The sequence below is a fragment of the Pseudomonas sp. BN411 genome (assembly GCF_029871235.1).
In the GTDB taxonomy this organism is placed as follows: domain Bacteria; phylum Pseudomonadota; class Gammaproteobacteria; order Pseudomonadales; family Pseudomonadaceae; genus Metapseudomonas.
The window spans coordinates 169,487-227,157 of sequence record NZ_SSOM01000070.1; the positions used below are offsets into that span (position 1 = coordinate 169,487).

Below are 57,671 nucleotides of genomic sequence, written 5' to 3' on the forward strand. Positions count from 1 at the left end.
CAAGCACACTACGCGCCACGGGGTTGGCTTCGCGTACCACGCCCTGCCCGTCGATCACGATGACACCGCCGGGCAGCAGGTCCAGCAGGCTCTGCAGGCGGTTGGCGAGGCGCTCCTTCTCCGCCAGCTCCTGCATGCGCTGGGCACTGACCAGGGCCAGTTGGCCCTTCAACTCGGTAACCCGCGCCTCCAGCATGCTGTAGGACTCGCTGAGCTGGGTCGACATCTGGTTGAACAGCGCGAAGGCTTGTTCAAGACCAGCGCGGCTGGCCTGCTCGGCTTGGGCGGATTCCGGATTCTGTGCGGGGATTACGGCGTGGCTCATGCTCTTCTCTCGCTCCATCGACCGTCAGCAGACGGTCGGTCGAGGGAGATAAAGCAATACCCGTGCCTAAAATTTATTCCTTTAAAAACAACGACTTGGAAAAAGCGGAATTATTCTTCCGCCAATTCCTCGTCGCGACGGCTCATGCCGTACTTGCGCATCTTCTCCACTAGCGTGGTGCGGCGGATGCGCAGGCGCTCGGCGGCACGGGCCACGACGCCGGAAGCATCGTCCAGCGCCTGCTGGATCAACCCCTGTTCCAGGTTGCCGAGGTAGTCCTTGAGGTCCAGACCTTCCGGCGGCAGCAGCGCAGGCGAGGAGACGCCCGGCAGGCCGGCACCGATGGCCGAACGCTCTTCGATTTCCTCGCGCAGGCTGGCCTTGAGCTGCTCGTCCTCGTCATCCACATGGCGGAATTTCTTCGGCAGTTCGCTGACGCCGATGACACCGTAAGGATGCATGATCGCCATGCGCTCGACGAGGTTGGCCAGTTCACGGACGTTGCCCGGCCAGTCGTGGTTGCACAGGGACATGATGGCGGCGGAGTTGAAGCGGATGGAACCGCGCTTCTCGTGCTCCATGCGCGAGATGAGTTCGTTGATCAGCAGCGGGATGTCTTCCACGCGCTCGCGCAGCGGCGCCATCTCGATGGGGAACACGTTGAGGCGGTAGTAGAGGTCTTCGCGGAAGCTGCCCGCCTCGATCATCTGCTCGAGATTCTTGTGGGTGGCGGCGATGATGCGCACGTCGACGTTCTGCGTCTTGTTGCTGCCCACGCGCTCGAAGGTGCGCTCCTGCAGCACGCGCAGCAGCTTGACCTGCATCGGCAACGGCATGTCGCCGATCTCGTCGAGGAACAGGGTGCCGCCGTTGGCCAGTTCGAAGCGCCCTGCCCGGCTGGTGATGGCACCGGTGAAGGCGCCCTTCTCGTGGCCAAAGAGTTCGCTTTCCAGCAGCTCTGCCGGAATGGCGCCACAGTTGACCGGCACGAAGGGCGCCTCGCGACGCTTGGAATGGTAGTGAAGGTTGCGCGCGACCACTTCCTTGCCGGTGCCGGACTCGCCGAGGATCAGCACGCTGGCGTCGGTGTCGGCCACCTGCTGCATCATCTGGCGCACCTGCTGGATGGCGCGACTGGTACCGACAAGGCTGCGGAACAGGTTGGGTTCGCGCTGGCGGCCACGCTCGCGGGCGTGGTCGTACATTTCGCGGTAGACTTGGGCGCGATGCAGGGAATCGAGCAACTTGTTGTAGCTCGGCGGCATCTCTAGGCTGGCCAGCAGGCGACGGCGCAGGTCTTCAGGCCAATCAGCCTGGATCTGGTCCCCGATCAGCAGGACCGGCAGGAACTCATCCCAGGCCAGCAACTGCTTGATCAGCTCGAGCACGCCGCCCTTGGCGCTCACTTCGCCCAGCATGACGCACAGGACGTCGCGGCTGGAATCCAGGGAGCCCGTCAGGTCGCGCCAGTCATTGCTGGCACAGTTCAGGTGCTCTTCCCCAAGGAAATTCAGGATCACCGCGAAGTCGCGGCGGCGATCGCTATTGTCGTCGATCAGCAGAATCTTGGTTTCACGCCACATTGTCTGGTTCTTGCTTTTAGGGCTGAACGCCGCGTTCCACGGCGTATGGGCAGACGGTGCATCCCGAGCGAGGGACCGACCGGCAATTGGCCACTAGTAAAGTGAAAAACCCTTGCCGAGTCAATTTTATGGCGTGCTTTTTTTGATTGAGCCGACGGAATGGCTAAGCGATTGTCGGCGCAGTATCGAAGTAGTGGCAGTTGAGAATCGTGCGGCCATCAGCCGAACAGCTTGTAGACCTTGGCCCCCTGCTGGGCCTGGTTAAGCTGGATCAATTCGCCGGCAATACGCTGCTGCTCCGCCTGGCAAATAGTCACCAGCTCGCGATAGAGCGACAGCAGTTCCTGCAAGCGGCCGCCGAGTGCCTCGACATCATCCACGGCCTCAACCATGGCGTCATCCACCACCTGACGGCAAAGCTGGTCGAGCTCGCCGATGGCCGCCCAGTCCTGGCGAGCCAGCGCGTCGCGCAGGGCGCTGCCGGTTGCTTCAAGACGCTGGACTGATGCATTCATTGGAAATCTCCTGCCAACCCGGACGGCATCACTGGGCGATGCCATCCCATCCGGTTTTCACGTTGCGCAGCAATCCTGCCACTTCGTCCACCAGCGCAGCGTCGCTTTTCAGGTTCGCTTCCAGCAGGCGGGACACCATGTACTCGTAGAGTGCATCGAGGTTGGAGGCGATCTCGCCACCCTGCTCGAAGTTCAGGCCGTCACGCAGGCCGCCAATGATAGCGATTGCCTTGCCGATCAGCTCGCCTTTTTGTGCCAGCTGGCCACGCTCGATGGCGCCACGGGCCTGGGCCAGGCGGGTCAGGCCACCTTCCATGAGCATCTGGATCAGTCGATGCGGGCTGGCGTCCACCGCCTGGGCCTGGGTGTTAACGGACTGATACTGCTTGAGGGCCGCCATCGCGTTCATGTTCGCTCTCGCTCGTGTGTCGGGCTGTGATACCCAAGGTATCGGCAGCGACAGCGAGAGCTTTAGGCCGCACCTTTGCGGAAATCAGGAAATTTCCGCGGCGGCCGGAGCGTCCACTTCGGGACCGATGCTGTCCCACGCCTGCTTGATATCCAGCAGCAGGGCCTCGACCTCATCGATGGGACGCGGCGAGTTGTCCAGGGCAACCCGGGACAGCCGGCGGGTCATGTAGTCGTAGAGGGCATCGAGGTTCTCGGCGATCTCACCACCGAGCTGCTTGTCCAGGCTCGCCTGGAGCACGCCGATGATGCTGAGGGTCGAACCCACAGCCAGGCCGCGCACTTCCGGGTTGCCGGTTTCCAGGCCATGACGGGCGAGCGACAGGCGCTCCAGGGCACCATCGAGCAGCAATTGCACCGCGCGGTAGGGGCTGACTTCCTGGCTGGTCTTGACCTGCTTGTAGGTATCGATTGGATTGGCCATTGCTTAGCTCTTCTTGACTACACCGGGAAGATTGGAAAGGGCCTGGCTCATCCGGTCGCTGGTCTGCTTCAGATTGGCGACCAGGGAGTCCATGGCGTTGTATTGGGCATACAGGCGCGTCTGAACCTTCTCCATGCGCAGCGCAAGCTGCGTACGCTGGTCTTTGACCGAATTCAGGGTTTCCTGAAGGCCAGACTGGCGCTCAGAGAGAATGCCACCCGACTCGGTATAGGGATCGAGCTTGGCATTCAGGCGGGACGTGAGGCCTTTGTCGCCAGTGAAGAAACCTGCGACAGCCTCGTACTGGGTGCTGAGCGCCTTGTCGAGTTTGCTGTCCTCGATCTTCAGCGTTCCGTCTTTCTGGGTGGTGATACCCAGGTCGGAGAGTATGGAGATACCGCCTGCATTGCCGGACGGCTTGACCAGTTCGTTACGCACGGTGGACAGCAGAGAACGCACCGAGGAGTCCCCCAACAGGGCACCGCTCACCGGAGCATTGCCCTCCCCCGCCGGGGTCACGGAGGTCAGGCTCTTGGTCACGCCGATCATCTTGTTGTAGGCGTCGACGAACTTCTTGATGTTGGATTTTACGGTCGCGGTGTCCTGCTCCACCGTCACTGTGAACTTCTTGCCGGGTTCCGCGCCCACCAGGTTGAGGGTGACGTCGGAAATCGCATTGGAGACCGTGTTGCTGGAGCTGCGCAAGGTCAGTCCATCGACGGTAAACTCCGCATCCTCAGCCAGGTTGATATAGCCACTGCTGCCGGCATCAGCGGTGTCCATGGCCGCCAGGTTGCCGGTGGGGCTGGAGGTCGGATCGTTGTCGGCGAAGTTGCCTATGCGGAACGCTTCAAGGCCGGCCGAAGCCTGGACGTAGATATCCTTGCCTGCCCCCGTGGTGTTGGAGCTGAGCACCAGGCGGGAACTGCCATCGGCTGGGTTGCTCACGATGTTGGCACTAACGCCCTTGTCCTTGAGTGCCTGGTTCAGGCTGTCGCGTATCTCGGAGAGCGTGGCGCCAGCAGCCACTTGCACGTCTACGCCACGGTCATCGGGACCCAGCTTGACGGTCAGCGTTCCGGCTGCGGCTGCAGTGGCGTCCTTGGCGAAGCTGGCGGTGCCCACCTTGCTTGCACTGGCTAGCTTCTCCACCGTGACCTGGTATTTACCGGCACTTGCGGTGTTGGTAGCGGTGACAGTGGCCAGGTCGGAATTGCTGGATTTCGCCGTTCGCTTGGAGAACAGATCGGCGGAGTTCAGGTCCTTCAGTGCCGTCTGGAACTCGCTGATGGCGCCCATGAGCTGGCCGACGGCGGAGAACCTCGACGTAGCGCTTTTCTCCAAGCGGTTCAGTTGAGATTCCTTGGGGGCTTTCTCGGCATCGACCAGGGCCTTGACGATCCCGTCGATGTTCATGTTCGTGCCGAGTCCGGTGATACCAGCCATTTTCCATTACCTCGCCATTCTTCTGACGCCTTCGTCAATGGAACTGAAAGCAGTCAAGAAACGTGCCACCTCGCACTCCAGTGCCAGGTCCCCGTCAAGCTTCTGCCTTGAACAGCAGACTACGCATTTCAGACAGGCTCTCCGCCAGCTTCAGCGCGTCTTCCGAGGGAATCTGGCGAATAACCTCACCTGACTCCGAATCGGTCACTTGGACCACAACTCGGCCACTGCTGTCGTCCACATCGAAATTAAGGTTGCGACGAATGCTCTGGACGAACTCCTGAATGCTCGAAGCCGCCGCCTGCACCGGCTCGCGCTCTTCGGCTTCATCGGATTTCTGCTGCGCCTGTGCAACGTCCTTCTCAAGGTCTTCCTTGGCCACCGGACCGCGGACCTGGCCGTTGCCGACGGGCGTCGTGCTCATGCCCTTGCTCGTCAGGTTGACTATTCCGATATCCATGGTGCTCACCTCACAAATGGCAAGAAGGGGAGAAGCGCCAAGCACTTCCCCCCGCGTTCACCGCCTTACCTCGTCCGGGCCTTAGCCCAGGAGGCTGAGGACCGCCTGCGGCAACTGGTTGGCCTGGGCCAGGATCGAGGTACCTGCCTGTTGCAGGATCTGGTTCTTGGTCAGGTTAGCCGTTTCCGCGGCGAAGTCGGTGTCCTGGATACGACCGCGAGCGGCCGACACGTTCTCACCGATGTTCTGCAGGTTCGAGATGGTGTTCTCGAAGCGGTTCTGCACGGCACCCAAATCCGCACGCTGGGAGTCAATGGACTGGATAGCCTGGTCAATGGCGATGATTGCCTTCTGAGAACCTTCAACAGTGGAAATATCAACGCTTTGGATATCAGTGGTCACGGTGCCGCTCGCGGTCGGAACGATTGTGCCGGCACTGCCAGCGCCCAGGAACACGCTAGTGCTGGTAACACTGCCACTGGCGCTAGCGAAGCTATTGGTGGATACCAGGTTCAAAGAGCCAGAAGCAGTAGTTTCGAAGGCGCTAACACCAATGTTGGCATCATTGATCAGCGTTGCGAGCTTCTCGGTGGCAGCGGTATCGGAGTCACCCACTTCGATTTTCGCGGTGTATGTACGAGGGCCGGACCAGCCGTCGCCATTCACGGTAATGGCCACGGTGCCAGAAGTGCTCGCAACACCGTTGGTAAAGGTGGCGGCAGTACCGCTAGCAGCGTTGGCCAGCGTAATAACGCCGCTGGTATAGGTTGCATCGAGCGCTTTCGTGCTCATTTCGTCGATCTTGACGCTGATTGTTTCGTTAGCAGCGCTACCCACCTGGAAGGTTGTGGTACCGAAACTGCCGTCCAGCAGCTTCTTACCACCGAAGGTAGTGGTGTTGGCGATACGGTCCAACTCCTTCTTCAACTCAGTCACTTCGTCGTTCAGCGCCTTGCGTTCGTCGGCGCTGTTGGAACCGTTGGCCGACTGCAGAGACAGGTCACGCATACGCTGCAGGATGCTGGTGGACTGCTGCAGAGCGCCTTCAGCGGTCTGCGCCATGGAGATACCGTCGTTGGAGTTCTTCACCGCAACGCCGAGGCCGTTGATCTGGCTGCTCAGGCGGTTGGCGATCTGCAGGCCGGCGGCGTCGTCCTTGGCGCTGTTGATGCGGGAACCGGTGGACAGACGTTGCAGGGAAGTGTCCAGCGCACGGGAGGAGGTGTTCAGGTTGCGCTGGGTATTGAGAGAAGCAATGTTCGTGTTGACGGTCAAAGCCATGGTGGTGTCCTCCGAGGACTGCGTGTTTGCCTGAGCTTGCGACCTTGGGCGGGCATCGCCCAGGCACCCATAAAGTTCGCATTCGTACTTCGTATCGGCGGTGTCGGAGGAAGCTTTAGGGGCATTCAAAAAAATTTCTTACCCGGGGCTTGCCACGCCAACGTCCGCCATCCAGTCAGCTTTTCGACCGGCATCCCGAAAACTTGAGGGCAGGATGCTGACCGATCCGGCAGGGTGCCCTGCCCCCGGTCCCGAAACGACAAGGCCCCGCATGTGCGGGGCCTTGTTGGCTTCGACTTCAGCGTCAGTGCGAACCGGGCGTCCAGCCCTTGAGCCAGAGCTCGAGGTTACGGCCTTCCAGCATCCAGTCCCGACGAACCACGGCCTGGAGCTCGTCACCCATGCGGGCGGTGGCATCCAGGTCGGCCAGGTGCATGCGGATCGCCTCCACCCAATCCTTGAAGCGGTTCTTCACACGGGTCACCGGCAGGTCGCCCTGATAGCAACGGATATCGCTGCAGATCACCGGGAAGCCGCAGGCGCCGTACTCCAGCAAACGCAGGTTGCTCTTGCACTCGTTGAACAGGTTCTCCTCCACCGGCGCCAGGGCCAGATCCAGGTTCAACCGGGCGAGCGCCGCCGGATACTGCTCGATGGCCACGCCAGGGTGGAACTCGTGGACGTAGGGGCGCATCGACTCCGGGCACATGCCGAAGAAGACCCACTCCACCTCGTTGGCCAATTCCTTGACGACGTCCTCGATCAGCTCCAGGTCGCCGGTATGGCTCGAGCCGCCCGCCCAACCCACTCGCGGCTTGGCAGAAGCACGACGCTGGCCCTGGAGCCCCTGCCACCAGCCAACCGGCAGGCGGTTCTCGACCACCAGGATGTCGTCATGCATGCCGGCGAAGGCCTCGGCGAGCGGTTGCGTGGACACCACGAACCGGTCGACGAACCCGAGGCCGCGCCGCAGGGACTTGAGAATGTCCTTGGGCATGTGCTGGCGGTGCGCGCTCTTCATCGGCAGGTTCAGCAGGTAATCGTCCAGCTCGTACACCTTGAAGGCTCCGGAGAAAGCCTTCATCCGGCGCATGGCTTCCAGGCGCTCATCACCAATCTGCCTCTGCAGGACGATGGTGTCCGGCGCGTAGCGCTCCAGATCGGTCACGTGCATCAGCCCCATCGACAGCGCACCATCGACCATCCCGGCCTGCTGCAGGGCGGCGAAGGGCTGCATGACACGGTAATGACCACAGCCGAACTGGTCCGCCGGGTGGGCCAGCACGGTGGGCAGAGGCTTCCAGGAGGAAAGCGGGCGCCAGGACAACGCGGTGTCGGCCAGTTTGAAGCCGCCAGGCTGCGCCAGGGAGAAGTTCGGGTTGTAAGCTGGGTCTCGTGCCAGCACGGGCAGCCATTTCTCGTAAAGCGCGTCGTTCTCCTCCGCCGAAGCAACACTGGGGGCCTCCCCGTCGAGCATCAGCTTCGCATGGGCAGCCCAGACGGTGAGGTAGCCCGCCTGCCTGGCCCGCAGGCAAAGGTCAGCGTCGAGATAGCGCTCCGGCACATCCTCGGCCAGCCCACCCAGCGCCTCGTGGAGGTCGCGGGGAATCATCAGGCAGTCGAGACTCACCGCGCTGTAGTCCTGGTCGACCTGCAGCCGCTGCATATAGCCCGGGGCATCCACAGCCTGACCTACGAACGGCCGACCCACCGGCCCCTCCAGGCCGAGTATCAGGCCGGCATGCTGGACCTTGCCATCCCGGCCCAGCAGCTTGCCGCCCACTACGCCCACTTCGGGACGCTGGGCATGGTTGAGCAACTCGTCCAGCCACTCGCGGTCAATCACGGCAGTGTCCGGCGAGAGCAGGAGTAGGTAATCGCCCCGGGCGCGGGACGCTGCAGCATTGAGCGCTGCGGATACGGAGGCCTTCGCAGCGCCGGGTCGGATCGTCCTCACCCGCTCCTCGCCCAGCCCCTCGAGGGCATGCAGCCACTCGCGGACCTCAGGCGTGGTGTCATCACGCTCGATCAGCAAAAGCTCGTAGCGAGGGTAGCCAGTAGTTTCCAGCAGGCTTTCGACGCAGCGTTGCAGACGGGGCAGTTGATCGCCCGCCAGGATCAGCAACGAAACAAGGGGTTGCTGCGGATGTCCGTAACGCACACGGTAGTGTCCCGGCATGTCCGACCGGACCTCCGGCTGCTCATAGCCTCGCGCCAGCAGGTGCTCGACGATCGCCCGCTTCTCGTCTTCTACATCGACGACCCGGGGTGGGTCAGTGATCAGCAGGGGCTCGGCAACCTGCCCCAACCCCGCCAGCCCCCCCTGGGTGATCAGACGCAGGACCAGTTCGAACTCCGGCGCCTGCGAATACCGCGCGTCGAAGCCGCCGGCCTGTAGCAGTACATCGCGACGGAACAGCCAATTGCGTCCCATACCGGCTGGGAAGCTCAGCAGGTAATCGAGGTTGAACGCGGGCAGGAAGGCTGCGCCGAGGCTACCGTCCGGCTGGCGATACAGGCTGTCGCAATAGATCGCCCGGCATTCCGGTGCCGTAAGCAGTTCAAGGCTGGCGATCAGCAGACCGTTGGCCGTCAGCTCGTCACCGGCAGTGATCAGCGCAAGCCAGTCGAAGGACGACTCGGCGACCAGACTGTTGACGGTGCCGATCCAGTCTTCGGCCGTCACCTTGACGATCTGACCCTTGAAGTCAGGCGCCACGTCCAGGTCAACCGTCAGCAGTACGGGCTGGATCCTCTCGTACGAATTGTGCGGACCTTCCAGTGTCGCGAGGGATGCCGCGACGCTGGCAGAATCGCCTGACAGGTCGAGCACCAGCATGCCGTACACCGGAGCACCGCCCTGATCTTGCAAGCGTTCCTCGACCAGCAGCTTCTGCGTGGTCGACAGCGAACGCCGCTGCAGCCATTCGGCCAGGTTCGCCGTACGCGTCGTGCTCGCACCGGCAATGCCGAAGCGTTGCAGCATCTCGTGACGCCCACGACGAACAGCGTCGCTGCCGAGGTCTGAGTGTCGGCGGTACAGCTCCTGGTAAAGCCCGCCGAAATTCTTCTGCTCACGGCCGAGCATGTGGTCGCTGCCGGTGTTGGGTGCATCCCGCAGGTGAACTTCAGCAGTGACCTGCGGGAGCCGGACGAAGGGATAGCGCGCGGCCAGACGCAGCAGCATGTCCCAGTCCTCGAACGCCGTCAGGCCGGTATCGAACTCACCGACATCAGCGAGGAGAGCACGCGGGTGCGCCCAGGTATTGACCGGAATGTAGTTCTGGATGAACAGCCGCTCTCGATCGAACACCTCATGGGCAAACGGATCGCTTCGGGAAAGCTCGACGCGCTTGCCTTCCTCCAAGCGCTCGTTGACGTACTCCACTCCGGTATACGCCACACACTGCGGCTGGAGTTCAAAGGTCTGCGCCAGCAGCGCCAGGTGGTCCGGCAGATAGAGGTCATCGTCGTCGAGGTAGGTGACGAAACGCCCCTCCGCCACGCTAAGCGCTGTATTCCGAGCGGCGGAAAGTCCCTCGTTGCGCCCCTTGTAGATATAGGTGATGGGAAAGTCGAACTCGCCGAGGACCGACTCGACGGGGTCGCCGTGGTCGTTCACGAGGATGACTTCGAAATCGCGGAAGCGCTGTTCAGCCAGGCTGCGCAGGGCGAAAACCAGCAACTGCGGACGGTTGTAAGTGGTCAGAACAACCGAGAAGAACGGGACATCGGGGCGCATCCTGAGCGTGGCACCGGGATGCAGTGCGGCGCGAATGGCGTTCGCGCGCTCGCGGTACTTCTCAGTGATAGCCTGGGGAAAGGCATCGAGCCGCGACTGGTAGAGTCGCCAGATGCCATCCGGCTCTGCTGCAGCCCTGGTACGAACGGCTTCATCGGCCAGATTGAGTTCCAGAATTCGCGTATGTTCGGCGAGCGGTTTCTCCGAAGCGTAGAAGCTCTGGGAAACCTGGCCGCCGTGGATGCGATAGCCCACAGTGGCCTGGCGCAGGAAAGCGAAATCCGGGAAGGAGCGGGCAATGCGCGTCCACAGCTCCCAGTCGCCGGCGACCATGTCCATGTAGTGAACATGACCGTCCGGGAGGCGGATCCGGTCAAAGATGCTGCGCCGCAGCATGATGGCCGAGGGCGTGATGTAGTTGTCGTGGCGGAGTAGGTCGAGCACTTCGTCCCGGCCGCCGAAGTAGGAATGCGGCGCATGGCCGGGATGGTCGGCGTAACGCAGCAGCTTGCCGTTCTCGTCGATCCAGTTGCACTGGGTATAGGCCAGGGGGACCTCGGGGTGCAGCTCCAGTGCCGAGAAAAGCGACTCCAGGTGGCCCGGGTAAATCAGGTCGTCCGAACCCAGGACCACAACGTAGCGCCCGCTACCGATTTCCAGGCAGCGGTTGTAGTTGCCCATCATGCCGAGGTTCTGCGGGTTCACCTCGAAGCGGAAGCGCGGATCCCCACTGTAACGCTCGAGGATCTTGACGCTGTCGTCGCTCGAACAGTCATCCAGGACGATCAGTTCGAACGACACTCCGGTCTGCGCCAGGACCGATTCGACGGTCTCGCCAATGTAGGCGGCGTTGTTGTAGGACATCACCGCAACGGTGATATCCGGCTGGGAATGATTGGACATGGTGTTTCCCACAGTCAGGCCCTCCGCCTGTCAGTCGCGGGTCGCCCGGCGACCAGGGTCTCGGCCATTTCGACAAAACTCGCTTCGCTTTCCCCGATATTGAAAATCAGCCAATCGCGGAATTGGGCGATCTGGCCATGGAGGAAACGGAAGTGCCGCTGCGCGAGGCGCAACCGGGGCACCAACTCGTCGATGCCGCGCACTACGAGGCCGATGTTGTCGCGACGCTCGAACTGGATTCCGCGCTTGCCGCGCTCCTGCTCGGCATCCGGTGCGAAGAACAGTGCCGGGCGGCCGAAGGTGAAGGCGTAGGTGAATCCGGTGCCAGAGATATCGGTCAGCATCAAGTTCGTCTGGGCGTATTGGTCAAAGTAGTTGCCCGAACGATCCACGGTGAAGCCGGGTGTGCAGCCGAAGCGTTCAACTATGCCTTCCACCACCGGCTTATCCTGATCCCGCCAGGATTCCACGTGGGGGCGGAACACCACGCGAATACCGTCGGCTAGCATGGCCTCGACAATCTGCTCACCATGATTGCGCAGCACCGAGTAGCCCTGATTGATGTAGTAGGCGTGCGTGGGAGCGAATACCACGGTCAGCGCATCCTCGGCTGGTGCCAGGGACGAATCGGCGAGCTGCCGGCGCTGTCCATCCAGTTTCGGATAACCCATTGGCAGGAGCTGCTTGCCCTGCCAGTTTCGACGACGGCCAAGGGCCTCGAACTCCTCGACCTGATGGCGCCCGGCACAGGCAATAGCGTCGTAATGGTCGAACATCGACTCGTCGTACACCCCTTCCAGGCTGGTGAGGGATACGAGGAAATGCACACGTTTGGCCCTGGCCGGGAAGTGGCTGCTCTGGCCTACATAGGGAGACAGGTAGAGATCCGACTCCAGTTCACCGAGCTCGGCCAAGGACATATTGAAGGTGTACTCGACACCGGCAGCCCTTTCAAGGGGGAAGGACTCGGCCGGAAACGCGTTCAGCCAGCGCACCCGCCAGCCCTTTTCGGCCAGTAGTGCAGGAATACGTCCGAGGTTGAGCACATGGGAAACATGCAGGCAATAACAGATGACATCGCGACTCATGCGCTTGCACTCCGCTCTGTAGTCAGCGAGATGAACTCCTGATAGTCACGGATGTAGTCGTCCGCGTCGTAGTCGTGGGAAGCGAATACCATCAGCACGGCATCCTGGCTGTAGGCGTATTGACTGGCCCATGTCCAGATCGGCAGGTACAGCCCCTTGCGGTTGCTGTCGAGGAGGAACTCCTCCCGGTTGACGCCATCGTCAGCCACCACCCGCACGCTGCCATGGACACAGATGAGGAACTGCTCGCAGACCTTGTGTGCATGCTCGCCGCGGACGTCCCGGCTGGGCACATCGAAGACCATGAAGTAGCGCTTGGGCACGAAGGGAATCTCGGCCGGGAAGTTGCCCACGGTCAGGGCGCCGCGCATATCCTGGAACACCGGGAATTCGTTCAGCACCACGCCCTTAACCGAAGAGGGCACGCCGGATTCCGCACGCTGGGCGGATGGCGCCGCGCTTGCCCGCGTATCGCTGTTGGTGACATAGCCCACGATCCGCGCCGGATTGCCGACGACGATGGCGTGTGGAGGTACCGAACGGGTGACCACCGCCCCCGCCCCCACCATGGCCGATTGGCCGATGGTAATGCCCGGCAGAAGAGTGGCGTTGGCGCCAATCGAGGCATTGCGTTCGATGCGCGTCAGCAGGAACTGCTCGGGATATTGCTTGCTGCGGGGGAAGCGGTCATTGGTGAACGCGGCGTTGGGTCCGATGAACACATCATCGGCCACGCGCAGGCCGTCCCACAGCTGCACGCCGCACTTGACCGTGACTCGATCACCGAGGACCACATCGTTCTCGATGAACACGTGGTCACAGATGTTGCATTCCGCCCCGATGCGGGCACCCGGCAGGATATGCGCAAAGGCCCAGATGCGGGTGTTCTCGCCGATGTCCTGGCTTTCGCAGATGCCTTGCGGATGTACGAAGTAATTCATTCAGGCCACCTGTCCCATTGCCAGTTCACACGCCCTGATCACCTGGTCGACCTCTTCGTCGAGCATTTCCGGGAAGCACGGCAGGGTTAACAGTTCGTGGCTGACACGCTCGGTTACCGGTAGCGTCTGCGCGATCGCATAGGCCGGCTGCTGGTGGTCGCCTATGGGGTAATGCACATCAGTGCCTATGCCCTGCTCCTTGAGCACCTGGCGAATCGCCTCACGTCCGGCCGTACGCACGACGAACAGATGGGCGACGCTTTCCTCGCCGGGTTCCTCCGGCAGTTGCCAGCCAAGCCGGGCGAGCCCGGCGCGATATCGCCGGACGATCTCCCGGCGCCGCGCGTTCCAGGCGTCGAGTAGCGGCAATTTCTCGCGCAGCACGGCGGCCTGGATTTCGTCGAGGCGACTATTGGCCCCACCGGTCTCTTCGACACAGTATTTCGCCGTCCAGCCGTACTGGCGCAGCCTGGCCACGCGCTCGAGCAATGACTTGTCCTGGCCGGCCACCATGCCGCCATCTCCCAGAGCCCCGAGGTTCTTGGTGGGGTAGAAGCTGAAGGTCGCCAGATCGCCCCAGGAGCCGGCGCAACGACCATGCAGGCGCGCACCATGGGCCTGGGCGCAATCCTCGATCAGCGCTACACCGTGCCGCCGCGTCAGCTCACGTACCGTCTCGACATCCGCCATGCGACCGTAGAGGTGAGTGAGGATCACAGCGCGCGTGGAGGACGAGATAGTGGCCTCCAGTTGCGCCACATCCATCTGCAGATGCACGGGCTCGATATCCACGTAGAGCGGCTCAGCCCCGACGGCCCGAATAGCAGTACTGGCGTACATGCCGGCATTGGCGACCGTAATGACCTGGTCGCCCGAGCCGATGCCAAGTGCCCGCAATGCCAGGGTCAGGGCATCGGTGCCATTACCGACGCCCACAGCGCCGGCAATGCCCAGATAGGAGGCGAATTCTTTCTCGAACGCCTGGTTCTCCGGACCCAGGATGTAATAGCCGCGCCCCAGCACGCGATCGATAGCCGATCGTAGCTGAGCGTCCAGGGGCCCGTTATGTCGGGCCAAGTCATTAATTGGCATCATACAAAGCAACCTTGGGCCTCCAGAGCTCGCAGCCGTGGCCAGTATTTAATTCATATCCGCGGGATGCGGAGAAACGCACGCCTTTCAGTCAATCTTTCTCGCGGACCAGGCACGTGTCAGGTAAGTCGCCTCGATCACTGGCAGGCCACTGATCCGCATCTCCACAAAAGCCAAGAACTCGTCGAACCTCTCGGCGCCCAATTGGACGCGAAGATCGTTCACTGAGCGCCAGGCCCCCATGTAGCGGTCGGGAGACATTTCCACGACATGGCGTCCCTCGACATAGACCACATCGTCGAAATAGGGACTCGCCCAGAGCTGTTCGCTCAGGGTCTCGGTAATTCCCGAGCGGCCGGAGGATACACGCTTGATGTTGGGCCGAAGCGTCTCAAGGTAAGACTCGATCTCGACCAGTACAGGGCTCACCTCGATCAACCTGGGATTCCATAACGCTGTGAAGCGGCCGCCGCTCCTGAGAATCCGGGAAAACTCCCGGGTGGCTTTATCGAAGTCCGCCCAATGAAAGGACGACGCCATTGAAACCAGGTCGCAGCACTCGTCGGCAAGGCCGGTCTCTTCGGCAGATCCCTTCACCCAGGAAATCGAAGCCGCGCTGTCAGACATGCCGCAACCGCGCATGTCATCGTTGGGCTCGACCGCCGTGGTGCTCCGGACTCCGGCAGCATTGACCATCCTCGTCCAGATGCCAGTGCCCGCGCCGACATCGACGAAGTCAATATTCCCAATTGACTTGTCCAGCAGACCGAGCACCGCCTGCAGTACCGACGAGCAGTAATCAGGGCGATTCTTCGAGTAATCCTGGGCGAGCCCCGTGAAATCGCCAGCCTTCATCTCTTTCGTCCCCACAGTACGTCACCTCAAGCATTAATGAATTTGATCAAGCAGTTCCGCTACCAAACAAGTGAGCGAACGGGCGGGATCGAATTCCACGACCCAATCCGCAGCCAGCGGCTCGTCGATGGCCAGGTCGAGACCCGCTACGTTGCTGATCTCGCCAGCGGCAAATCGTTTGTAGATACCCTTGGGGTCCCGCCGCCGCAGCTCGTCCAGGGGTACCCGCAGGTACACCTCGAAGTAGCCCGGCAGGTTGGCCCGGTTCCATTCATGGACCTCCCGGAAAAGCGAAATGGTGGCGATCACCACCGTCAGTCCCTGGCGGGCGATGACCTGGCACAGATGCGCATACTGCATTGCCAGTGCAAGCCGGCCTTCCCGACCATGGTTACCGGCCGAATTGGCCACCGCACCGAAAACCTCGCGCAACTGGTCGCCATCCAGCATCACCACCGCATCGCCCTGGGCGCGCAGGCGTTCGGTCACGGCCGTCGCGAGCGTTGATTTACCGGCGCCGGAAAGCCCGGTAATCCAGACGACGCGGCTCACAGCGATGCTCCCTCGGCGAGGTCCGCTGCAGGAATGATGCGGTGGTAAAGCGCCAGATCTCCCGGCTCATCCACTTCCCCCCAGGGACCGACCACCGGGCAAAGGTGAATCCGCCAGCCGGCGGCCAAGCCCTTGCGCAACAGGCTCGTCATGTCGAGTCGGTCAATCTCTGCCTCACTGTGGCCCTCGAGAAGCTCGGCCACTTTTCGCCACCCCCTGGGGGTGAACTTCAGCAAGCCCATGTACTGGCCCTGGATCTCATCCACACTCGCGCAACGTTCCCCAATGGTTTCCAGCACCTCGCCATTGAGGCGGAAGCTCTCGGCATCGGCCAGGGGGTCGGCGAAGCGTTGCGACCAGAGCTGCAACCAGGCCGGGTCGTATGCGATCGCCAGGTCACCCTCGGTGTTCATCAGTGCGGAGACCGTGGCCGGGGTGTAGACGATATCGCTGTAGCTGACGATGCAATCCTCCTGCTGCAGCCACTCCCTGGCCTGCAGCAGAGTGCGCACCATGTTGCTGCTCGACCACGCCGCATTCTCGAAATAGTGCACCGTCTCTTCGAAGACCTCGCGCAGATAGCCGCGCACGATGGAGACCGAATCGATACCCGCACCCCGGATGGCGCCCAACTGCCAATCGAGCAGGCGTCGGCCATGCAGGCGGGCGAAGCATTTGGGCTGCTCGGCGGTCAGTTCACGCATTCGGCTGCCGCGTCCGGCAGCCAGGATGATTGCAGCTGTCATGAAATCTCCAGTCTTGAATCCGGCCCGCTCGGACATGCCCTGCAGTCCGTCGGCCCATATCTCTTTCCACTCGGTTCAGCCAAGGCTGTCTACCAGCAGTTGGCGATCCAGCACATTGAATTCGGCCTCCCGCTCGGGGTGCCACATAACTCCGTACAGGGGCAAATGCGCATGCCGCACAGCTTCCACCACTCCATCGGCGCTTCGTGCCCGCACCACGAACTGTTCGTTCACTTCCCGCGCGGCCCAGCTGTGGAAGCTATTTACCTGGTGCGGTATGCCGTCCAGCAAGAGGTCGTGGCGGCTGGCCACGTGTCCTTCCACGCGTTCAAGGGGAACGCCGAAGCTGTCCAACAGTAGTTGCATGCCTCGGCACAGGGCGAATAGCGGCCGCCCCGACACCTGGGCCAGGCGCAGTAACTCCTGTTCGGTGCGGTCGCGTTCCGGGGCGTCGCCGCCTAGGGAAGCCAGGTCGTTGCCGCCAGACAGCACCACGCCATGGGGGCGCAACCGGTCCCAGTACAGAGCTACGCGTTCCGGCTGGTTCGGCACCGGCACAGCCAGGTAGCCGCACTCGGCCAACCAGACCACCAGGCGCTGGTCCACTGCATCGCGGCGCTCTCCGCGGCTCGCGAGAATGTCGACCCGCTGGCTCAGCAATACGGTCTTCAACGCAGCACCTCGACGCGCCGGTTGGCACAGTCGACCTTCAGTACTTCGGCTGCGGCCCACTTGCGATAAAGCACCTCGCCGGCACCGATTACTGCGGGCAGACCCAGTTCATTGGCACGAATTGCCATATGGGAATTGACCCCGCCGTAAGCGGTGATGAACCCCGCGATCCGGTGTGAGAACAGCCAGTCGAAGCCCGGGTCGGCGCTGGGAATGGCGACTATCGCGCCTTCCAACTGATCGCGGCCTTCGTGGGATACCACTGCTCCGGTCACCTGGGCATGGGTGATGAAATTCGGCTCGTTCTGCGGCAGGTGGAAGGCGAAAGCATCTTCCGGCCGCGTGATCAGGGGCGGCAGTATCACCTGGCAGGTTTCGGCGAAACGACGGCGTCCTTCCCTGATGCTACATGCGATGGCATCCACGGGATCGGCGCTCGCGGCATGCAACTCCTTGATCACCTGGATGCTGGCAAAGGACATGTCCTCGGCGCTGAACCCCAGGCTGTGGCCGTATTCGCGGAAGAGGGAAAGCGCATCGGAGAGGTTGCGGGTGAAGACGAACTTCGCGTACTCGCGCAGCTCGATGCCGGCCTGGAGGAAATCGAACAAACCCACCACATCGTGGGCCAGGCCGTGCTCGGCGAGCAGCTTGCTGATCTGGCGCATCTGTTCCAGGGACAGCGCGAAACGCGTGCCTCGCTTGGCCTCGCCGGACAGCGGACGTGTCCAGTCAAAATACAGATCCGGTGTCTCGTCGTAGCGAGGCGAGAGGATGTCATAGGTGCCTGGGCGCAGGTGGCCATAGCGGGCAAGGAAGGTAGTCCTGTCCAGCTGAGCCAGGTCCTGGGTCATCTGGCCACTGACCGTATTAAGGCCATTGAGGAACGCGTCGTACTCCTCGCTGTTCAGCACCCCTACTTCCACCAGGGAGCGCAGCAATTGCACAGCAATGAAACCGGCGCGAGCCAGGCCCGCGAACGGCAGGGTGCCGTAGCGGCTGCAATCCTCCAACAACCAGTAGATGCGGGTGACTGGGTCGGTGTCGGCGCCAAGGATCTCCTCGCGTCGTGCCAGCAAGGTGTCCAGTTTTTCCTGGTCGGCCCGCCAGAGACCCGTCTCGTTGTGGACGATCCTGTTGGTCAGGTTTCTCAGGCTGTCGGCCAGGCGCTTGCATTCGGCTTCACTGAAGCCGGCATCCCGCAGCTTGGCGAGGCGCTTGGGCAGGTCCAGCGTGTAGCAGGAGAAGACGATCTCGAACTCCACCTTGTCATGCAGGTTCGGCGCTTCCAGCAGCCTTTCGATGTAGTAGTTGACTAGCTTGTCGGCCAGCGGACCGTCGATATCGCGCGGGACAAAGGAGTTGAAGCTGACCCGCACATCTATGTACGGCAGACCGTGGAAGTGCAGCATTAGCGGGAAACTGCGCAGGTTGCGGTAACCGTAGTTGTTGCGCTGGTAGGCCCAGATCATGTCGGTCACCAGCTCGCGGTAGAGCGACAGCGCCAGCGGTCTGGGACGTACACCGATGATCTCCGCCGGGTTCCAGTCCGGCATCACGCCATACACGGTGCGCTCGCCGCAGAGAAAGGGCTGCGGACGAATACCCTGGGCGATACGGTCATGAATCAGCCGGACGATGCGCCCATGGGCTTCGGGATCGGCGGGCGCCGCACGCATGATCAGCGGCCGCACTTGCAGCAGGTAGAGCTCACCGCTCTCCTCCTGCGCGAATTCGATGTCGATCGCTGGCGTCTGGAACAGCGTCTGCAGTTCCCGCAGTAACTGGATCACCTTCCCCAGCGGTTCTGGAACTACGGATGCGGCGTGATGTGCATAGAAGGTCTGGACCTCGTTGGAGCGTCCGGAGGTCACGCTTTCGGTGCTTCCGCTGGCATCATCGTAATTGAGGACGAAATAGGGCGCGCCACTGGTGGGGTCCAGGCTGAAGCCGACGCCTGAGAGTGCGACGTCCACCAGCATCGGTTGGACGAACACTTCGTCCGAGGGGTGCGCGGATGCGCCGCCCATGGAATCGATCACGGCATTGATGGCCGACGCGAGACCTGCCGCGCTGACATTAAGCTGCGAATCGTACTGGCCGGCGGCGGACGCAAACTCGCCATCTTCCTGACTGCTGCTGCTCCGGGTGGCCATCAGCGGCCAGCCTTGGGCCAAGGCTCGCGCCAGGCAACTAGCCGAGTCCGTGCGCCAGTCCCCCACGAGGATGCGCACCTGGGGTAGCAGGGTGGCGGAATGCAGCCGCCCCTTCAACGACTCCAGGGTTCCCGCCTTGCTTGAAAATCCGAGTGCCTCAGCCTTCATGCTTCGCATCCGTCAAAAAACCATCCGCCCCATGCTGGAAAATGCCGTCCAGGGGTGTTGTTCGCCAGGCGCGCTGGTATGCGCACAACAGATTTCTGGCGTCGAGACGCCCATCGGTAAGGACGAAGCAAAATGTCAGCCAACATCGGCTGAAAATGGAAAAGCCCCGGAGTACGGGGCTTTAGCACAAGGAGGGATGACTAGGGAGCGTCCACCTACCCCAGCTTGTTGAACAGACTGAGCCCCGCAATCTTCACGTAACTCTGCTGCGACGCTTCAAGGATGACCGACTGGAACGACAGCCGCGACAGCGCCTCGGCGTAGTCCAGTTCCCGCAGGTCGGCCTGGATGGACTGGTTCACCAGGGTCACGTCTTCGTTGTCGGTGAGGGTGGATTCGACCACGTTCAGGCGCGCGCCGATGTCGCCGCGTACCGAATCGACCGCGGTCATGCCGTTGTCCAGGTTGGTCAGGGCTTCGGCGATGGAGTCGCGGACGAGGTTGTTGCCGGCCGGGGTATCGGGGGAGTTCTCAAGCGCCATGCGCAGGTTGGCGATGGTGTCGAGGATGCCCTGCTTCTGCTCGGTGGGCTGGGGTGTGACCTCGATGGTCTCGCCGCCTACGGGCACGCCGTCGAACTTGATGCTGACGCCGCGGAACACCACCTGGTCGGCGGTTGCGTTATCCGTGTCGATGGCGCCACTGCCGAGCACCGGCGTGGTGGTACCAAGCGCGAAGATTTCGTAGCTGTTGGGGTCGGGGTTACCGAAGACGACCTGTACGCCGGCATTGGGGAACGGCGGGTTGCCGGTGAAGGAAACCTCGTCCTGCACCAGCGGCGCCGAAGGGCTCAGGGTAGAACCTGCGGGGCTGTTGGTCAGGGCGCTATCCAGCCGCCCGGCATTGATCACGTTCTCGAAGACACGCTTGCCGTTGTCGCTGATGGCAATCTGCAGGGAACTTGCCACCTGCAATTTGCGCTGGCCTTCGTCACCCTGGTAGCTGTAGCTGCCATCCGCATTGCGCACGAAGGGCTGGGTCTTGCCCTGGAAGCCGGAGAAGATGTACTCGCCCCGCGCGTTGCGCGTATTCATCAGGCTCAGCAGCTCGTCCTCGCGCTCCTTGAGTTCGGCGGAGATGGCCTTGCGGTCCTCGGTGCTCAGGGCGCCGTTGCCGGCCTCCCCCGCCAGTTCGCGCACGCGCTGGAGCACGGTGTTGACCGAGTTCAGCGTCACTTCTTCCTGGGTCAGGCTGTTCTTGGCCGCCGTCAGGTTGGAGTTGTACTGATCCAGCACGCCCTGCTGCTGATCGAGTTGCAGAAGGCGTACCGACGCCACCGGATCGTCTGCCGGCGTGAGGATGCGGTTGCCGGTGCTGATCTGTTCCTGGGTCCGGGTGACGTTCGCGTAGTTCCGCTGCAGGCCCGACACGCCATTGTTGTATTGCTGGATCGTGGAAATGCGCATGGCGGGCTCCGTTAGCGGAAGGTGCTCATCAAGGTATCGAACAGGCTTCGGGCAACTTGAATCACTTGCGACGAGGCGTTGTAGTACTGCTCGAACTTGATCAGGTTGGCCGCCTCCTCGTCCAGGCTCACCGCCGAGAGCGAGTCACGGTTGTCCGTGGCCTGCTTGAGGATCGCCGTGCTGGCTTCGCTGTCCACCCGCGCCTGGGCGGTCAGGGTGCCTACCCGCTCCACCAGGTCACCGTAGCTGTCGGTGAAAGTGGAGCCAGTGCCACCCACCAGGGAATCGACACCGATCGCAGCCTTGGTCTGCAAGTCGACCAGCTTGAGGGCGTTACGGTTATCGGACACACCGCTGCTGCTCATGGCGAGACTGAAGGTGTCGCCGGTTTCCGCCCGTCCGCTGAAGCTCTGGGTGATCTGGTAGTCCTGCGTGGTGGCCGGAGTGCCGGTGGTGACCGAGACGGTATAGCTCAGCTGGTTCGTCTGCCCCGGCGTCACGCTCAGGGTTCCGGACGGCGGCTGGGTGATGGTCACACCAGGCGGCAGGCCGGAGAAGCTCAGGCTGCCCGGAGTGCCCGCTGTGTAGTTCATGGTGATGGACGAGATCGCCGCCAGGTGCGCCTGGCTCATGGGCGTCAGCGAGTTGGTGATGTTGGGCTGGCCAATCGCGCCGGTGCCCTTGTTCTGCACGTTCGCTTCCGAATGCAGGGGGGCAGCGAAGGCCAACTGGTCGGCCTGGTCCAGCACCGCGCTGATGTCCTTGGCGCCGGTGCGCGTCGGCTGCAGCACGAACTTGTCACCGGTGGTGGGCGGCGGCACGCCCAGGGCGATCTGGAAGCCCTGGTCGCGACCCGAGCTGTCCTTGATGGTCAGGGTGCCGGACGGGGTGCTGTCGCTGACCACCATCTGCTGGTTGTCGCTCAGGCGGCGCACCGTGTAGGGCGGCGTCGCCGTGGCGTCGTACTCCATCTGGTAGTCGCTGGTATTGAGCAGGCTGGTATTGGTGATGTTCAAGGCCGGTTGGGCATTGCTGTTGCCGGCAAAAGCCTTGACCCGCAGTGCCGACAGGGCCGAGTCGTTGTAATTGCCGAACAGTGCCGCGCCCACCTGCCCTTTCAGGTCCAGGCCCTGGCCGAGCTGGGTATTCACCTGGTCGGTGATCGACATCGCCAGGCGGCCCAAGGTGTTCAGGCTGGAGTCCAGCGTCTCGCTGCGATAGCGGATCAGGCCACCCAGCTCGCCACCGCTGAGCTGCGAGGTGACGCCCTGACGGGAATCGCCGCTGACGAACTCCAGTTCGAATCGGCTGGGGTCGCCCTTGCCGGGCACCGCTTCCAGGCGGTTGGCGGTGTTGCCCACCACCAGCGGCTGGCCGGTACCGACGAAGATGCTCTGGGTGCCATCGCTCTGCGGCACCACGTTGACGCCCACGTAAGTGGAAAGCTGACGGATCGCTTCGTCGCGAGAGTCCAGCAGATCGTTGGGGACCTGGCCGCTGGAGGACGCGACGGCGATGGCGTCGTTGAGGCTGGCGATGGAGCCGGCCAGGCGGTTCACCTGGTCCGCCACCGACGACATCTGCTTGTTCAGCGAGTCGTTTTGCGCGCTCAGCCGGTCGTAGACGGTATTGAAGCGGCGCGCCAGCCCCTCGGCCTCCGACAGCACCAGTTGGCGCGCCGGCATGTTGGCGGGGTCTTCGGCGGCGGTCTGCATGGCCCCGAAGAAGCTCTTCATCGACGGCGTGATGCCGGTAGTGGTGCCGGACAACAGCGAGTCGAGCTGGTCGATCTGGCTCTTGTACGCATCCACATCGCTGCTCAGCGAGGTGGTGTTGCGCAGCTGCGCAGTCAGGAACTCGCTGTAGCTGCGACGGATATCCGTCAGGGTGGCGCCGCTGCCGATGTAGCCCGAACCGGAGAACTGCGGCAGGGTCGTGGACTGCGTCGCGCTCTGCCGCGTGAAACCGGGTGTATTGACGTTGGAGATGTTGTGGCCGGTGACGGTGAGCTGTGTCTGGCTCACGCGCAGCCCCGACAGGCCAATGTTCAGTAAGTCAGCCATGACTCAAGCCTCATATCCTGGTGGTCGTGCTGTCGACTGCAGCAACGGCCTGGTAAACCTGCATGCCGCGGGCGATCTGGGAAATCTTGCGCGCGTATTGGGGGTCGGTGGCGTAGCCAGCCTTCTGCAGCTCGCGAACGAACTGCTCGGAGTTGTCGGCGGAATTCAGCGCCTTGTCGTAGCGGTCGTTGTTCTGCAAGAAGCTCACGAAGTCGTGGAAGCTCTGCTCGAAGGAGTTGTAGGAGCGGAACGATGCCGCCTCCTTCACCGCCTTGCCGCCCTTGTACTCGGTGGTCATCACCCGCGCGGAATCGCCGTCCCAGCTCTTGTGGGCCTTGATGCCGAACAGGTTGTGGCTGCTGGTGCCATCGCCTTCGCGGATGATCGACTTGCCCCAGCCGGTTTCCAGCGCGGCCTGGGCCACCAGGTAGCGCGGGTCGACACCGATGCGTTCGGCGGCCTTCTCGGCCATCGGCAGCAGCGTCTCGATGAATTCGTTGCGTGACGCGAACACACGCTTGCTGGTGCCCTTGGTGGCCTCGACGCCCACCGACTCGCGCTCCGGCGCGGCGTAGGTCTTGGCCGGAGTCCAGTCCTTGCCGGCCAGTGAGGTACCGGCAACCTGCTCGGGCGACGGCACGATGCCGGCGGCCTGGCGGTCGCTGAGCTTGCCCGGCAGGGCCAGACGACGCTGGTTGAGCAGTTTGGAGTCGTCGCGCTCCGCGAAGCCCGAGGCCTCGGCTTTCGCCACCTGCTTGCTGCCCTGCACCGGCCAGTTGGCCTGGGCGCCGGACTGCACCTGGGCGAAGGGATTGGGGCCCGTCGACTTGTTGGTCTTGGACAACTGACGGGTCAGCACATCGGCCAGGCCGACGCCGCCCTGCTTGGACAGGGTCACGGCCAGCTGCTGGTCGTGCATGTCCTGGTAGGTCTTGGTCTCGTTGCTGTTCAGGTAGTTGCCTTCGGCGAAGGCTTCGCCCGCCTGACGCATGGACTTCATCATCTCGTTGAGGAACAGAGATTCGAATTCCTGGGCCACCTTGCGGATGTTGGCCTCGCTGTCGCGATCCTTGCCGGTCTTGAACTGGCTGAGCCGGTTCAGGTCGGTGTAGGCGCCGCTGTCCACCTTGGAACCGCTGGCGAGACCTGCGGAGAATTTCGCGTTCATCGCTTTCCCTTAAATCACGATCAGGTCGGCTTGCAGGGCGCCGGCCTGCTTCAGCGCTTCGAGAATGGCCATCAGGTCGGACGGCGCAGCGCCCACCTGGTTGACCGCGCGAACAATCTCATCAAGCGTCGTGCCGGGGCCGAACTTGAACATCGGCTTGGCTTCTTCCTCGGCATTGACCTTCGAGCGTGGCACCACGGCGGTCTGGCCACCGGAGAAGGCTTCCGGCTGGCTGACGATGGGGTCCTCGGTGATGGTGACGGTCAGGCTGCCGTGGGTCACGGCGGCTGGCTGCACCTTCACGTTCTGGCCGATGACGATGGTGCCGGTGCGCGAGTTGATGATGACCTTGGCCACGGCCTGGCCGGCCTCGACTTCCAGGTTCTCGATCACCGAGAGGTAATCCACACGCTGGCCCGGATCCAGCGGTGCGCTGACCCGGACCGAGCCGCCATCCACAGCCTGGGCGACGCCCGGACCGAGCAGCTCGTTGAGCTTGTCGACGATGTTCTTCGCGGTGGTGAAGTCCGGGCGATTGAGGTTCAGGGTGAGGAAATTGCCCTGCTCGAAACCGCTCGGCACCGGTCGCTCCACAGTGGCGCCGGAAGGAATGCGCCCGGAAGACGGGACGTTGACGGTGATTTTCGAACCGTCGCTGCCCTCGGCGTCGAAACCGCCCACCACCAGGTTGCCCTGGGCGATGGCGTAGACGTTGCCGTCGATACCTTTCAGCGGGCTCATCAGCAGGCTGCCGCCGCGCAGGCTCTTGGCGTTGCCGATGGAGGAAATGGTGACGTCGATGGTCTGGCCCGGCTTGGCGAAGGGCGGCAGGTCGGCGTGGATGGACACCGCCGCGACGTTCTTCAGCTGCACGTTGCCGACGTTGGCCGGCACCTTGATGCCGAACTGCGCCAGCATGTTGTTGAAGGTCTGCAGGGTGAACGGCGTCTGGGTGGTCTGGTCACCCGTGCCGTTCAGGCCCACCACCAGGCCGTAGCCGATCAGTTGGTTGCTCCGCACGCCCTGGATGCTCGCCAGGTCCTTCAGACGCTCGGCCTGGGCAACACCTGCGGCGAGCAGCAGGCAAAGGGCGGTGATCAGTCGCTTCATGGTCGGCCTCATCAGAACGGGAACAGCGGGCTCATGAAGAACCGGTCGAACCAGCCGGGCTGGCTGGCATCGGCGAAGGCGCCGGTGCCGGAATAGGTGATGCGCGCGTCGGCCACACGGGTGGAAGGCACGGTGTTGTCGGTGCCGATGTCGTCGGCGCGGACCATGCCGGCGATGCGCACCAGCTCGTCGCCGGTGTTCAGGGTCAGCCACTTCTCACCACGGACCGCGAGGATGCCGTTGGGCAGCACTTCGGACACGGTGACGGTGACGGAGCCGGACAGGCTGTTGCTCTGCCCTGCCTTGGAGTCGCCCTTGGTGTCGCGGGTGGCGTTGTATTCGGCATCCAGGGACAGGCGCGCGGCATCCAGCGGGTTCAGGCCGCCGTTGGGGTTGTTCACCGACACACCGCCGCCAAACAGCGAGGTCAGGCCGATGTTGGCGTTGCTGTCCTTCTGGATCTGCGAGTTGGCGTTCTTGCTGGCCTGGGTGCGCTCGTTGAGGGTGATGGTGATGATGTCACCCACGCGATAGGCCTTGCGGTCGTCGTAGAGGTTGGTCTCGAAACCGGCCTGGTAGATGGCGCCATTGTTCTGCGCCACCGGCAGCGGAGTGCGCGGCAGGACCGGCGCGTAGTACGGATCGTTCGGCCGCGGAGCCGGCTGCACACAGCCCTGGATAAGGGTGATACCGAGCAGCGGGAGAAGAATGATCAGCCGGTTCATGGCGACTACCTCAGGGCGTTACAGGTTCTGCGTGACGAAGGAGAGCATCTGGTCGGCGGTGGAGATGACCTTGGAGTTCATCTCGTAGGCGCGCTGGGTGGTGATCATGTTCACCAGTTCCTCGACCACGCTGACGTTGGAGTTTTCCAGGGTGTTCTGCTGCACGGTGCCGAGGCCGGTGAGGCCCGGCGTACCGACTTGCGGCGCACCGCTGGAAGCGGTCTCCAGGAACAGGTTGTTGCCGATAGCCTGCAGGCCGCCGTAGTTGACGAAGTCGGCGGTCTGGATGTTGCCGATCACCTGGGCGGCGGGGTTGCCGGTGGTGGTCACGGAGACGGTGCCGTCCTCACCCACGGTGAAGGTCTGCACTTCGGCGGGCAGGACGATGGCCGGCTCCAGGGCAAAGCCCTGGGAGGTGACGATCTGGCCGTCGGAGTTGAGGTGGAAGCTGCCGTCGCGGGTGTAGGAGACAGTGCCATCGGGCAGCAGCACCTGGAAGAAGCCACGGCCATTGATGGCCATGTCCAGCGGCTGTTCGGTGGTCTGCAGGCTGCCCTGGGTGAAGATCTTCTGGGTGCCGGCAATGCGCACACCGGTACCCAGTTGCAGGCCGGTGGGCAGCTCGCTGTCCTGGCTGGTCTGGCCACCGGGCTGGCGGCGGATCTGGTACAGCAGGTCTTCGAACTCGGCGCGGTCGCGCTTGAAGCCCGTGGTCGAGACGTTCGCCAGGTTGTTGGAAATGGTGGTCAGGTTCATGTCCTGGGCGGACAGGCCGGTCTTGCTGACCCAGAGTGCCGGAAGCATCTATTTCTCCTCGGGCGCCGGAAACATGGCGCCGCGTACTGGTGATTAGCTGAACTGCAAGACCCGCGCCATTGCCGAAGAATTGTCCTCGGCGGTGCGCATCATCTTCACGGAAAGCTCGAACTGGCGGGACAGCGAGAGGATCGCAGTCATCTCTTCCACGGCGTTGACGTTGCTGGCTTCGATGAAGCCGGAGGTCACGCGGACGTTGGCGTCGGCCTGCACCGCCTGCTGTGGGTCCTTGATCCGGATCAGGCCGTCGGTGCCCTTCTCCAGTTGCTTGGGATCGGGGTTGACCAGCTTGATGCGGTCCACCTCGGCCACCACGTTGGGGGCCTCGCCCAAGGCACGAATGCTGATGGTGCCGTCCTGGCCAATCTCGACTTTCTGCTCCGGAGGAATGGCGATGGGACCGGCATTGCCCATGACCGGCAAACCATTGCCGGTGCGGAGCTGGCCAAGGGCATCGATCTGCAGGCTGGCGGTGCGCACATAGGCTTCGCCGCCGTCGGCGGCCTGAACGGCAATCCAGCCCTCCCCTTCGATGGCCACGTCCAGGTCGCGACCGGTTTCCTGCAGGGCACCGGGAGTGAAGTCAGTGCCGGGCCGCTCGGTCATGGCATAGACCCGCGACGGAAAGCTGTCACCGAACACCGGCATGGAGCGCGCCTGTTCGAAGTCGCGGCGGAAACCGGAGGTCGAAATGTTCGCCAGGTTGTTGGCATGAGCACGCTGGGCCAGGCTGTTCTGGCTGGCTCCGCTCATTGCGACATAAAGCATCTTGTCCATGAATCTCTCCGAGTGGGCGTTGCCGCCCTTGGCGCTTTGCAAGCTATCCAGCAAGCCGCGTGCCAAACTCGAAAATCACGAACAAACCATTGAAATAAAAGGATTTTTACAAAAAGAAAAAGGCCCTTTGCAGGGCCTTGTCAAAGCACTGGCGGCGAGGGGATGCCGCCAGCGGCAAGGGGATTTGCCGCCAGTAGGAGCGGGCTTGCCCGCGAATGGGCAAACCTTCGCGAGCAAGCTCGCTCCTACATCAAGAGGATGCAGCCGCTCATCAGCGGAGGTTGATGATGGTTTGGGTGACGGCGTCCTCAGTCTGGATAGTCTTGGCGTTCGCCTGGTAGTTGCGCTGGGCGACGATCAGGTTCACCAGTTGATCCGACAGCTCGACGTTGGAGTCTTCCAGCGCACCGGCCTGCAGGGCACCCAGAGTGCCGGAACGCGGGGTGCCGACTACCGGCTCGCCGGACTCGAACGATTGCACCCAGCCGGTCTTGCCTACCGGGGTCAGGCCCTGGACGTTGGCGAAGTTGGCGAGGATCACCTGGCCCTGCACCTTGGACTGGCCGTTGGTGTAGCGGGCGAAGATCACACCGGAGTCGTCGATTTCCAGGCCTGCCAGTTGGCCGGTGGTGTAGCCGTCCTGGCTGATGCTGTTGACGGCGAACGAACTGGAGTACTGGGTGGAGCCACGGATGTCGACGCTGATGCCGCCGGCGTTGGCGGTGGCGCCGTTGGACGACCAGTTGGCCGGCGTGCCGCCGTCGGAAACTGCGGGCACCCAATCGTCGAGGTTCATCAGGCCGGTGGCGGGGTCGTAGTTCAGCTCGCCGCCTGCGGTCATACCAGCGGTGTCCAGGCTGCCGTCGGCATTGAACAGCAGGTTGGTGGTGTGCGGGTCGGTGCTGCCGGGGTTGGCCGGATTGCGCCCATCCACCAGGACCGCCATGGTCCAGTTGTTGGTCACCGGCGGAGTGGCGGCCGGGTCCGAGTTGTTGATGAAGTACTGGGTCATGACGTGGGCATTGCCCTGGGAGTCATAGATGTTGACCGAGGTGGACGAGGTGTAGGTCGTCGGGTCGCTTGGATCGAACGGAGTATTGGTCGGCGCCTTGGTGGTGGAGTTCAGGTTGAACTTCTGCTCGACCTCGGTGGTGGCCTTGGGCGCCTGGTTGGAAGTCTGGATCTGCAGGTCGCTGACTACGCCGTTCTGCACGTTGCCATTGCCATCGATGCCGTAGCCCTGCAGGCGATAGCCGAAGTTGTTGACGATGTAGCCGTTGCGGTCAGTACCGAAGTAACCGGCGCGGGTGTAGCTGATCTCGCCGTTGTTGCTGGTCTGGAAGAAGCCGTTGCCGTTGATGGCCAGGTCCAGGGCGTTCTGGGTGTAGTTGATGTTGCCCTGGTTGAACAGCTGGGACACGTCGCCCAGGGCCACGCCGCTACCCTGCGCGTTCTTGCCGGTGCCGAGCACCGAGGCGGCATAGACGTCGGCGAACTCGGCACGGGACTGCTTGAAGCCCGCGGTGCCGGCGTTGGCAATGTTGTTGCCGGTGACGTTGAGGTCGCTGGTCGCTGCGCGCAGACCGCTGAGACCGATGTTGAACGCCATTACTTTCTCCTTTGCCGGTGCTTCCCGGCGCTCTTGACCGGGAAGTTACTGACCGATGACCTGGACCTTGGACAGGCCGACGCTGCCGATGCCGGCGAGGTTGAGCATCAGCTCGCCGCCGTTCTGGCCGAGGGTGACGCTGTCGACGTTGGCCGGAAGCATGGTGTAGAGGGCTTTGGTTTCACCGCTGTACTGGGCCTGGGCTTCGAACTTATAGGTGCCCGGCGGCATGACCTTGCCGCTGGAGTCCTTGCCGTCCCACATGAAGCTGACGCTGCCGGCCGGTTGTTCGCCGAGGTTGATGCGGTTCACCAGGGTGCCGGCGTTGTCGTAGACGTTGACCCAGACGTTGCTGCTGGAAATGGGCAGGTTGGCGCTGGCCTTGAAGGTTTCCGCGGTATCCACCACGGCCTTATCGCTGGGCACGATCACCTTGCGCCCCACCAGGGACGAGGCCTGCAGTGCCTGGGAGGACTGGTAGCCGGACAGCAGCGAACCCATGCTGCTGTTCAGCTTCTCGATGCCTTCCACCTGGCTGAACTGCGCCAGCTGGGCGATGAACTCGCCGTTCTCCTGGGGCGCCAGCGGGTCCTGGTTGTTCAACTGGGCGACCAGCAGCTCAAGGAACTCGTTCTTGCCGAGGTCCTTGCTCTTGGTTTCGTTCTTGATGGCGTACTGGTCGAGGAACGACTGGCCATCGGTGGACGCTACGTTACTGACACTCATGCTGTTCCCTCGCGCGCTATCACTGACCCAGGGTCAGCACTTTCTGCATCATCTGTTTGGCGGTGTTCATCATTTCCGCGTTGGTCTGGAAGGACCGGCTGGCGGAAATCATGTCGGCCATCTCTTCAACCACGTTCACGTTCGGGTAGTAGACGTAGCCGTCCGCGTTGGCCGCCGGGTGGTTCGGCTCGTAGCGCGGGGTCAGGGTGCTCTGGTCCTCGATCACGCCAAGCACTTGTACGCCGGCGCCGGACTGGTCCTGGTCGCCGAACAGCGAACCACGGTCGCCGTTGCCCAGGCTGTCCTGCATCACGGTGGCGAACACCGGATGGCGGGCGCGGTAGGTCTGGTCGAGGCTGGAGGACACCGTTTCGGCGTTGGCGATGTTGCTGGAGATGGTGTTCAGCCGAGTGTTCTGGGCACTCATGCCGGTGCCGGCGATGTTGAAGATGCTGGACAGGGACATGGCTTGGCTCTCCGTTATTCGCCGCGCAGGGCATTCATCAGCCCTTTGAACTTGCTATTGAGGAAGGTGAAGCTGGCCTGGAACTGCATGGCGTTCTCGGTGTAGTTCGACTGTTCCAGCTGGGCGTCGACGGTGTTCTGGTCGATGGCGGCCTGGAACGGAACGCGGTACTTCAGCGAGGCATCAGCGATCTCGAAACCTTCGGCGGCAATGTGGTGCTCGTTGGTCCGGGCGGCCTGGAAGCTGCCGTGGGCAGCCTTCTCCGACTGCTGGGCCAGCACGCTGGCGAAGTCCAGGTCGCGAGCCTTGTAGTTCGGGGTATCGGCATTGGCGATGTTGTTGGCCAGCACCTCGCCACGCTGGGCGCGGAAGCTGAGGGCTTGCTGATGGATGCCGAGGGCCTTTTCGAAACTGATGCTCATGTCCGGAACCTTTGCCAGTGGCAATGCGGTTTTGCTTACCTGACATTCAGCAAAGGCCGTGCCACTTTAGTTTTTCCTTTATTTTCAACGCCTTGAAGGAAAAACAGGCGGCAAAAAGCGGCAACAGACGCTGGTGGGGCGGCAAAGCGGCAAGGGCAGTTTGCCGCTGGTTGCCGCTTTGCCGGGGGCATCGGGCGATAAAACAGGTAGGAGCGAGCTTGCTCGCGAATGATCGCGCTCGGGACTTTCGCGAGCAGAGCTCGCTCCTACAAATTTGCGTTCATCGGAGAAAGAAGAAGGCCGCCCTTGGGCGGCCTTGCTGCACTCATCGCGCCAGTGGATACAACCTGTCGTCGAACTGGTCCAGACGGGGGAACGCGAGCGGCACATCCTGCTCCAGCCCCTGCAGTCGCGCCTGGTAGTCACGCAGGAAATCCTGGCGCGCGTCATTGCTGATATAGGGCACGTGCCAGGCCACGAAAGGCGGCAACACGTCCAGGCCGACGTAGGCCAGGGTGCCACGCAGCAGCGGACGCAGCATGTCTTCCAGCGGGCCGTGGATGGCGCCTTCACCGAACATGTGCTCGCGGCCGCCCAGGGTCAGAGTGACCAGAGCCTTCTTACCGGCCAGGCCGCCCTGGTCGTAGAAACGCTTGCCGCCGTAGCAGACGCCGGACACCAGTACCCGGTCGATCCAGCCCTTGAGAATCGCCGGCACCGAGAACCAGTAGAGCGGGAAGTTGAGGATCAGTAGGTCTGCCCAGAGCAGCTTATCGAGCTCGCGCTGGATATCCGGCGCAATCTTGCCGGCCTTCACGCCTTCGCGCTGTTCCAGGGCGTAGACCAGGTAATCGGGGTTCCGCCGCTCACTGAAATCAGCGGCGCTGGCGACCGGGTTCCACTCCAGTGCGTGGAGGTCGGACTGGCGGACTTCATGCCCCTGCCCTTGCAGGGTTTCCACTGCGAGATCGCGCAAGGCGCTGCAGAACGACTGCGACTCGGGGTGGGCATGGACGATCAGAATTTTCATGGGTGTTCCTTATGGCACGGTCCGTAGGTTGGTGCAGAGCGCAGCGAAGCCCAACAATCAGGGATTCGCCGCGCAACGCAAACCTTCATTCATGCGATTTCTAGTTGATCAATCAGTTCGGCTGCACAGCGGGCAATGCGGCGACAGGCTTCCTGCAGCGGCTCGCTGCCCAGCACCAGTCCCAGGCGGATATGCCCCGCGGCGCTGGGCCCGAAAGCCTCGCCCGCCAGCACCGAGACGCCGTAATCGTCCAGCAGGCGGTCGGCGAAGTCCTGGGCGGACAGGCCGGTCGGGCGGATATCCACCATCACGAACATGCCGCCGTCCGGCTTCAGCGCACGCAGGCCGGGGCAACTTTCCAGGGTGGCGCACACCAGGTCACGCCGCTGGCGATAGGCCTCGCGCATGGCTTCCAGCTCCGGAAGTCGCGCCTCAAGGGCAACGCAGGCGGCGTCCTGAACGAAGTCCGGCGAGCCGTAGAGCATGCACAGGGCGAGGTTTTCCAAGTGTCCGGTCAGTTCCTCCGAACCGACCACCCAGCCCACGCGCCAGCCGGTCATGGCATGGGACTTGGACAGGCTGTTGATGGTCGCGGTGCGCTCGGCCATGCCCGGCAGGCTGGCCGGGCTGATGTGCTCACCCTCGAACAGCAGCTCGCTGTAGACCTCGTCGGAGATCATCCACAGGTCATGGGCGATGCAAAGTTCGGCCAGGGCGTTCCAGGTTGAACGCGGCAGGCTGGCGCCGGAGGGGTTGTGCGGGCTGTTCAGGGCCAGCGCGCGAGTGCGCGGAGTGATAGCGGCAGCCACGTCCTCGGGCTGGATGCGGAAGCCATTCTCCGAACGCACCGGAACCGGGACTACCTTGGCGCCACAGGCACCGAACACCGCCTCGTAGGTGACGTACATGGGCTCGGCGACTATGACCTCGTCCCCCGGGTTGAGCAGGCACTGCACCACACAGAACAGCGCACACTGGGCGCCCGCCAGCACCACCACCTGGTCGGAACCCACGCTCTGTCCGCTGCGCCGGTTGTGCCAGGCGGCAATGCGTTGCCGCAGGGGGAGCTTGCCGCGCACGTCGGAGTAGTGGGTATTGCCGTTGAGCAGGCTGTCGATGGCCGCCTGGATGATGGGCTGCGGTGTGTCGAAATCGGGGTCGCCTACCGACAGCAGGAGAATGTCGTCACCGTTGGCCTGGCGCTCCAGCGCACGGTAGTGAATGTTCCAGGCCGCCGCGCCGTCGCCGGCGATACGTTGGGTGAGGTCGGAAAAGCGCATGTTCAACTCCTTGCCTCGTGCTCAACGAGCACAGGCATGTTTCAGTTCGATCAGGGTGACGCCGGGGTGGCCGAAGCCTGCGCGCAGGTCGTCTTCCAGTTCGTCGAGGCTGCGGGGCTGCTTCACGGCGCAATGGAAGGCCCGGGCCAGGCCGGCGAAGTCCGGGTTGCGCGGCAGCACGCCCACCGGCTCGATATCCAGGGCCAACATGTCGTCGCGGATCTGGCCCAGGGCGTCGTTGTTCCACAGCAGCACCACCAGCGGGCTGTCGAGTTCCTCCGTGGCGGTCGCCAGTTCCTGCGCGGTGTAGAGGAAACCACCATCCCCCACCAGTACCAGGCCGGGCCGTTCCGGTGCGCCGAACTTGGCACCGATGCCGGCCGGCAGGCCGTAGCCGAGGGTGCCGTAGCCGGTGGGGTGCAACCAGCTGCGCGGTGCCCGGCTGGCGAAGGCGTAGTTGCCGGTGTAGGCCAGCTGGGTCATGTCGGTACTGATGAAGGCATCTGCCGGCAAGGCAGCGGCAACGCGGTCGAGAATTACCTGGTGGATACCCTGCAGCGGTGCGTGGCCGTTGCGGACGGCCTCACGCAGCCGCACGACACGGGCGGCGGATGCCTCCCCTGCCCTGCCCGTTTCCGGCAGCCGCTGCAGCAGCGCCTCCAGGGTCTGGCGGGCGTCGCCCTTGAGCGCGACGGCACAGGGATAGAAGTCGTTGAACTTGCGCGGATCGATATCGATTCGGATCAGCTCGCCGGACAGCGGCAGGCGTTCGCGCCAGAAATCGGTATCGGCCATCTCGGTGCCCACCGCCAGTACCAGATCGGCCTCGGCGATCATCTCCCAGCCCGGCGCCACGCAAAGGCTGGCACCGGCATTGAGCGGGGCCTCCGGCGGCAACAGTCCCTTGCCGGCCACGCTGGTGAATACCGGAGCGGCCAGACGCTCGCTGAGTGCCTGCACGGCGCCGGCCGCTTCCAGCGCGCCACCACCGGCGATGATCATCGGCCGCTTGGCTGCCGCCAGCCGCTTGGCGGCGGCGTCCAGGGACTCGCCATCGGCCACGCCCGGGCCAGGACGGCGTACCACCTCGGCGGTCCAGTCACGGGCCACCGGAGCGGCAAGCACATCCAGCGGTACCGAGATATGCACAGGGCGCGGGCGTTCACCATCGAATACGGCGAAGGCACGGGCCACCAGCTCGGGCAGGTCTTCCGGGGTCAGGGCTACAGCCGAGAAGGCCGTAATGGGCGCGGTGATGGCGCGCTGGTCCTGGGTCTCGTGCAGGCAACCCCATCCCTTGCCGAGGCTGGCGGTGTGGTTGACGCTGGAAATCACCAGCATCGGAATCGAATCGGCATAGGCCTGGCCGATGGGCGTGGCGGCGTTGGTTACGCCCGGTCCGGTGATGATGAAAGCCACACCCGGCTTGCCGCTGACGCGCGCGTAGCCGTCGGCCATGAAACCGGCGCCCTGCTCGTGGCGGGTCAACACATGGCGGATGCCACTGCCGGGCAGGCCGCGATACAGCTCCAGGGTGTGCACGCCGGGAATGCCGAACACGGTGTCCACGCCGTAGTTGGCCAGGAGGCGGACCAGGGCCTGGCCGCCAGTAAGAGTGTTCTGTTGCATGAGGTGTCTCCTCGAATCGATGCCAAGACCTGTAGGAGCGAGCTTGCTCGCGAACGGCGGCACACGAGCGCTTCGCCAGCAAGCTGGCTCCTACAAAAGAGTCGTCATTCCGCGATGCGAATCAGCGCATCCACCGCCACGGCACCGTCGGCGCCGACCAGCAGCGGATTCACATCCAGCTCCAGCAAGCGTCCGGCGTTCTCGCAGGCGTAGTCGGCCACGGCGCGAATGGCGGCTACCAGCGCGTCCAGATCCGCTGCAGGGCGACCACGGAAGCCGGTGAGCAGCGGCGCACTGCGCAAGCTCAGCAAGGCATCGCGGATCGCGGCATCGTTGGTGGGCAGCAGCAGGCTGCGGCTGTCCTTCAGCAACTCGACGAGAATGCCGCCGGCGCCTATCACCAGGGCCAGGCCGAAACCTTCCTCGCGCTTGACGCCCACGATCAGCTCCGCAAGTGGCGATGTGGCCATGCGCTCCAGCAGCACCTGGTCGAAGGCCACGTCCGGCGCATAGGCGGCAATGCGTTGCCGCATTTCGCCCAAGGCCCGTTGCAGCGCTTCGGCATCACACAGGTTGAGGGCCACGGCGCCGGCTTCGGTCTTGTGTGGCAGGTCTGCGCTGACGGCTTTCAGCACCAGCGGGTAGCCAAGCTGGCCGGCATCCTCCACGGCACGTTCCGGCGTACTGAGCAGCGCTTGCGGAACTGGCAGGCCAAAGGTGCGCAGGGCCTGTTTGGATTGCCATTCATCCAGCAACTCACTACCGGCCAGAGGCGATGGACTCAGGGGCACCAGGGCCGACTCGCCCCGGGCCAGCAGTGCTTCACGGCGTTGCTTGTAGGCGGCGATCCGGCCCCAGGCGGCCAGGCCGTCCTCCACGCCTTGCAAGGCAGCGACGCCACGGGCGTGCAGGTACTCGCGGGCGGATTCCGGCAGCAGTTCCGGGAAGGCCGAGGCAATGAAACCGGTCTTGCCATGACGCTCCAGGGCTTGGCAATACAACTCCAGCAGCAGATCGCACTGGGGCCGCTCGCCGGTTTCCTCGCCTGGATAATCCAGCACCAGCAACGCGGCATCGGCAGCGCTGCGCAGGGCGCTGTCGAGCATGCGTTCCAGGGCGTCACCGTCGCCCCAGATGGCGGTGGTGAAGTCCAGCGGGTTGGCGATATTGGCGTAACCCGGCAGGACCTGAGCCAACTCGTGGCGTTGGCCGTCGTCCAGCTTCGGCAGCTGCAGGCCGTTGGCTTCGGCGTAGTCGGCGATCAGACCAGCATCGCCGCCGGAGCAGGCCAGGGCGATCAGGCCGGGACCGGCAGGCAGCTTGCCGCAGGCGGCGGCCTTGAGGGTCTCCATGAAGCTCACTGGACCGCTGACACGGATCACCCCGAGGCGCTCGAAGAGGCTGTCGTACAGGGCATCGGAGCCGGCCAGGGAGCTGGTGTGGCTGAGAGCCAACTCGGCGCCGATCTGCGAGACGCCGGTCTTCAGGGCGATGATCGGGATGCCCTTCTCCAGGGCCTTGTGTGCGGCACGAGCAAAGCCCGGTACGTTCTTCAGACCTTCCAGATGCAAGCCGATGGCAGTGACGCGGGGTTCGTCCAGCAGCACATCCATCAGCTCAGCCACGCCCAGTTGCGCCTGGTTGCCCACCGAGGCCATGTAGGCGATCGGCAGGGAGCGGTCGCTCATGGACAGGTTGTAGGCGAAGTTGCCGCTCTGGGTGAGCACGGCCACGCCCTTCTCCACCAGTTGGCCACCGTGGGCCACTGGCCAGAGGGCGGCGCCGTGGAGGTAGTCCAGCAGGCCGTAGCAGTTGGGTCCGAGCAGCGCCATGTCATTGGCCGCAGCCAGCAACTGCGCCTGCAGGGCCTGGCCCTCGGCACCGGTTTCGGCGAAGCCGGAGGCGTAGCAAATGGCGCCACCTGCCCCCTTGGCGGCCAGGGCTGCGACGCTGTCCAGCGTCTGTTCACGGTTGGTGGCGATGAACACCGCGTCCGGCCCGCACGGCAGGTCCGCGACGCTGGCCACGCAGGGCACGCCTTCCAGCTCGGCGTGCTGCGGATTCACCAGCCACATCTGGCCAGCGAAGCCACCTTCGGCGCAGCGCTTGAGGGCGCGGGCCATGCTGCGGCCGCCGATGAAGGCCAGGTGCCGGGGCGCCAGCAGGCGCTTGAGGTTGTCTCGATTCATGTCGGATCTCGGAATAGGTTTTGCCGGATTTCCCTCACCCCTGCCCCTCTCCCTGAGGGAGAGGGGAGCTGTAACTTCAGCGCAGCAGCGGGCGCAGCAGTTCGCGGGAAATGATGTGGCGCTGGATTTCCGAAGTGCCTTCCCAGATCCGCTCGATCCGGGCGTTACGCCAGATGCGCTCTACCGGGCCTTCGTCCATCAATCCCATGCCGCCGAAAATCTGCACCGTCTCGTCGGCCACCTTGCCCAGCACTTCGCTGGCGAAGAGCTTGGCCATGCCGGCTTCGCCATCGGTCATGGTGCCCTGGTCCATCTTCCAGGCGGTGTGCAGGGTCATCAGCTCGGCCGCGCGAATCTGCGTGGCCATATCAGCAAGCTTGAAAGAGATGCCCTGGTAGGTGCCGATAGGCTGGCCGAACTGTTTGCGGTCGGCGGCCCATTGCAGCGACAGGTCGAGTGCACGCTGGGCCTGGCCGACGCAGTTGGCGGCAACCATCACACGGCCGGCGGTGAGCCAGGCGTTGGCCACTTCCCAGCCCTTGCCCACTTCGCCCAGGACCTTGGAGGCCGGCACGCGGCAGTCATCGAAGAAGATCTCGTAGGTGTGGTAGCCCTTGTTGCTGACACAGCGGGGGCCACGGCGCACGGTCATACCGGCGGTGCCCTTGTCGACCAGGAAGGCGGTGACGGCATTGCGCTTCTTGCCGTTGTGCTCGTAGGTGTCGGTGACGGCGAAGACGATGGCGAAATCGGCATGGCCGGCATGGCTGATGAAGTGCTTCGCGCCGTTCAGCACGAAGTCGTCGCCATCGCGCACCGCGCGGGTCTTGATGGAGTTGGCGTCGGAACCGGCGCCCGGTTCGGTCAGGGCGAAGCAGTCGATCTTCTCGCCCTGAACACAGGGCAGCAGGTACTGCTCGATCTGCTCACCCTTGCAGGCCATGAGGATTTTCGAGGGACGCGCGACGAACACGTGCAGCGCCCAGGACACCCTGGACAGCTCGCGCTCCACCAGCGCCTGGGACAGGTAGTCGAGGCCGCCGCCGCCCACCTCCTCAGGCATGTTGAAGGCATAGAAACCGGCAGCGAGCGCCTTGCCGCGAATCTGCGCGGCCAGCTCGGGGGACACGGCGTCGGCACGGTCCACGGCTTCTTCATGGGGCAGCAGTTCCTTGTCGACGAATGCGCGCACCGCGTCGACCAGCATTTCCTGTTCCTGGGTCAGTTGGAAGTTCATTGCTATGTCCTCTGGCGGGTTCGGCGCATCAGCGACCGGTGAATTGGGGGGCACGCTTCTCGGCAACGGCACGCAGAGCCTCGGCGGCATCCGCGCTGCGGCCACAGAGCAGTCCGGCAGCCTGTTCGGCAGCCAGTTGCTCAGCCAGGCTGCGGCTGGCGCCTCCCTGGATCAGGGCCTTGGTCTGGGCGAACGCGAAGGTCGGGCCGGCGGCAAGGCGCGCAGCCAGTTCGCCAGCAACGGCCTGCAACTGCTCGTCGGCGCACACCTCGCCCACCAGGCCAACGGAAAGTGCCCGCTCGGCGCCCCAGAGTTCGTCGAGGAACAGCAGGCGCTTGGCCTGCTCGGCGCCGATCAGGCGCGGCAAGTGCCAGCTGGCGCCAGCATCCGGTGAGTAGGCCATGCCGGTGTAGCCGGCCTTGAAGCGCGCGGAGGCGGCAGCGATTCGGAAATCGCAGCACAGCGCCAGGTCCATACCCGCGCCGACCGCGGTACCGTTGACGGCGGCGATGGTGGGCTTGGCCAGGCCGTGCAGGCGACTCATCAGGGCATGGGCGGTTTCGGTCCAGCCGTAGGTTTCCAGCTCACCCCGCGCTTCGGCCTCGGCCCATTCGGCGAGGTCTGCGCCCGCACAGAAGCTGCGCCCCTCACCGCTCAGGATGACCACGCGCACAGCTGGATCTGCCTCGTGGGCATCGAGCAGTTCGAGCAGGCCTTTCAGGGTGGGGACGTCCAGCGCATTGCGCTGCTGGGGGCGGTTCAGGGTGATGCGGGCAACGCCGCCATCGACCTGGCTGAGCAAGGTGGTCATGGGAACCCTCGTCTTGTTGTATTGCTGTGAGGTAGAACTTGGGACGATCCTAAACGAGTGTTCAGGAAGGCGGCAATCCTGCCCATTTGGGGTATGTAACGCCGCAGAACAAATCTATCTGTTTGTTTTTATTGCTTTTTTATTCAGAGACCGGAGACGGAAAAGGCAGGCTGTTACATCTTCGAACAAGTCAGAACGGGCCGTCTCCGCGCCCCATTCCTGCAAGGCAGAACCAGTCCCCATCAAACGCCAACGGCCTTCTCCCTGGAGGGAGAAGGCCGTTGGATGCGCCTGAGACCAGGCGAGGCGAATCGCGAAGCAGGCCGGCGGCCCCTCTACGCAATCACACTGCTGGAGCGGCAATCACACCGCGTTGGCGCTTGAACTGCAGGAAGAAGTAGGCGGCGTAGCAGACACCGACGAAACCGAAGCCCCAGTAGAGCGACGGGCGCTGCGTCGGGTCCAGTGCCAGGAAGACGAACAGCGAGCTGCACAGCAGGATGCAGGCCAGTGGCAGGAAGGGGTACAGCGGCGCTGCGTACTTGAGGTCCTGGACGGTACCACCAGCCTTGTAGTGCTCGCGACGGAAGCGGTATTGGGCCAGGGCGATGACGATCCAGGTCACGGTACCGGCCATGCCGCTGATGGCCATCAGCACCATGAACAGGGTATCGGCGGCCACCACGCTGGTCAGCAGCGACAGCAGCGCGAAGCACAGGGTGATGCTCAGGGCACGCAGCGGTACACCGCGCTTGCTGAGTGTTGCCAGGCTGCGCGGTGCCATCCCGGTCTTGGACATGGCCCAGAGGATGCGAGTGGAAGCGTAGAGGCCGGAGTTACCCACCGAGAGAATGGCGGTGAGGATGACGAAGTTCATCAGGTCGGCAGCGAAAGGAATGCCCACCATGTCGAACACCTGGACGAAGGGGCTTTCCATCAGGCCGGCTTGTTGCCAGGGCACGATGGCCGACAGCACGACGATGGCGAGCACATAGAAGATCAGCACGCGGAACACGACGTTGCGCACGGCGCGCGGAATGCTCTTTTCCGGCTGGTCGGTTTCGCCTGCGGCCACCCCCATGATCTCGCAGCCCTGGAAGGCGTAGACCACCGCCATCATCACGGCGAACACCGCGGAAAGGCCGTTGGGGAACAGGGTGTCGCCGATCAGGTTGGAGAGCATCGGTGCCGGTTCGCCACTGGCCAGCGGCAGGACGCCGAAGATCGCCAGCAGGCCGACAATGATGAAGCCGAGGATGGCGGCCACCTTGATGCCGGAGAACCAGTACTCGGCTTCACCGAAGGCGCGGGTGGCCAGGCCGTTGAGCGAGAACAGCACCACCACGAACAGCGCCGACCAGTACCAGATGGGTACATCGGGGAACCAGCGGGTCATGAGCATGCCGGCGGCGGTGAACTCCAGGCCGACGGTGGTGGCCCAGCTCATCCAGTACACCCAGCCGATCATGAAGCCGGTGCCCGGTCCAATGTAACGGGTGGCGTGGGCCTGGAAGGAGCCGGATACCGGCATCTGTACCGAGAGCTCGCCCAGGCAGACCATCACCAGGTACATCAGCACGCCGGCTACCAGATAGGCCAGCACGGCACCGGCCGGGCCGCCCTGGTTGATGGTGACGCCCGAGCCCATGAACAGGCCGGTGCCGATCACGCCACCCAGGGACAGCATGAAGATGTGGCGGCTTTTCAGCGCGCGGGTGAGCTGGATGCGATCTTCAGACATGACGCACCTCCAAATGGAGGTGGCGGGACAGGTGGGCTTTGCGGGTCATTATTCTTGTCTCCAATAGGCCACGAGGACCGCGTTGGACGCGGTTCGGACCGATTATTGGAAGGACTTGTAAGAACCCGTTGTACGTAGGGATCGAAGTTGTAAAAAGTCGTAAGGAATTTGTTCGATTCTTACGAAGTGCCTTGCAGCTGTGCGTCCAGCACCTCCGTCGAACGCACCAACAGCTCTTCCAGACGCGGCTTCAGCGCCTGCAGGGCGTTGGCATCACCGACTAGCGCCAGGGTTTCCAGCTCCCGCAAAAACGCGGCCAACGCCCGCAGGCCGAGGGATTCGCTGCTGCCCGCGAGGCGGTGGGAGAGGTGTCCGACTTCGGCGCAGTCCTGGGCGGCCAAGGCTTCCAGCAAGCCCGCGCGCTGCTCATCGAGCATGCGCCGCAACATGACCAGCAGCCCCTGGACCTTCTGCTCGCCCAGCAGGCCACGATGGGTATCCAGCAGCTGCCGGTCCAGCAATTCGGCCGCGCCATCGCTATCCTGCGTCCCCCCCTGCCCGGCCAGTGCCTGGCGCAGGTCATCGAGTTTCAGCGGTTTGGCCAGCGCACCTTGCATGCCGGCATCCAGGCAACTGCGAACCAGCGCCGGCTGCAGGCTGGCGGTGAAGGCAAGGATGCGGCTACTGCGGTTGGCGCCTTGTTCATCGGCACGGATCAGCCGGCACAGGTCGATGCCGGACATGCCGGGAAGGTGCAGGTCGAGGAGGATCAGGTCGAAGCGCCGTTGCCGGCACAACTGCAGCGCCGGTTCGGCGTCTTCGGCCAGGGTGACCCGATGGCCGTCGCGCTCCAGCAGCCCGGACACCACCTCGCGGTTGAGTGCGACGTCCTCCACCACCAGCACATCCAGTGGCTCTTGCTGCGGAACGACATTCGGAACGGAAGGCAGGTTTCGCGCGGCAGCCAGCTCCAGCTCGAACCAGAAGCAGCTGCCCTCGCCTTCCACGCTCTCGACACCGATCCGCCCGCCCATCAGCTCCACCAGACGCTTGCTGATGGCCAGCCCCAGGCCGGTCCCACCGTAGCGCTGGGCAACGGCCTCGCTAGCCTGGGTGAAGCGTTCGAAAATCTTCGCCTGCAGTTCCGGGGCGATGCCGATCCCGTCGTCGGTGACGCTGATGCGCAGGCGTTGCCCCGTCTCCCGAGCCTCCAGCAATTGGACCTCGACGAGGATTTCTCCCTCTTCGGTGAACTTCACCGCGTTGGCTAGCAGGTTGCTCAGCACTTGACGCAGGAATTGCTCGGCGCCGTGGCAGCGGCTGTGCACGCGGGAGTCAATGCGCGTACGCAGGATGGTGCCGTTGGCACTGGCTCGCGGTTCCAGCAGGGTCAACACCTGATCCAGCAGCGCAGGCAGGGAGAAGTCGACCAATTCGGGCCGGCCCTCCCCTTCTTCCAGGCGGGCGAAATAGAGCACCTCGTTGAGGATCGCCAGCAAGCCTTCGGCGGCCTTGTATAGGGCCTCCAGGCGTTTGCCGTCGCGCTCATCCAGCGAAGCACCCCGCAGCAATTCGGCCATGCCGAGTATGCCGTTGAGCGGCGTGCGGATCTCATGGCTCATGGTGGCGAGGAAACGCGACTTGGCCAGGTTGGCCGCCTCGGCGTCTTCCTTGGCCCGCTGCAGGCTGGCGGTGCGTCGCTCCACCATGCCTTGCAGGGCAGCGCGGTCTTCCTCGCGGCGCTGGATGTCGTCGAGGATGGCCTGGCGCATGTCATCCAGGGCCTGCGCGACCGTGTCGATTTCATCGGCGCCACGGCCGGGCCGCCGATCGAGGCGCAACGCCTCGTACCAGTCACCGGCGCCGACCCGGCGGGCGAAGTCGGCCATCACCTGCAGGTGACGGGTGACCAGGCGGTGGAACAGCCAGGAAAGCGCCACGGCGAGGCCGCAGAGGAAGATCCCCATCCACAGAAGGCTGGTAAGACCGGTGGCATAGAGGCGTTGATAGACCGCACCGAGGTCGACTACGACTTCCAGTTCGCCGAGTTGGCGCCGTTCACCGCTGGGCGGCTGGTAGGACAGTGGAAAGCTCGCGCGACGCAGCGGGCCGGCGGGCTCGCTGACGCCTTCCTGCAGGTCGAAATCGGCACTGGTCAGGCGCACCCGGGCAATGTCGGGAAAGTCCGCCAGGCCGCGCAGCTGCATCTTCAACTGCTCCTGGTTGAGGTCCCAGAGGCTGCGCTCGAAGCTGGCCAGGTAGCCGACGCGGATCAGCTCCAGTCGCGCCTCGATGTCGTGCATCTCGCGGCGGTACTCCAGATGCAGCTGTACCGCGCTGGCGACGAGGGTAAAGCACAGGCTGAACAGCAGGATGAACAGCAACAGCCGGCGCAGCAGGCCGCTGGCAGGTTTCGATGCCGTCATGGCCTGGACTCCGGTTGGGCGACCATGTCGCGATAGGTGGCTTCGCTCTCGGCCAGCCAGCGCTCGATCTCGCCGCCATCGGCCAGGCGCTGCAACTCGGCGTCGATCTCCGCCATGCGCGCGGCGAGCGGGGAATGCCGGGACACCGCCAGGCGCAGGTGGTCGACGGCCAGGGTCAGGGGCAGCGCCCGGATGTCAGCGCCGCCGGGCAGGTGTTCGATGTACAGCAGGCCGGTGCGCCGCTCGTAGGGGATGAAATCGATGCGTCCGCGGATCAGCTTGCCGAAGTTCTGCCTGCTGTCGGAAACCCACTCGATATTGCCGGCGCGGGAAACGATCTGGTCGAAGGCGTCGCCATAGCTCTCACCGAACAACAGGCCGCCGCGATAGCGCTTGAGGTCTTCCAGCTTGTCCACCTGGAGCGGGTGCTGGCGGTTGTAGAACACCGCCACTTCCTCGCGCAGCACCGGCACGTCGGCGAAGGCCAGCGTGGCCTCGCGTTCGGGCGTGCGGTACGCCAGCACCACGTCTACCCGGCCCTGTGCGGCATCCATCAGGCAGCGCTTCCAGTTGCCCAGCACCACAACTTCCACGTCCAGGCCGAGCCTGGCGAACACCGCCTTGACCACGGTCGGCGCCAGGCCGCGTACCTGCTTGCCGTCACTCCAGGAAATCGGCGGATAGACGGGATAGTCGCAGTAGCGCACCGCAGGCGCGGCCTGGGTGGCACTGCAGAACAGGAAGATGGCCAGCAGCCAGGCGCGCGCCATGGGCTCAGGCGGCGCTGGCCGTGGCGGTGAACAGGTAGCCCGCGCCGTGGATGGTGATGATCAGCTGCGGCTCGGCCGGATCGTCGCGCAGCTTTCGGCGCAGGCGCCCGACCAGCACGTCGATGGAGCGATCGTTGGGCAACCATTCGCGGTTGCGGATCTGGTCCATCAACTGATCGCGGCTGAGGGTGTGTCCGGCATTGCGCAGGAAGACACTGAGCAACTGGAACTCGCCATGGGTGAGCAGGGTTTCGCTGCCGTCCTGGTCGATCAGGCGGCGGCGGTCGTTGTCCAGCGTCCAGCCGGCAAAACGCTTGAGCTGGGTGGAGGGGGCGGCGGCGGCCGGTTGCTGGGCATGACGTACACGACGCACCAGGTTCTTGGCGCGGGAGACCAGTTCGCGGGGATTCAGGGGTTTGACCACATAGTCGTCGGCGCCGCATTCGAGGCCGACGATGCGGTCGACTTCGTCGTTGCGGCCGGTGATGAGGATGATGCCGACCTCGGAGCGCACCCGCAGTTCGCGGGTCAGGGTCAGGCCGTCCTTGCCAGGCAGGCGGATGTCGAGCATCACCAGGTCCACCGGGCTTTCCGCCAGGCAGGCTTCGGCCTGTTCGGCCGTACTGGCGCAACGTACCTGGTAGCCCTCCTGGGCCAGGTAGGACTGGAGCAGTTCACGGATCAGCGGATCGTCGTCGACGATCAGCACACTGGGAGCCATTGCAATTGCCCTCCGCCTCCGCACGTTGGCGGGGCGCTCTTATTGTTGGAGTGGCTGGAGGTTATCGCCGGTTGAACGACCGATCAACAGGCCCCGACAGGACGCAGGAAGCGCCGAACGCCACCTGCCTCAAGACCATCCACCCACGCCTCGCAGATCTGCACGCCCTGGTCCGGGGTGAAGGTCTGCGGATTCAACCCGGACTCCAGCCAGAGGCCGTCCAGTAGCGCACTCAGGCTGATGGCGGCGAGCTCCGCGTCGAACCCCTGCCAGCCCTCCTCCAGCGCCAGTTCGGTGAGCACCTTGACGAGGATGGCGCGGTACTCGCCATAGGAGTGGTCGTGTGCATGGTTGATGGACTGGGCGGTCTTCACCGCGCCCCAGAAGGCCAGCCAGGCATCCAGCAACTGCGGGTCCAGCAGTTCGGCGCAGAACGACGCCTGGAAGAACGCCGACAGCCGCGCCCGCGGGCCGGGCGGCGCCGCGTCGATGGCATCGCGCAGGAGCTTCATCACCCGCCCGGTCACGGCCAGGTAAGCCTCAGCCACCAGTTCGTCCTTGCTTGCGTAGTGATGGTTGATCAGCCCCACGGATACACCGGCTTCGGCGCAGATCTTGCGGATGGACGCCCCCTGGAAGCCGTGCCGTTTGAGGCAGGTGAGGGTCGCTTCGATCAGGTGGGCCTTGCGCAGCTCGGGGTCCAGACGGGAGTAGCGCACATCCTGGGTTGTCATGCCGACAGCTCCTGTAGTCGTTCACGCGGTTCTGAACGACTGTACAGGATCCCACGACACGCCACCTACCCGTTCGGGTTATGGCCGCTACTCGGCAGGGAGCACACAGTAGGCAGCAAGGTGACTCGATAACAACAAGTAGAGGTGAACCGACATGCGCAAGACCCTGGCTGCAGCCTTCAGCGCAACACTGATCCTGATACCGGCCCTCAGTCCGGCGGACGATAGCAACACCCTGCGCCTGTACAACTGGTCGGACTACATCGGCGAACACACCCTCGCCGACTTCGAGAAGGCCACTGGAATCAAGGTGGTCTACGACACCTTCGACTCCTACGAGACGGTCCAGGGCAAGCTGCTGCCGGGCCGTTCCGGCTACGACCTGGTGGTGCTCAATGCCGCCCTGGTGCCGCCGCTGCTGAAGGCCGGTGTCTTCCAACCACTGGACAAGGGCCGTCTGCCCAGCTGGGGCAACCTGGACCCGCAGGTGCTGGCCAGCCTGGAGCACTTCGACCCGGGCGTGACCTACTCGGCGCCCTACACCTGGGGCAGCAACGGCATCACCTACAACGTCGACATGATCAAGGCGCGCATGCCCGATGCCCCTATCGGCTCCCTGGCGATGGTCTTCGATCCCGAGGTGGTTTCGCGTTTCGCCGACTGCGGCGTGACCCTGATCGATTCGCCCACCGATGTGCTGCCGCTGGCGCTGGCCTACCTCGGCCGCGACCCGAACAGCGCGGCCCCCGAAGACCTCAAAGCCGCCCAGGACCTGCTGATGAAGGTGCGCCCCTATATCCGCAAGTTCGACTCCATGAGCTACCTCAACGGCCTGGCCAACGGCGACCAGTGCATCGCCATGACCTGGTCCGGCGACTACGCCACCGCCCAGGCCCGCGCCACCGAGGCCGGCGCCAAGGTGAAGCTGGACTATTTCATTCCCAAGGAGGGCTCGCTGATCTGGTTCGATGACTTCTACATCCCCAAGGACGCGCCCCATGTGGAGAACGCCCACAAGTTCATCGAATACATGCTGCAGCCCAAGGTGATCGCCCAGGTCACCGACTACATCCGCTACGCCAACAGCAACCAGGCCGCCACGCCCCTGATTTCGGCCGAGGTGCGCAACGATCCGGCGATCTACCCCGATGACGCCACCCGCGCCCGCCTCTTCACCCAGAAAACCCAGCCGCAGAAGGCCATGCGCCTGATCACCCGCACCTGGAATGCGGTCAAGACCGGCAAATGAAATGAACTGCCCAGCATCTGAGAGCACGACCATGAAGACCCCAAACGCCGACTTCTTCGCCCAGTTCGACAATGAGAGCCTCGTGGCCGCCGACAAGGCGCACTACATGCACGGCTACCACATCTTCGACGACCACCGGGAAAACGGCGCGCTGAACATCGCAGCAGGCGAAGGCGCCTACATCTACGACACCGCCGGCAACCGCTACCTGGACGCCGTGGGCGGCATGTGGTGCACCAACATCGGCCTGGGTCGCGAGGAAATGGCCGAGGCCATCGCCGACCAGGTCCGCCAGTTGGCCTACTCCAATCCGTTCTGCGACATGGCCAACGTCAAGGCCATCGAACTCTGCGAGAAGCTGGCGGAACTGGCACCCGGTGACCTGAACCATGTGTTCCTCACCACCGGTGGCTCCACCGCCGTGGACACCGCCTACCGCCTGGTGCAGTACTACCAGAACTGCCGTGGGAAACCGGAGAAGAAGCACGTCATCACCCGCATCAACGCCTACCACGGCTCCACCTTCCTCACCATGTCCCTGGGCGGCAAGGCGGCGGATCGTCCGGCGGAGTTCGACTTCCTCAAGGACCGCATCCATCACATCTCCTGCCCCAACCCCTACCGGGCGCCGGCGGGCATGGATGAAGCGCAGTTCCTGGAGTTCCTGGTCAACGAGTTCGAGGACAAGATCCTGACTTTGGGCGCAGACCGGGTGGGTGCCTTCTTCGCCGAGCCGATCATGGGTTCGGGGGGCGTGATCATCCCGCCAGCCGGCTACCACAAGCGCATGTGGGAGGTCTGCCAGCGCCATGACGTGCTGTACATCTCCGACGAAGTGGTGACCTCCTTCGGCCGTCTGGGCGCCTTCTTCGCCTCGGAAGACGTATTCGGCGTGGTGCCGGACATCATCACTACCGCCAAGGGCTTGACCTCCGGCTATCTGCCGCTGGGTGCCTGCATCTTCTCCGACCGCATCTGGAACGTGATCGGTGAGCCGGGCAAGGGTCGCTGCTTCAGCCATGGCTTCACCTACAGCGGCCACCCGGTGAGCTGCGTCAGCGCGCTGAAGAACATCGAGATCATCCAGCGGGAAAACCTGCTGCCCCATGTGGACGACGTGGGGGCTTACCTGGAGGAACGCCTGCGTACACTCGCCGACCTGCCACTGGTGGGCAGCGTGCGCTGCAAAAAGCTGATGGCCTGCGTCGAGTTCGTCGCCGACAAGGCGAGCAAGGCGCTGTTCCCCGATGAGCTGAACATCGGCGAACAGATCCACCTGCGGGCGCAGAAACGCGGTCTGCTGGTGCGCCCCATCGTGCACCTGAACGTGATGTCGCCACCGCTGACCATCACCCATGCCCAGGTGGACGAAATCGTCGACACCCTGCGCGAGGCCATCCTGGAAACCGCTGCCGACCTCGCGCGAAGTGGCGACTATGCCGGCAGTTGAGGGAGTCTGGCCGCTACCTGGCGACGCCAGTAGACTGCCGGACATGACCGAGACCGCTGCCGACAAAACCACCCCCGCCACCCTGCATGCCTGGCATGCAGGGCTGGCTCGTGCCATGGCCAGCGTCGCGGAACCTTCGTTCTGCGAGCACCTGATCGACGCACTGCGAAGCCTGGTGCCCATCGAGTCGGTGCTGCTGGGCCTGGAGTGCAAGGGCTTGGCGCCGCGACCGCTCTACCAGTGCGGCATCCCCACCGAGTATCGCGAGGCGCTGATCGAGCGCTACTACGCTCGCGGCTACCTGCTGGACCCCTTCTGCCTGGCGATGGAAAACGGCTTGGCCGAAGGCTTCTACCACCTCTCGGAAATCGCCCCGGACGACTTCTTCAGCAGCGAGTACTACCGCACCAACTACCTGAAATGCGGCTCGGTGGAAGACGCGCATTTCATTGTCGACCTGGGCGGCCAGCGCAAGGTATCGCTCTGCGTGTACCAGGGCCGCAGTGGCGCACGATTCAGCCAGGAAGAGCTTGCCCTGCTGCGGACGGCGCACCCGCTGGTGCGCGAACTGATGCGTCAGTTCGACGAACGCGGAGGCCTGATCCGCAGCCTGGATGGCCACGGTTCGGCGCCCTTGCACAGCGCTGCCCCCGCCGGCCTCAACCAGCAGATCCGCGAAGCCTTCATGAATTTCGGCAGCGACCGGCTCACCGAACGCGAACGGGAAATCGCCCACCTGCTGCTGCGCGGGCACTCGGCCAAGTCCAGCGCCAAGGTGCTGGAGATCTCCCCGGAAACCGTGCGCATGCACCGCAAGAATCTCTACACCAAGCTGGAGATCAGCTCCCAGGCGGAACTTTTCGCCCTGTTCATCGACTGGCTGACGGCCTGAGGCGCGTTTTCAGTCGCCATGTCCGCGACCACCCTGTAGGAGCCAGCTTGCTGGCGAACAGGAGCCATTCGCTGGCAAGCCGACTCCTACAACACTTGGCGCAACTGCCGCTGCCGGGCAGACCTGCGGCCTGCTTGGCGATTGAAATCGCCCCTACAGGTGGTGCAGACACAACCTTTTCAGTCGGACGGCGCTGGGCAGATCCGATCCTTTGGCTAGGCTTGCTTGTCTCTGCCACCAATCCGGAGACCCGCCATGCCCATCGAGAAAGCCTTGTACACCGCCCATGCCGAAGCCTACGGCGGCCGCGAAGGCCGCGCCGTGTCATCGGACGGCGTGCTGGATGTGAAGCTGACCACGCCGAAGGAACTGGGCGGACCGGGCGGTGAGGGCACCAACCCCGAGCAGTTGTTCGCCGCGGGTTACTCGGCCTGCTTCCTCGGCGCCATCAAGTTCGTCGCTGGCAAGGAAAAGATCACGCTGAGCGAAGACACCTATATAGAAGGCGCGGTGGGCATCGGCACCTTGCCCACCGGCTTCGGCATCGAGGTCGAACTGAAGATTTCCCTGCCCGGCCTGGACAAGCAGGCCGCAAAAGCTCTGGTAGACAAAGCGCATATCGTCTGCCCGTACTCCAACGCCACGCGGGGCAACATCAACGTGACCCTTACCCTCGTGTAATACGCGCGAGCAAGAAAAAAGGGAGGCCATTGGCCTCCCTTCTTCATTTCACCTTGTAGATGATCCCCGGACTGCACTGGACCATCTGGTAGAGGTCAGGCAGGCCGTTCAGCGCCTCGGACGCGCCGAGGAACAGGTAGCCGCCCGGCTTCAGGGTGGCGTGGATGCGGGTGAGGATGTCCTTCTTCACTTCCGCGGAGAAGTAGATCAGCACATTGCGGCAGAAGACGATGTCGAACTTGCCCAGCGCCGCATAGCTGTCCAGCAGGTTCAGCGGACGGAACTCCACACGGCTGCGAATGGCCGGTTTCACCGCCCAGCGCCCCGGCCCTTTCGGATCGAAGTAGCGCGCCAGGCGTTCTTGGGACAGGCCCCGGCCCATGGCCAGGCTGTCGTATTCACCGGAACGGCAGGCAGCCAGCATGGAACTGGACAGGTCGGTTGCGACGATGCGCGCACCCGCCTTGAGCTGGCCGAGATTGATCTTCTCGTATTCGTCGATTGCCATCGAAATGGAGAACGGCTCCTGTCCCGACGAGCTGGCCGCCGACCAGATGCGCAGGGGCTGGTTCGGGCTGGCCTTGATCAGCTCGGGGAGAACCCGGCTCTTCAGCACCTCGAAGGGATAGGTATCGCGAAACCACAGGGTTTCGTTGGTGGTCATGGCATCGATGACCTGCTCGCGCAGGCCACCCCTGGAGAACCCCTGGATACGCTGCGTGAGCTCACCCAGGGTCTTGATGCCGTTCTGTTCCATCAGCTTGTTCAGCCGGCTGGAGACCAGATACTGCTTGTTGCTGCCCAGCAGGATGCCGCAGGTCTTTTCCAGGAATACCCGGAACTGCTCGAACTCCACATTGCCTGAAGACACTAAGGGCGCCTCACCGATCTATTTCCATGTCAGGGGGCCGAAGCATCAGCCCCCATCCGTTACCTTGATGCGTTCCACGACTCGCGCCGCCAGGTCGTCCGGCTTGAACTTGGCGAGGAAGTCATCCGCCCCCACCTTCTTCACCATTGCCTGGTTGAACACGCCGGAAAGCGAAGTATGCAGGAGGATATGCAACTTCTGCATGCGCGGATCGTTTCGGATTTCCGCCGTCAGGGTGTAGCCGTCCATCTCCGGCATCTCGATGTCGGAAACGATCATCAGCAGCTCCTGCTCCGGCGCCTTGCCCTCCTCCACCATCTCACGCAGGTAGTTATAGGCCTGGCGTCCATCGTTGAGGGCCTTGACCTCGACACCGACGGTTTCCAGGCAGCGGATCACCTGCTTACGCGCGACGGACGAGTCGTCGACGATCAGGACCCGCTTGCTGACGGCCTTGCTCTGGGTCTCGATATCGATTACGCCTGCAGACACCACCTCGGAGGTAGGCGCCACTTCGGCAAGGATCTTCTCGACGTCGATGATCTCCACCAACTGCTTGTCGACCCGGGTTACCGCCGTCAGGTAATGGTCACGACCAGTACCCTTGGGTGGCGGATGAATCTCTTCCCAGTTCATGTTGACGATGCGCTCCACCGAGCGCACCAGGAACCCCTGCACCTTGGTGTTGTATTCCGTGATGATGACGAAACTGTTCTTCAGGTCATCCAGGCCTCTGCGCCCGGTCGCCATGGACAGGTCGAGAATCGGAATGGTACCCCCGCGGATATTGGCGACCCCGCGCACCACCGGGCTGGACTTGGGCATCAGGGTGAGACGGGGGCACTGCAGCACCTCCTTCACCTTGAACACGTTGATCCCGTAGAGCTGTGATCCGTCGAGACGGAACAGCAGCAGCTCCAGGCGGTTCTGCCCGACCAGTTGGGTACGCTGGTTAACCGAATCCAAAACTCCGGCCATGACCAGACTCCTATTACAAGCCATTGAACGCCTGCCTCAGCCTAGCAGGCGGCACGAGCCTTGCTTCTATGTTTGCATGAACACCATGACGACGCTTTTCCGACACTTGATGGCAAAACGCCGCAAATCGCTTGCGGCTGTTTTACCCGCTTTGTGCTGTCTCGGCTACAGCCCCGCGTCGAGTGCGAATCTGACGTCACCTGAGGTGCTTATCGGCACAGCCGAAGGCTTTCTTGAGTTCGCCGTGGAAGATTATCTGCAGCGGAGCAACATCCAGGGCCGTAGCGAAATCCAGGTCAATCGCCTCGATCCACGCCTGCGCCTGACGGAGTGCGACAAGGATTTGACGACCAGTCTGGAAAGCCCCGCCCAGCCGCTGGGACGCGTCACGGTAAGGATTCGTTGCGATGGCAGCGCCCCGTGGACGGTGTTCGTCCCGGCCCAGGTCAGGCTGTACCGTGAGGTAGTGGTGGTGACCCGGCCGCTACGCCGTGGAGCGCCGATCGCCGCCCAGGACGTGGCTGTTGCCGAGCGAGACGTGGGCACCCTGAACCAGGGTTTCCTCACCGACCCGGCGCAGATCATCGGCCAGAAGACCACTCGCGCCCTGCTCCCCGACCAGGTACTGGCGCCGCTGCATCTGCAGCAGGCCGAAGTGGTGAGCAAGGGCGATCAGGTGGTAATCAGCGCGGCGAGCGCCTCGATCAACGTCCGCATGCCGGGCGAGGCCCTGAGCAACGGTGCACCCGGCGAGCAGATCCGGGTTCGCAACCTGAGCTCCGGCCGCGTGATCAAGGCCCGCGTCAAGGCGCCCGGCCAGGTCCAGGTGGACATGTAGGCATGAATCCGCTGGCGCCGAAGCGAGCTGATTTCTTAAACTCAGCCGGTACGAAAGAATTTTCTAAAGTTATCCCGGACAGGGCCGATAAAACGGTAAGCGTCCAAATAGCGTCCGAGGTTCAGCACCATGGTTATCGACTTCAACCGGCTCAATAACGGCCCCACCCCCGCCAACACGGGGCGTACCGGCAGCACCCAGGCCGGCAAGAGCGAAACCGTCACCAGCGGCCAGGCTGCTCCAGCCCAGAACACCGGCGAGCAGGCTCCGGCTACCAAGAGCGGCGAATCCGTGCAACTGAGCAGCGAAGCTCAGGTGCTGCAGAAAGCCGGCGAAAAACTGCGCGACCTTCCCGTGGTGGACAAGGAGCGCGTTGAAAAGCTCAAGCAGGCCATTGCAGACGGCACCTATCAGGTCGACAGCAATCGCGTGGCCGGCAAACTGCTGAACTTCGAATCCCAGCGCTAGTCCACGGGCAGCGCTGGGGAACCTGGACGCCCGATCCCCCAGAGCTCGTATGCACGATACCAACCTGCTTCAGCTGTTCACCGACGATATCGGCCACGCCCAACGATTGCTTGAGCTGATGGACGAAGAATTCCAGGCCCTGGGCGAACGCGATCTCGCCCGCCTGGAGCAGCTGCTTGCCGACAAGCAGCCCCTGCTCGCCCAACTCGACCAGCATGCTCGCCAGCGCAGCCAGCTGCTGAGCAGCCTCCAGCTGAGCACCGACCGCACCGGATTGCAGCAATTCGCCGAACGTTTTGCCCAGGGCCAGGAAGTGCTCGAGCGCAGCGACGAACTGGGCGAGCTGCTTGAGCGTTGCAAGGAGGCCAACGAGCGCAATGGCCGCCTGATCCGCGCCAATCGTGCATCGGTTGGCAGCATGCTCGGTATCCTGCGTGGCGGCGATACGCCCAGCCTCTATGACAGCCGAGGTGCGACGGCTAGAATCGGCCAGCAGCGCCCGCTCAGCCAGGCCTGACAAGACATTACAAGAAAGGCACGGAGACACGCAGGCACGATGCCGCCACTCTTCGTGTGACCCGCTTTTGCGTTCGGAGAGACCTGGACCGTGTCCAACCCATTCCACGAAGATAACGGCCCACAGCCTCCCAAAGTGCTAAAGGCACCGGTCGAAATCCTGGCCAATCTTCGTCTGCTGCAGCAGCACCACGATCCCCTGATCATCACCTTCCACGACCGCAACCAGCGATTCCAGAGCTACCTGGTGGAGGTGGACCGCGACCGCGGCCTGATCGCCCTGGATGAACTGATCCCGAACGATGGTGAACGCTTCCTGAAGAATGGCGAAACCTTCCGTGTCGAAGGCTTCCACGAAGGCGTGCGCATCGCCTGGGAAACCCAGCAGCCGGCTACGGTCGGCGAGTTCGAAGGTGACCGCTGCTACTGGTGCCCCCTGCCCGCTGAAGTGACCTATCACCAGCGCCGCAATGCCTTCCGCGCGCCCCTCAAGCAATCCCAGCTGGTGCCCATCGAACTGGACGGCGACAAGCTGTCGGCACCGGTCAAGGGCGTGATGCTGGATGTCTCCGCCACCGGTTGCAAACTGCGCTTCGAAGGCGACCTGAGCGGCCGCCTGCAAGCTGGACAGGTCTATGAGCGCTTCACTGCCAGGATGCCCATCGGCCCCATTACCACCCCTGTGGAACTGCGCCACCTGAGCTATGACGAAAAGCTCGGCATGAGCTTCGCCGGCATTCGCTTCCACAAGATGAGCGGCCTGGTACAGCGCAACGTCGAACGCTTCGTCTACCAGTTGCAACGCGAAGCACGGCGCTTCGAGAAAGACGAACTCTTCTGATTCGAACGACGGCCAGGCTGCTGTCCGCAGAGCCTGGCCCGGTCGTTTCGTCCATCCGCGTTCAGACAACCCCCAGCTTGATGCCCATTCGCCCCAGGCGAGGCAGGTGTTCGGGGCTATCCAGCACCCAGAGCGACGGCAGCAGTCCATGCCGCCAATCCAGTTCCTGCAAACGTTCACAGGTCATGGCCAGGACCCGGTCGCTGCCCCAGGGCATGGCTTCGAACAGGCGTGGATCGACACGCCGCAGGCCGAGCAGCATGTAGCGCCCGTCCTCGGTCGGCCCTAGCACTGCGTGATGGTGATCGAGCGCCTCGCAGGCGGCTGACAGGTAATCGGCATCCAGCATCGGGCAATACTGGCCGATGAGCACTACGGCATCGTTCTCGGAAAGGCCCAGCGCTGCGATTCGTCGCATTCGCTCTCCCAGGTCGCCGACTGGCTGGCCCACTACCATCCAGTCGTTATCCTCGGCCAGGGCTTCGAGGGCCTCGTCCGGCCCATCCTCGATCCAGAAGATTCGCTCACTGAAGCCCAGCGGCGGAAGGTTGAGTACGCGGGCCACCAGTTGCCGATGCAACCGGTCCACCCCCTCCTCCCCCAGTTCTGGAACCAGCCTGGGGTGGAGGTTGCCGGCCTGCGGTGCGCTGGCCAGCAGATGCAGGGAAATGCTCAACGTCATGACCAGATCCTCCTTGAAGTCCCAAGGCAGGCCTTGGGCTTGAAGCTCGGGTAGCCACACTGGTCGATAATTGGGCAAAAGCGATGTAGCGTTGGGCCACTACTTATTGGGTTGCGGCTGCTCCGGCATGTCGTCTGTCGGCGGCGCAGGCGGCGGGATATCGCCGTTCTGCATCTGGTCGTGCACCGCCCGTTCGTCGACGCGTGGGTCCAGGGCCGCCACCAGGGGCGAACTGGTCATGTTGTCCGGGGTGGGCACGTGATGCAGCGGCGCCTCGTCGACCCTGTGCAAGCCGGTGACCGCATCCGGCCGCACCCGCAGCACCAGCACCGCGGCGCAGAAGCAGACGAAGGCATAGAGCATGTTCGGCCCCAGCTGCTTCATCAAGGCACCAGTCAGCAACGGTCCGATGCTCGCTCCCACGCCGAAGGTGATCAACAGCATGGCGGTCAGCGACACGCGGCGCTCCGCCTCGATATGGTCGTTGGAGAAGGCCACCGCCAGTGGATAGAGACTGAACTGCAGCAGGCAGACCACGAAGCCCACCGGGAACAGCACTTCCAGAGGTGCCGACGGCATCATCGCCAGCGGCAGGGACGACAACGCGAGCAACGCGGCCGTGCTGCGAATCAGCACCGCGCGATCATGGCGATCCGACAGCCAGCCCAATGGCCATTGCACCAGCAGACCGGCGAGGATGCAGCTCCCCATGAACAGGCCCACCTGGTCGATAGGCAATCCCTGGGCGGTGGCATAGAGCGGCGCCAGACCGTAGAAGGAACCGATCACCAGGCCGGACACCAGCACGGTGGTCATCGATTGCGGCACCCGTTTGATGAAGAAGCGCGGCTCCAGAGGCGCCGGATGCAGGGGCGCCGGGTGCAGCTTGCGGGTCAACGCCACCGGCACCAGGCACAGGGCGAAGCACATGGCCACCAGCATCAGCAATTCCGGCCCGAGCCCCGGATGCAGCACCAGCACGAGCTGGCCCAGCACCAGGCCTAGGTAGGACGCCACCATATAGCCGGCGAACACCTGCCCACGCTGGCTCGCGTCGGCCTGCTCGGTGAGCCAGCTCTCGATCACCATGTACTGGCACATCATCCCCAGGCCCACCAGCATGCGCATGAACAGCCAGGCCGGCAGGAAATTGATCAGACCGTGCCCGAGCACAGCCGCCGTCACCACCCCGGCGCACGCCACATAGGCGCGAATGTGCCCGACGCGGGCGATCAACCGGTGCCCCAGCTTGCCGCCGAGGATCAGGCCGAAATAGTTGGACGCCATCAGGGCGCCGACCCAGAGTCCGTCCACCTTGTCCGCCGCCAAGCGCAGACCGAGGTAGGTACTGAGCAGGCCGGAGCCGATCAGCATGAGCAGGGTGGCGAAATACAGTGCACGAAACGACTTCCAGATCCGATGCATCGACGCTCCAGACGGCTACTTGTACAGGGAGGGCCGCCCGGACGGGCGACCCTGGGACGATCACACCTGGGAGGCGAGGATGCGCCGCTCCCATGGTGAGATCTCATCGAAGAAGCTGCTGAGCTCCATCGTCTTCGTAGCAATGTAGCCTTCGATGAACTCCTTGCCGAACAGTTCACGCGCCAGATCACTGCGTTTCAGACGTTCGATCGCAGCATGCAAGGTACAGGGCAGCAGCAATTCATCCGGCGCCTCGAACTCGCCCTGGATCGGCGCGCTCGGTTGCAGCTGCTGTTCAATCCCGTAGAGTCCGGCCGCCAGGCTGGCGGCAATGGCCAGATAGGGGTTGGCATCGGCGCCGGGCAGGCGGTTCTCCACCCTCCTCGCCACCGGCGCGCTGGCCGGAATGCGCAGTCCCGCCGCGCGGTTGTCGTGGGACCAGCAGGCATTGTTGGGCGATGCGTAGGGATGGCACAGGCGCTGGTAGGAGTTCACGTTCGGCGCGAAGAGCGCCGTGAAATCCGCCATGGCCGCCTGCTGGCCGCCGATGAAATGGGCGAAGGCCGCTGTCGTCTCGCCGTTGGCATCGCTGAAGATGTTCTCTTCGCCGTCGAGAGTCACCACGCTCTGGTGGATGTGCATCGAGCTGCCCGGCGTGTGCGCCAGCGGCTTGGCCATGCAAACCACTTGGATACCGTGCTTGAGCGCGACCTCCTTGAGCAAGTGTTTGAACAGAAAGGTCTGGTCCGCCAGCAGCAGCGGATCGCCATGGAGGAAGTTGATCTCGAACTGGCTGACGCCCATCTCGTGCATGAAGGTATCGCGAGGCATGTCGAAGGCCTCCATGACGCGATAGACCTCTTCGAAGAAGGGACGCAGGCCATTGTTGGAGGACACGCTGAACGCCGAGCAGCCCACCTCGCGCCGATCATCCAGCCCCATCGGCGGCAGGAAGGCCTGAGTCGGGTCGGGATTCGGGGCGAAGACGAAGAACTCCAGTTCTGTGGCCACCACAGGCTTCCAGCCGTGGGCCGCATAACGCTCCACCACCTTGCGCAGCAGTCCCCGAGTCGACAGCCCTGAAGGACGGCCATCCAGCTCCTGGGCATCGCAGATGGCCAGGGCACGCGGTCGCTCGCTCCAGGGTAGGCGATGAATCTGGTTCGGTTCAGCGACCAGGGCCAGGTCGCCGTCGTCGCTGCCATAGAAACGAGCGGGCGGGTAACCGCCCATGATGCATTGCAGGAGCACGCCCCGTGCCAGCTGCGGACGGCGCCCCGAGAGGAAGCCCTCCCCCGTCATCACCTTGCCCCGCATCACTCCGTTCAGGTCAGGGGTGACGCACTCGATCTCTTCAACGCCGGCCAGACGCTCGGCGAGCGGGCTGCGGACTTTGGTAGTCATGATTGTTGTCCTTGTGCACTACAGCCGCTCTGGATGGCGGCAT

General features: G+C 63.5%; 52 protein-coding genes (1 of these 52 cut by a window edge). 8 read left to right on the plus strand and 44 right to left on the minus strand.

Translation table 11 applies throughout. The features are described 5' to 3' along the window. The 39 genes from E8F06_RS17125 to E8F06_RS17315 all read right to left on the minus strand — a co-directional run. Window positions 1-325, minus strand: partial view of an ATP-binding protein gene (locus E8F06_RS17125; RefSeq protein WP_280369421.1) — the 5' portion only. The gene continues 881 nt to the left of window position 1, outside the view; only the first 325 of its 1,206 coding nucleotides appear in the window; the start codon lies at window positions 323-325; its stop codon lies beyond the left edge, outside the window. Window positions 326-435: 110 nt separating this feature from the next. Beyond that, on the minus strand, window positions 436-1,908 hold the full coding sequence (locus tag E8F06_RS17130; protein WP_280369423.1) for a sigma-54 dependent transcriptional regulator: 1,473 nt from the start codon (window positions 1,906-1,908) through the stop codon (window positions 436-438). A gap of 218 nt (window positions 1,909-2,126) precedes the next feature. Further along, window positions 2,127-2,423: a flagellar protein FliT gene (locus E8F06_RS17135; protein WP_280369425.1), complete on the minus strand. Its 297-nt coding sequence runs from the start codon at window positions 2,421-2,423 to the stop codon at window positions 2,127-2,129. Between the two features lie 28 nt (window positions 2,424-2,451). Then, window positions 2,452-2,832, minus strand: a complete 381-nt coding sequence (gene fliS / locus E8F06_RS17140; protein ID WP_151132617.1) for a flagellar export chaperone FliS — start codon at window positions 2,830-2,832, stop codon at window positions 2,452-2,454. An 84-nt stretch (window positions 2,833-2,916) separates the two neighbouring features. Continuing rightward, window positions 2,917-3,315: a flagellar export chaperone FliS gene (gene fliS, locus E8F06_RS17145; RefSeq protein WP_280369427.1), complete on the minus strand. Its 399-nt coding sequence runs from the start codon at window positions 3,313-3,315 to the stop codon at window positions 2,917-2,919. A gap of 3 nt (window positions 3,316-3,318) precedes the next feature. Beyond that, complete coding sequence (fliD, locus tag E8F06_RS17150) at window positions 3,319-4,761, minus strand: flagellar filament capping protein FliD (protein WP_280369429.1); 1,443 nt, start codon at window positions 4,759-4,761, stop codon at window positions 3,319-3,321. 94 nt (window positions 4,762-4,855) lie between these two features. Beyond that, window positions 4,856-5,221, minus strand: coding sequence for a flagellar protein FlaG (locus E8F06_RS17155; protein ID WP_280369431.1), 366 nt, complete (start codon window positions 5,219-5,221; stop codon window positions 4,856-4,858). Between the two features lie 81 nt (window positions 5,222-5,302). Next, window positions 5,303-6,502 (minus strand): flagellin, encoded by a 1,200-nt coding sequence (locus tag E8F06_RS17160; protein WP_280369432.1) that lies wholly within the window; start codon window positions 6,500-6,502, stop codon window positions 5,303-5,305. 304 nt (window positions 6,503-6,806) lie between these two features. Further along, window positions 6,807-11,147, minus strand: a complete 4,341-nt coding sequence (locus tag E8F06_RS17165; protein ID WP_280369434.1) for a glycosyltransferase — start codon at window positions 11,145-11,147, stop codon at window positions 6,807-6,809. Window positions 11,148-11,161: 14 nt separating this feature from the next. Next, window positions 11,162-12,235, minus strand: coding sequence for a CDP-glycerol glycerophosphotransferase family protein (locus tag E8F06_RS17170; RefSeq protein ID WP_280369436.1), 1,074 nt, complete (start codon window positions 12,233-12,235; stop codon window positions 11,162-11,164). Next, window positions 12,232-13,176: a WxcM-like domain-containing protein gene (locus E8F06_RS17175; protein ID WP_280369438.1), complete on the minus strand. Its 945-nt coding sequence runs from the start codon at window positions 13,174-13,176 to the stop codon at window positions 12,232-12,234. Before E8F06_RS17175 ends, E8F06_RS17170 begins: the two co-directional genes overlap by 4 nt. Continuing rightward, a complete protein-coding gene (locus E8F06_RS17180; RefSeq protein WP_280369439.1) occupies window positions 13,177-14,271 on the minus strand; it encodes a DegT/DnrJ/EryC1/StrS family aminotransferase in 1,095 nt (364 codons plus the stop codon). An 84-nt stretch (window positions 14,272-14,355) separates the two neighbouring features. Further along, a complete protein-coding gene (locus E8F06_RS17185; protein ID WP_280369441.1) occupies window positions 14,356-15,123 on the minus strand; it encodes a class I SAM-dependent methyltransferase in 768 nt (255 codons plus the stop codon). Between the two features lie 33 nt (window positions 15,124-15,156). After that, window positions 15,157-15,675 carry an adenylyl-sulfate kinase gene (locus E8F06_RS17190; protein ID WP_280369443.1) on the minus strand — a complete coding sequence of 173 codons (519 nt, stop codon included), beginning with the start codon at window positions 15,673-15,675 and terminating at the stop codon, window positions 15,157-15,159. After that, a complete protein-coding gene (locus E8F06_RS17195; protein ID WP_280369445.1) occupies window positions 15,672-16,421 on the minus strand; it encodes a phosphocholine cytidylyltransferase family protein in 750 nt (249 codons plus the stop codon). Before E8F06_RS17195 ends, E8F06_RS17190 begins: the two co-directional genes overlap by 4 nt. A gap of 75 nt (window positions 16,422-16,496) precedes the next feature. Then, window positions 16,497-17,093: a gamma-glutamyl-gamma-aminobutyrate hydrolase family protein gene (locus tag E8F06_RS17200; RefSeq protein ID WP_280369447.1), complete on the minus strand. Its 597-nt coding sequence runs from the start codon at window positions 17,091-17,093 to the stop codon at window positions 16,497-16,499. Further along, a complete protein-coding gene (locus E8F06_RS17205; protein WP_280369449.1) occupies window positions 17,090-19,417 on the minus strand; it encodes a PEP-utilizing enzyme in 2,328 nt (775 codons plus the stop codon). Before E8F06_RS17205 ends, E8F06_RS17200 begins: the two co-directional genes overlap by 4 nt. Before the next feature lie 215 nt (window positions 19,418-19,632). Beyond that, window positions 19,633-20,883: a flagellar hook-associated protein FlgL gene (flgL, locus tag E8F06_RS17210; protein WP_280369451.1), complete on the minus strand. Its 1,251-nt coding sequence runs from the start codon at window positions 20,881-20,883 to the stop codon at window positions 19,633-19,635. 11 nt (window positions 20,884-20,894) lie between these two features. After that, window positions 20,895-22,946 (minus strand): flagellar hook-associated protein FlgK, encoded by a 2,052-nt coding sequence (gene flgK / locus E8F06_RS17215; RefSeq protein ID WP_280369453.1) that lies wholly within the window; start codon window positions 22,944-22,946, stop codon window positions 20,895-20,897. Window positions 22,947-22,956: 10 nt separating this feature from the next. Next, window positions 22,957-24,114, minus strand: coding sequence for a flagellar assembly peptidoglycan hydrolase FlgJ (gene flgJ / locus E8F06_RS17220; RefSeq protein WP_280369454.1), 1,158 nt, complete (start codon window positions 24,112-24,114; stop codon window positions 22,957-22,959). 9 nt (window positions 24,115-24,123) lie between these two features. After that, window positions 24,124-25,224, minus strand: coding sequence for a flagellar basal body P-ring protein FlgI (locus E8F06_RS17225; protein ID WP_280369456.1), 1,101 nt, complete (start codon window positions 25,222-25,224; stop codon window positions 24,124-24,126). 11 nt (window positions 25,225-25,235) lie between these two features. Next, window positions 25,236-25,949: a flagellar basal body L-ring protein FlgH gene (gene flgH / locus E8F06_RS17230; RefSeq protein WP_280369457.1), complete on the minus strand. Its 714-nt coding sequence runs from the start codon at window positions 25,947-25,949 to the stop codon at window positions 25,236-25,238. Between the two features lie 18 nt (window positions 25,950-25,967). Next, window positions 25,968-26,753 (minus strand): flagellar basal-body rod protein FlgG, encoded by a 786-nt coding sequence (gene flgG, locus E8F06_RS17235; protein WP_151132596.1) that lies wholly within the window; start codon window positions 26,751-26,753, stop codon window positions 25,968-25,970. Window positions 26,754-26,798: 45 nt separating this feature from the next. After that, window positions 26,799-27,542: a flagellar basal-body rod protein FlgF gene (flgF, locus tag E8F06_RS17240; protein WP_190830186.1), complete on the minus strand. Its 744-nt coding sequence runs from the start codon at window positions 27,540-27,542 to the stop codon at window positions 26,799-26,801. Window positions 27,543-27,813: 271 nt separating this feature from the next. Beyond that, a complete protein-coding gene (gene flgE / locus E8F06_RS17245) occupies window positions 27,814-29,151 on the minus strand; it encodes a flagellar hook protein FlgE (RefSeq protein ID WP_280369459.1) in 1,338 nt (445 codons plus the stop codon). A 45-nt stretch (window positions 29,152-29,196) separates the two neighbouring features. After that, window positions 29,197-29,877 (minus strand): flagellar hook assembly protein FlgD, encoded by a 681-nt coding sequence (gene flgD / locus E8F06_RS17250; protein ID WP_280369461.1) that lies wholly within the window; start codon window positions 29,875-29,877, stop codon window positions 29,197-29,199. 19 nt (window positions 29,878-29,896) lie between these two features. Next, a complete protein-coding gene (gene flgC, locus E8F06_RS17255) occupies window positions 29,897-30,343 on the minus strand; it encodes a flagellar basal body rod protein FlgC (protein WP_280369462.1) in 447 nt (148 codons plus the stop codon). Between the two features lie 14 nt (window positions 30,344-30,357). Further along, the gene (flgB, locus tag E8F06_RS17260; protein ID WP_280369464.1) at window positions 30,358-30,765 is read right to left on the minus strand and encodes a flagellar basal body rod protein FlgB; all 408 of its coding nucleotides are present in this window, start codon (window positions 30,763-30,765) and stop codon (window positions 30,358-30,360) included. A gap of 325 nt (window positions 30,766-31,090) precedes the next feature. After that, window positions 31,091-31,795, minus strand: coding sequence for an NAD(P)H-dependent oxidoreductase (locus tag E8F06_RS17265; protein ID WP_280369465.1), 705 nt, complete (start codon window positions 31,793-31,795; stop codon window positions 31,091-31,093). Between the two features lie 89 nt (window positions 31,796-31,884). Continuing rightward, the gene (locus E8F06_RS17270) at window positions 31,885-33,075 is read right to left on the minus strand and encodes a pyridoxal phosphate-dependent aminotransferase (RefSeq protein ID WP_280369467.1); all 1,191 of its coding nucleotides are present in this window, start codon (window positions 33,073-33,075) and stop codon (window positions 31,885-31,887) included. A 21-nt stretch (window positions 33,076-33,096) separates the two neighbouring features. Beyond that, entirely contained in the window at window positions 33,097-34,704 is a 1,608-nt protein-coding gene (locus tag E8F06_RS17275) for a 5-guanidino-2-oxopentanoate decarboxylase (protein ID WP_280369469.1), read from the minus strand. A 104-nt stretch (window positions 34,705-34,808) separates the two neighbouring features. Next, window positions 34,809-36,893 (minus strand): acetate--CoA ligase family protein, encoded by a 2,085-nt coding sequence (locus tag E8F06_RS17280; protein ID WP_280369471.1) that lies wholly within the window; start codon window positions 36,891-36,893, stop codon window positions 34,809-34,811. Window positions 36,894-36,969: 76 nt separating this feature from the next. Continuing rightward, window positions 36,970-38,130 carry an acyl-CoA dehydrogenase family protein gene (locus E8F06_RS17285; protein ID WP_280369473.1) on the minus strand — a complete coding sequence of 387 codons (1,161 nt, stop codon included), beginning with the start codon at window positions 38,128-38,130 and terminating at the stop codon, window positions 36,970-36,972. Window positions 38,131-38,158: 28 nt separating this feature from the next. Further along, a complete protein-coding gene (locus tag E8F06_RS17290) occupies window positions 38,159-38,941 on the minus strand; it encodes an enoyl-CoA hydratase-related protein (protein WP_280369475.1) in 783 nt (260 codons plus the stop codon). A gap of 343 nt (window positions 38,942-39,284) precedes the next feature. Beyond that, window positions 39,285-40,682: an amino acid permease gene (locus E8F06_RS17295; RefSeq protein WP_280369477.1), complete on the minus strand. Its 1,398-nt coding sequence runs from the start codon at window positions 40,680-40,682 to the stop codon at window positions 39,285-39,287. Window positions 40,683-40,861: 179 nt separating this feature from the next. After that, window positions 40,862-43,108 carry an ATP-binding protein gene (locus E8F06_RS17300; protein WP_280369479.1) on the minus strand — a complete coding sequence of 749 codons (2,247 nt, stop codon included), beginning with the start codon at window positions 43,106-43,108 and terminating at the stop codon, window positions 40,862-40,864. After that, window positions 43,105-43,878: a transporter substrate-binding domain-containing protein gene (locus E8F06_RS17305; RefSeq protein ID WP_280369481.1), complete on the minus strand. Its 774-nt coding sequence runs from the start codon at window positions 43,876-43,878 to the stop codon at window positions 43,105-43,107. Before E8F06_RS17305 ends, E8F06_RS17300 begins: the two co-directional genes overlap by 4 nt. Window positions 43,879-43,882: 4 nt before the next feature. Continuing rightward, window positions 43,883-44,605: a response regulator gene (locus E8F06_RS17310; RefSeq protein WP_271472211.1), complete on the minus strand. Its 723-nt coding sequence runs from the start codon at window positions 44,603-44,605 to the stop codon at window positions 43,883-43,885. Window positions 44,606-44,682: 77 nt separating this feature from the next. Next, the gene (locus E8F06_RS17315; protein ID WP_280369483.1) at window positions 44,683-45,333 is read right to left on the minus strand and encodes a TetR family transcriptional regulator C-terminal domain-containing protein; all 651 of its coding nucleotides are present in this window, start codon (window positions 45,331-45,333) and stop codon (window positions 44,683-44,685) included. A gap of 154 nt (window positions 45,334-45,487) precedes the next feature. Here E8F06_RS17315 and E8F06_RS17320 point away from each other — a divergent pair, with 154 nt between their 5' ends. From E8F06_RS17320 to E8F06_RS17335, 4 genes are all read left to right on the plus strand, one after another. Further along, window positions 45,488-46,582, plus strand: a complete 1,095-nt coding sequence (locus E8F06_RS17320; RefSeq protein WP_280369484.1) for a polyamine ABC transporter substrate-binding protein — start codon at window positions 45,488-45,490, stop codon at window positions 46,580-46,582. Between the two features lie 31 nt (window positions 46,583-46,613). After that, a complete protein-coding gene (locus E8F06_RS17325) occupies window positions 46,614-48,032 on the plus strand; it encodes an aminotransferase (RefSeq protein WP_280369486.1) in 1,419 nt (472 codons plus the stop codon). A 43-nt stretch (window positions 48,033-48,075) separates the two neighbouring features. Continuing rightward, on the plus strand, window positions 48,076-48,924 hold the full coding sequence (locus E8F06_RS17330; RefSeq protein ID WP_280369488.1) for a helix-turn-helix transcriptional regulator: 849 nt from the start codon (window positions 48,076-48,078) through the stop codon (window positions 48,922-48,924). Window positions 48,925-49,179: 255 nt separating this feature from the next. After that, window positions 49,180-49,605 carry an organic hydroperoxide resistance protein gene (locus tag E8F06_RS17335; protein WP_280369490.1) on the plus strand — a complete coding sequence of 142 codons (426 nt, stop codon included), beginning with the start codon at window positions 49,180-49,182 and terminating at the stop codon, window positions 49,603-49,605. Window positions 49,606-49,648: 43 nt separating this feature from the next. On the opposite strand, the gene cheR is transcribed toward E8F06_RS17335, so the two are convergent. Together cheR and E8F06_RS17345 are read right to left on the minus strand one after the other, a co-directional pair. Further along, on the minus strand, window positions 49,649-50,476 hold the full coding sequence (gene cheR / locus E8F06_RS17340; protein ID WP_190830218.1) for a protein-glutamate O-methyltransferase CheR: 828 nt from the start codon (window positions 50,474-50,476) through the stop codon (window positions 49,649-49,651). Window positions 50,477-50,521: 45 nt separating this feature from the next. Beyond that, window positions 50,522-51,454, minus strand: coding sequence for a chemotaxis protein CheV (locus E8F06_RS17345; protein WP_280369492.1), 933 nt, complete (start codon window positions 51,452-51,454; stop codon window positions 50,522-50,524). A 76-nt stretch (window positions 51,455-51,530) separates the two neighbouring features. Between E8F06_RS17345 and flgA the strand changes: the two genes are divergently transcribed. The 4 genes from flgA (at window position 51,531) to E8F06_RS17365 (ending at window position 54,117) form a co-directional block, all read left to right on the plus strand. Next, a complete protein-coding gene (gene flgA / locus E8F06_RS17350) occupies window positions 51,531-52,292 on the plus strand; it encodes a flagellar basal body P-ring formation chaperone FlgA (protein WP_280369493.1) in 762 nt (253 codons plus the stop codon). 129 nt (window positions 52,293-52,421) lie between these two features. After that, the gene (gene flgM, locus E8F06_RS17355) at window positions 52,422-52,760 is read left to right on the plus strand and encodes a flagellar biosynthesis anti-sigma factor FlgM (protein WP_280369495.1); all 339 of its coding nucleotides are present in this window, start codon (window positions 52,422-52,424) and stop codon (window positions 52,758-52,760) included. A 49-nt stretch (window positions 52,761-52,809) separates the two neighbouring features. Continuing rightward, entirely contained in the window at window positions 52,810-53,277 is a 468-nt protein-coding gene (gene flgN / locus E8F06_RS17360) for a flagellar export chaperone FlgN (RefSeq protein WP_280369497.1), read from the plus strand. A gap of 90 nt (window positions 53,278-53,367) precedes the next feature. Continuing rightward, a complete protein-coding gene (locus E8F06_RS17365; protein WP_280369499.1) occupies window positions 53,368-54,117 on the plus strand; it encodes a flagellar brake protein in 750 nt (249 codons plus the stop codon). 61 nt (window positions 54,118-54,178) lie between these two features. Here the strand turns inward: E8F06_RS17365 and E8F06_RS17370 are convergent, their stop codons facing one another. The 3 genes from E8F06_RS17370 to E8F06_RS17380 form a co-directional block, all read right to left on the minus strand. Further along, window positions 54,179-54,799, minus strand: a complete 621-nt coding sequence (locus E8F06_RS17370; protein ID WP_280369501.1) for a TIGR04282 family arsenosugar biosynthesis glycosyltransferase — start codon at window positions 54,797-54,799, stop codon at window positions 54,179-54,181. 99 nt (window positions 54,800-54,898) lie between these two features. Then, entirely contained in the window at window positions 54,899-56,224 is a 1,326-nt protein-coding gene (locus E8F06_RS17375; RefSeq protein ID WP_280369503.1) for an MFS transporter, read from the minus strand. Window positions 56,225-56,284: 60 nt separating this feature from the next. Beyond that, complete coding sequence (locus E8F06_RS17380) at window positions 56,285-57,526, minus strand: glutamine synthetase family protein (RefSeq protein WP_280369550.1); 1,242 nt, start codon at window positions 57,524-57,526, stop codon at window positions 56,285-56,287. Window positions 57,527-57,671 lie beyond the last annotated feature (145 nt).

Bases quoted from the DNA above. Each gene is read 5' to 3' on its own strand.
- E8F06_RS17375 (WP_280369503.1), bottom strand. From the start codon at position 56,224: ATGCATCGGATCTGGAAGTCGTTTCGTGCACTGTATTTCGCCACCCTG.
- E8F06_RS17270 (WP_280369467.1), bottom strand. From the start codon at position 33,075: ATGCGCTTTTCCGACCTCACCCAACGTATCGCCGGCGACGGCGCGGCG.
- flgD (WP_280369461.1), bottom strand. From the start codon at position 29,877: ATGAGTGTCAGTAACGTAGCGTCCACCGATGGCCAGTCGTTCCTCGAC.
- E8F06_RS17155 (WP_280369431.1), bottom strand. From the start codon at position 5,221: ATGGATATCGGAATAGTCAACCTGACGAGCAAGGGCATGAGCACGACG.
- E8F06_RS17185 (WP_280369441.1), bottom strand. From the start codon at position 15,123: ATGAAGGCTGGCGATTTCACGGGGCTCGCCCAGGATTACTCGAAGAAT.
- flgN (WP_280369497.1), top strand. From the start codon at position 52,810: ATGCACGATACCAACCTGCTTCAGCTGTTCACCGACGATATCGGCCAC.
- E8F06_RS17130 (WP_280369423.1), bottom strand. From the start codon at position 1,908: ATGTGGCGTGAAACCAAGATTCTGCTGATCGACGACAATAGCGATCGC.
- fliD (WP_280369429.1), bottom strand. From the start codon at position 4,761: ATGGCTGGTATCACCGGACTCGGCACGAACATGAACATCGACGGGATC.
- E8F06_RS17165 (WP_280369434.1), bottom strand. From the start codon at position 11,147: ATGTCCAATCATTCCCAGCCGGATATCACCGTTGCGGTGATGTCCTAC.
- E8F06_RS17325 (WP_280369486.1), top strand. From the start codon at position 46,614: ATGAAGACCCCAAACGCCGACTTCTTCGCCCAGTTCGACAATGAGAGC.
- E8F06_RS17290 (WP_280369475.1), bottom strand. From the start codon at position 38,941: ATGACCACCTTGCTCAGCCAGGTCGATGGCGGCGTTGCCCGCATCACC.
- E8F06_RS17205 (WP_280369449.1), bottom strand. From the start codon at position 19,417: ATGAAGGCTGAGGCACTCGGATTTTCAAGCAAGGCGGGAACCCTGGAG.
- E8F06_RS17330 (WP_280369488.1), top strand. From the start codon at position 48,076: ATGACCGAGACCGCTGCCGACAAAACCACCCCCGCCACCCTGCATGCC.
- E8F06_RS17135 (WP_280369425.1), bottom strand. From the start codon at position 2,423: ATGAATGCATCAGTCCAGCGTCTTGAAGCAACCGGCAGCGCCCTGCGC.
- E8F06_RS17285 (WP_280369473.1), bottom strand. From the start codon at position 38,130: ATGAACTTCCAACTGACCCAGGAACAGGAAATGCTGGTCGACGCGGTG.
- E8F06_RS17380 (WP_280369550.1), bottom strand. From the start codon at position 57,526: ATGACGGGGGAGGGCTTCCTCTCGGGGCGCCGTCCGCAGCTGGCACGG.
- fliS (WP_151132617.1), bottom strand. From the start codon at position 2,832: ATGAACGCGATGGCGGCCCTCAAGCAGTATCAGTCCGTTAACACCCAG.
- E8F06_RS17175 (WP_280369438.1), bottom strand. From the start codon at position 13,176: ATGAATTACTTCGTACATCCGCAAGGCATCTGCGAAAGCCAGGACATC.
- E8F06_RS17265 (WP_280369465.1), bottom strand. From the start codon at position 31,795: ATGAAAATTCTGATCGTCCATGCCCACCCCGAGTCGCAGTCGTTCTGC.
- E8F06_RS17280 (WP_280369471.1), bottom strand. From the start codon at position 36,893: ATGAATCGAGACAACCTCAAGCGCCTGCTGGCGCCCCGGCACCTGGCC.
- flgJ (WP_280369454.1), bottom strand. From the start codon at position 24,114: ATGAACGCGAAATTCTCCGCAGGTCTCGCCAGCGGTTCCAAGGTGGAC.
- flgG (WP_151132596.1), bottom strand. From the start codon at position 26,753: ATGCTTCCGGCACTCTGGGTCAGCAAGACCGGCCTGTCCGCCCAGGAC.
- E8F06_RS17160 (WP_280369432.1), bottom strand. From the start codon at position 6,502: ATGGCTTTGACCGTCAACACGAACATTGCTTCTCTCAATACCCAGCGC.
- E8F06_RS17195 (WP_280369445.1), bottom strand. From the start codon at position 16,421: ATGACAGCTGCAATCATCCTGGCTGCCGGACGCGGCAGCCGAATGCGT.
- flgK (WP_280369453.1), bottom strand. From the start codon at position 22,946: ATGGCTGACTTACTGAACATTGGCCTGTCGGGGCTGCGCGTGAGCCAG.
- E8F06_RS17335 (WP_280369490.1), top strand. From the start codon at position 49,180: ATGCCCATCGAGAAAGCCTTGTACACCGCCCATGCCGAAGCCTACGGC.
- E8F06_RS17305 (WP_280369481.1), bottom strand. From the start codon at position 43,878: ATGGCGCGCGCCTGGCTGCTGGCCATCTTCCTGTTCTGCAGTGCCACC.
- flgC (WP_280369462.1), bottom strand. From the start codon at position 30,343: ATGTCCCTGTCCAGCATCTTCAACATCGCCGGCACCGGCATGAGTGCC.
- flgA (WP_280369493.1), top strand. From the start codon at position 51,531: ATGAACACCATGACGACGCTTTTCCGACACTTGATGGCAAAACGCCGC.
- E8F06_RS17320 (WP_280369484.1), top strand. From the start codon at position 45,488: ATGCGCAAGACCCTGGCTGCAGCCTTCAGCGCAACACTGATCCTGATA.
- E8F06_RS17370 (WP_280369501.1), bottom strand. From the start codon at position 54,799: ATGACGTTGAGCATTTCCCTGCATCTGCTGGCCAGCGCACCGCAGGCC.
- E8F06_RS17225 (WP_280369456.1), bottom strand. From the start codon at position 25,224: ATGAAGCGACTGATCACCGCCCTTTGCCTGCTGCTCGCCGCAGGTGTT.
- E8F06_RS17170 (WP_280369436.1), bottom strand. From the start codon at position 12,235: ATGAGTCGCGATGTCATCTGTTATTGCCTGCATGTTTCCCATGTGCTC.
- flgH (WP_280369457.1), bottom strand. From the start codon at position 25,949: ATGAACCGGCTGATCATTCTTCTCCCGCTGCTCGGTATCACCCTTATC.
- E8F06_RS17275 (WP_280369469.1), bottom strand. From the start codon at position 34,704: ATGCAACAGAACACTCTTACTGGCGGCCAGGCCCTGGTCCGCCTCCTG.
- flgF (WP_190830186.1), bottom strand. From the start codon at position 27,542: ATGGACAAGATGCTTTATGTCGCAATGAGCGGAGCCAGCCAGAACAGC.
- E8F06_RS17300 (WP_280369479.1), bottom strand. From the start codon at position 43,108: ATGACGGCATCGAAACCTGCCAGCGGCCTGCTGCGCCGGCTGTTGCTG.
- E8F06_RS17295 (WP_280369477.1), bottom strand. From the start codon at position 40,682: ATGTCTGAAGATCGCATCCAGCTCACCCGCGCGCTGAAAAGCCGCCAC.
- fliS (WP_280369427.1), bottom strand. From the start codon at position 3,315: ATGGCCAATCCAATCGATACCTACAAGCAGGTCAAGACCAGCCAGGAA.
- flgB (WP_280369464.1), bottom strand. From the start codon at position 30,765: ATGAGCATCAGTTTCGAAAAGGCCCTCGGCATCCATCAGCAAGCCCTC.
- E8F06_RS17180 (WP_280369439.1), bottom strand. From the start codon at position 14,271: ATGATGCCAATTAATGACTTGGCCCGACATAACGGGCCCCTGGACGCT.
- E8F06_RS17345 (WP_280369492.1), bottom strand. From the start codon at position 51,454: ATGGCCGGAGTTTTGGATTCGGTTAACCAGCGTACCCAACTGGTCGGG.
- flgL (WP_280369451.1), bottom strand. From the start codon at position 20,883: ATGCGCATTTCCACGATCCAGCAATACAACAATGGCGTGTCGGGCCTG.
- flgE (WP_280369459.1), bottom strand. From the start codon at position 29,151: ATGGCGTTCAACATCGGTCTCAGCGGTCTGCGCGCAGCGACCAGCGAC.
- flgM (WP_280369495.1), top strand. From the start codon at position 52,422: ATGGTTATCGACTTCAACCGGCTCAATAACGGCCCCACCCCCGCCAAC.
- E8F06_RS17315 (WP_280369483.1), bottom strand. From the start codon at position 45,333: ATGACAACCCAGGATGTGCGCTACTCCCGTCTGGACCCCGAGCTGCGC.